This window comes from Leifsonia sp. 22587 (genome assembly GCF_052044215.1).
Classification (GTDB): Bacteria; Actinomycetota; Actinomycetes; order Actinomycetales; family Microbacteriaceae; genus Leifsonia; species Leifsonia shinshuensis_C.
Genome location: NZ_JBQENB010000004.1, coordinates 533,817 through 589,587 on the forward strand (window position 1 = coordinate 533,817; position 55,771 = coordinate 589,587).

At 70.7% G+C, this 55,771-nt stretch carries 54 protein-coding genes and 3 tRNA genes (2 of these 57 only partly in view); 40 read left to right on the top strand and 17 right to left on the bottom strand.

The features are described from left to right. A protein-coding gene (locus ACTJI1_RS18350) for an alpha/beta hydrolase (RefSeq protein WP_440743736.1) crosses the window boundary here: on the bottom strand, positions 1-832 show its 5' portion. It extends 446 nt beyond the left edge of the window; the window shows 832 of its 1,278 coding nt (coding positions 1-832); it begins with the start codon at positions 830-832; its stop codon lies off the left edge, out of view. Positions 833-1,056: 224 nt separating this feature from the next. Then, positions 1,057-1,539, bottom strand: a complete 483-nt coding sequence (locus ACTJI1_RS18355; RefSeq protein ID WP_310128990.1) for a Dps family protein — start codon at positions 1,537-1,539, stop codon at positions 1,057-1,059. Positions 1,540-1,697: 158 nt separating this feature from the next. Here ACTJI1_RS18355 and ACTJI1_RS18360 point away from each other — a divergent pair, with 158 nt between their 5' ends. From ACTJI1_RS18360 to ACTJI1_RS18370, 3 genes are read left to right on the top strand one after another with little or no spacing between them, the layout of a single operon-like run. Continuing rightward, on the top strand, positions 1,698-3,077 hold the full coding sequence (locus tag ACTJI1_RS18360; RefSeq protein WP_440743737.1) for a sensor histidine kinase: 1,380 nt from the start codon (positions 1,698-1,700) through the stop codon (positions 3,075-3,077). A 26-nt stretch (positions 3,078-3,103) separates the two neighbouring features. Beyond that, positions 3,104-3,763: a response regulator transcription factor gene (locus ACTJI1_RS18365; RefSeq protein ID WP_440743738.1), complete on the top strand. Its 660-nt coding sequence runs from the start codon at positions 3,104-3,106 to the stop codon at positions 3,761-3,763. A 15-nt stretch (positions 3,764-3,778) separates the two neighbouring features. After that, positions 3,779-3,991, top strand: coding sequence for an Rv0909 family putative TA system antitoxin (locus ACTJI1_RS18370; RefSeq protein WP_440743739.1), 213 nt, complete (start codon positions 3,779-3,781; stop codon positions 3,989-3,991). Between the two features lie 3 nt (positions 3,992-3,994). Here the strand turns inward: ACTJI1_RS18370 and ACTJI1_RS18375 are convergent, their stop codons facing one another. Both ACTJI1_RS18375 and ACTJI1_RS18380 read right to left on the bottom strand, forming a co-directional pair. Next, positions 3,995-4,666: a hypothetical protein gene (locus ACTJI1_RS18375; protein WP_440743740.1), complete on the bottom strand. Its 672-nt coding sequence runs from the start codon at positions 4,664-4,666 to the stop codon at positions 3,995-3,997. Positions 4,667-4,792: 126 nt separating this feature from the next. Next, positions 4,793-4,863: transfer RNA gene (locus ACTJI1_RS18380), tRNA-Gly, on the bottom strand. A 119-nt stretch (positions 4,864-4,982) separates the two neighbouring features. Between ACTJI1_RS18380 and ACTJI1_RS18385 the strand changes: the two genes are divergently transcribed. The 7 genes from ACTJI1_RS18385 (at position 4,983) to clpX (ending at position 10,800) form a co-directional block, all read left to right on the top strand. Continuing rightward, positions 4,983-5,057, top strand: a tRNA-Pro gene (locus ACTJI1_RS18385). A 60-nt stretch (positions 5,058-5,117) separates the two neighbouring features. Further along, positions 5,118-6,536, top strand: coding sequence for a trigger factor (gene tig, locus ACTJI1_RS18390; RefSeq protein ID WP_440743741.1), 1,419 nt, complete (start codon positions 5,118-5,120; stop codon positions 6,534-6,536). Positions 6,537-6,635: 99 nt separating this feature from the next. Then, positions 6,636-7,229, top strand: a complete 594-nt coding sequence (locus tag ACTJI1_RS18395; protein WP_440743742.1) for a tetratricopeptide repeat protein — start codon at positions 6,636-6,638, stop codon at positions 7,227-7,229. A 111-nt stretch (positions 7,230-7,340) separates the two neighbouring features. Then, positions 7,341-7,934 (top strand): ATP-dependent Clp protease proteolytic subunit, encoded by a 594-nt coding sequence (locus ACTJI1_RS18400; RefSeq protein WP_310129002.1) that lies wholly within the window; start codon positions 7,341-7,343, stop codon positions 7,932-7,934. A gap of 29 nt (positions 7,935-7,963) precedes the next feature. After that, complete coding sequence (locus ACTJI1_RS18405; RefSeq protein ID WP_310129003.1) at positions 7,964-8,632, top strand: ATP-dependent Clp protease proteolytic subunit; 669 nt, start codon at positions 7,964-7,966, stop codon at positions 8,630-8,632. Between the two features lie 13 nt (positions 8,633-8,645). Next, positions 8,646-9,392, top strand: coding sequence for an AAA family ATPase (locus ACTJI1_RS18410; RefSeq protein WP_440743743.1), 747 nt, complete (start codon positions 8,646-8,648; stop codon positions 9,390-9,392). A 133-nt stretch (positions 9,393-9,525) separates the two neighbouring features. Then, positions 9,526-10,800 carry an ATP-dependent Clp protease ATP-binding subunit ClpX gene (gene clpX / locus ACTJI1_RS18415; protein WP_440743744.1) on the top strand — a complete coding sequence of 425 codons (1,275 nt, stop codon included), beginning with the start codon at positions 9,526-9,528 and terminating at the stop codon, positions 10,798-10,800. Here clpX and ACTJI1_RS18420 read toward each other — a convergent pair. Both ACTJI1_RS18420 and ACTJI1_RS18425 read right to left on the bottom strand, forming a co-directional pair. Beyond that, positions 10,757-12,058, bottom strand: coding sequence for an ion channel protein (locus tag ACTJI1_RS18420; RefSeq protein WP_440743745.1), 1,302 nt, complete (start codon positions 12,056-12,058; stop codon positions 10,757-10,759). The genes clpX and ACTJI1_RS18420 overlap by 44 nt on opposite strands. A 57-nt stretch (positions 12,059-12,115) precedes the next feature. After that, positions 12,116-14,155: a M3 family metallopeptidase gene (locus tag ACTJI1_RS18425; RefSeq protein WP_440743746.1), complete on the bottom strand. Its 2,040-nt coding sequence runs from the start codon at positions 14,153-14,155 to the stop codon at positions 12,116-12,118. 108 nt (positions 14,156-14,263) lie between these two features. Between ACTJI1_RS18425 and ACTJI1_RS18430 the strand changes: the two genes are divergently transcribed. Genes ACTJI1_RS18430 through ACTJI1_RS18440 form a run of 3 tightly spaced genes read left to right on the top strand, consistent with a single transcriptional unit; the run spans position 14,264 to position 16,448 of the window. Continuing rightward, positions 14,264-14,992, top strand: coding sequence for a helix-turn-helix domain-containing protein (locus ACTJI1_RS18430; protein WP_440743747.1), 729 nt, complete (start codon positions 14,264-14,266; stop codon positions 14,990-14,992). After that, the gene (locus tag ACTJI1_RS18435) at positions 14,992-16,266 is read left to right on the top strand and encodes an MFS transporter (protein WP_440743748.1); all 1,275 of its coding nucleotides are present in this window, start codon (positions 14,992-14,994) and stop codon (positions 16,264-16,266) included. Before ACTJI1_RS18430 ends, ACTJI1_RS18435 begins: the two co-directional genes overlap by 1 nt. Continuing rightward, complete coding sequence (locus tag ACTJI1_RS18440) at positions 16,263-16,448, top strand: hypothetical protein (RefSeq protein ID WP_310129014.1); 186 nt, start codon at positions 16,263-16,265, stop codon at positions 16,446-16,448. Before ACTJI1_RS18435 ends, ACTJI1_RS18440 begins: the two co-directional genes overlap by 4 nt. A 19-nt stretch (positions 16,449-16,467) precedes the next feature. On the opposite strand, the gene ACTJI1_RS18445 is transcribed toward ACTJI1_RS18440, so the two are convergent. The 5 genes from ACTJI1_RS18445 to ACTJI1_RS18465 form a co-directional block, all read right to left on the bottom strand. After that, on the bottom strand, positions 16,468-16,740 hold the full coding sequence (locus ACTJI1_RS18445) for a hypothetical protein (RefSeq protein WP_310129015.1): 273 nt from the start codon (positions 16,738-16,740) through the stop codon (positions 16,468-16,470). Further along, the gene (locus ACTJI1_RS18450; RefSeq protein ID WP_440743749.1) at positions 16,740-17,225 is read right to left on the bottom strand and encodes an N-acetyltransferase family protein; all 486 of its coding nucleotides are present in this window, start codon (positions 17,223-17,225) and stop codon (positions 16,740-16,742) included. Before ACTJI1_RS18450 ends, ACTJI1_RS18445 begins: the two co-directional genes overlap by 1 nt. A gap of 70 nt (positions 17,226-17,295) precedes the next feature. Beyond that, positions 17,296-17,742, bottom strand: a complete 447-nt coding sequence (locus ACTJI1_RS18455) for an N-acetyltransferase family protein (protein WP_440743750.1) — start codon at positions 17,740-17,742, stop codon at positions 17,296-17,298. After that, on the bottom strand, positions 17,739-20,357 hold the full coding sequence (valS, locus tag ACTJI1_RS18460; protein WP_440743751.1) for a valine--tRNA ligase: 2,619 nt from the start codon (positions 20,355-20,357) through the stop codon (positions 17,739-17,741). Before valS ends, ACTJI1_RS18455 begins: the two co-directional genes overlap by 4 nt. A 119-nt stretch (positions 20,358-20,476) precedes the next feature. Next, on the bottom strand, positions 20,477-21,799 hold the full coding sequence (locus ACTJI1_RS18465) for an MFS transporter (RefSeq protein ID WP_440743752.1): 1,323 nt from the start codon (positions 21,797-21,799) through the stop codon (positions 20,477-20,479). Between the two features lie 66 nt (positions 21,800-21,865). On the opposite strand from ACTJI1_RS18465, the gene ACTJI1_RS18470 reads away from it, so the two are divergent. From ACTJI1_RS18470 to ndk, 5 genes are all read left to right on the top strand, one after another. Then, the gene (locus ACTJI1_RS18470; RefSeq protein ID WP_310129021.1) at positions 21,866-22,507 is read left to right on the top strand and encodes a TetR/AcrR family transcriptional regulator; all 642 of its coding nucleotides are present in this window, start codon (positions 21,866-21,868) and stop codon (positions 22,505-22,507) included. A gap of 323 nt (positions 22,508-22,830) precedes the next feature. After that, positions 22,831-26,187, top strand: coding sequence for an isoleucine--tRNA ligase (gene ileS / locus ACTJI1_RS18475; RefSeq protein ID WP_440743753.1), 3,357 nt, complete (start codon positions 22,831-22,833; stop codon positions 26,185-26,187). Beyond that, positions 26,184-27,551 (top strand): bifunctional folylpolyglutamate synthase/dihydrofolate synthase, encoded by a 1,368-nt coding sequence (locus ACTJI1_RS18480; protein WP_440743754.1) that lies wholly within the window; start codon positions 26,184-26,186, stop codon positions 27,549-27,551. Before ileS ends, ACTJI1_RS18480 begins: the two co-directional genes overlap by 4 nt. Further along, on the top strand, positions 27,530-27,946 hold the full coding sequence (locus ACTJI1_RS18485) for a DUF4233 domain-containing protein (protein ID WP_440743755.1): 417 nt from the start codon (positions 27,530-27,532) through the stop codon (positions 27,944-27,946). Before ACTJI1_RS18480 ends, ACTJI1_RS18485 begins: the two co-directional genes overlap by 22 nt. After that, entirely contained in the window at positions 27,943-28,365 is a 423-nt protein-coding gene (gene ndk / locus ACTJI1_RS18490) for a nucleoside-diphosphate kinase (RefSeq protein ID WP_310129028.1), read from the top strand. Before ACTJI1_RS18485 ends, ndk begins: the two co-directional genes overlap by 4 nt. Positions 28,366-28,472: 107 nt before the next feature. Here ndk and ACTJI1_RS18495 read toward each other — a convergent pair whose 3' ends face one another. After that, positions 28,473-29,090 carry a vitamin K epoxide reductase family protein gene (locus tag ACTJI1_RS18495; RefSeq protein ID WP_440743756.1) on the bottom strand — a complete coding sequence of 206 codons (618 nt, stop codon included), beginning with the start codon at positions 29,088-29,090 and terminating at the stop codon, positions 28,473-28,475. A 308-nt stretch (positions 29,091-29,398) separates the two neighbouring features. On the opposite strand from ACTJI1_RS18495, the gene ACTJI1_RS18500 reads away from it, so the two are divergent. Then, positions 29,399-32,041, top strand: coding sequence for an Rne/Rng family ribonuclease (locus ACTJI1_RS18500; RefSeq protein ID WP_440743757.1), 2,643 nt, complete (start codon positions 29,399-29,401; stop codon positions 32,039-32,041). A 24-nt stretch (positions 32,042-32,065) separates the two neighbouring features. Here the strand turns inward: ACTJI1_RS18500 and ACTJI1_RS18505 are convergent, their stop codons facing one another. Further along, positions 32,066-32,344, bottom strand: a complete 279-nt coding sequence (locus ACTJI1_RS18505) for a DUF4031 domain-containing protein (RefSeq protein ID WP_310129034.1) — start codon at positions 32,342-32,344, stop codon at positions 32,066-32,068. Between the two features lie 302 nt (positions 32,345-32,646). On the opposite strand from ACTJI1_RS18505, the gene rplU reads away from it, so the two are divergent. The 15 genes from rplU (at position 32,647) to ACTJI1_RS18580 (ending at position 43,813) form a co-directional block, all read left to right on the top strand. Next, positions 32,647-32,955: a 50S ribosomal protein L21 gene (gene rplU / locus ACTJI1_RS18510; RefSeq protein ID WP_310129035.1), complete on the top strand. Its 309-nt coding sequence runs from the start codon at positions 32,647-32,649 to the stop codon at positions 32,953-32,955. 41 nt (positions 32,956-32,996) lie between these two features. Next, entirely contained in the window at positions 32,997-33,254 is a 258-nt protein-coding gene (rpmA, locus tag ACTJI1_RS18515; RefSeq protein WP_064108854.1) for a 50S ribosomal protein L27, read from the top strand. A gap of 88 nt (positions 33,255-33,342) precedes the next feature. Then, positions 33,343-34,923: a GTPase ObgE gene (obgE, locus tag ACTJI1_RS18520; RefSeq protein WP_310129039.1), complete on the top strand. Its 1,581-nt coding sequence runs from the start codon at positions 33,343-33,345 to the stop codon at positions 34,921-34,923. Then, positions 34,920-35,765 (top strand): glutamate 5-kinase, encoded by an 846-nt coding sequence (gene proB, locus ACTJI1_RS18525; RefSeq protein WP_440743758.1) that lies wholly within the window; start codon positions 34,920-34,922, stop codon positions 35,763-35,765. The genes obgE and proB overlap by 4 nt, the downstream gene beginning before the upstream one ends. Before the next feature lie 9 nt (positions 35,766-35,774). Continuing rightward, entirely contained in the window at positions 35,775-37,055 is a 1,281-nt protein-coding gene (locus ACTJI1_RS18530; protein WP_440743759.1) for a glutamate-5-semialdehyde dehydrogenase, read from the top strand. 54 nt (positions 37,056-37,109) lie between these two features. Further along, positions 37,110-37,346: a hypothetical protein gene (locus ACTJI1_RS18535; RefSeq protein WP_310129043.1), complete on the top strand. Its 237-nt coding sequence runs from the start codon at positions 37,110-37,112 to the stop codon at positions 37,344-37,346. An 11-nt stretch (positions 37,347-37,357) separates the two neighbouring features. Further along, positions 37,358-37,960: a nicotinate-nucleotide adenylyltransferase gene (gene nadD / locus ACTJI1_RS18540; RefSeq protein ID WP_310129045.1), complete on the top strand. Its 603-nt coding sequence runs from the start codon at positions 37,358-37,360 to the stop codon at positions 37,958-37,960. Continuing rightward, positions 37,957-39,435 (top strand): hypothetical protein, encoded by a 1,479-nt coding sequence (locus ACTJI1_RS18545; protein ID WP_440743760.1) that lies wholly within the window; start codon positions 37,957-37,959, stop codon positions 39,433-39,435. Before nadD ends, ACTJI1_RS18545 begins: the two co-directional genes overlap by 4 nt. Before the next feature lie 61 nt (positions 39,436-39,496). Beyond that, positions 39,497-39,874 (top strand): ribosome silencing factor, encoded by a 378-nt coding sequence (rsfS, locus tag ACTJI1_RS18550; protein ID WP_310129048.1) that lies wholly within the window; start codon positions 39,497-39,499, stop codon positions 39,872-39,874. Between the two features lie 65 nt (positions 39,875-39,939). After that, a complete protein-coding gene (locus ACTJI1_RS18555) occupies positions 39,940-40,254 on the top strand; it encodes a zf-TFIIB domain-containing protein (protein ID WP_440743761.1) in 315 nt (104 codons plus the stop codon). Positions 40,255-40,347: 93 nt separating this feature from the next. Then, a tRNA-Ala gene (locus ACTJI1_RS18560) sits at positions 40,348-40,420 on the top strand. A 146-nt stretch (positions 40,421-40,566) separates the two neighbouring features. After that, the gene (locus ACTJI1_RS18565) at positions 40,567-41,199 is read left to right on the top strand and encodes an MEDS domain-containing protein (RefSeq protein ID WP_440743762.1); all 633 of its coding nucleotides are present in this window, start codon (positions 40,567-40,569) and stop codon (positions 41,197-41,199) included. 30 nt (positions 41,200-41,229) lie between these two features. Further along, positions 41,230-42,060 (top strand): response regulator transcription factor, encoded by an 831-nt coding sequence (locus tag ACTJI1_RS18570; protein ID WP_440743763.1) that lies wholly within the window; start codon positions 41,230-41,232, stop codon positions 42,058-42,060. Positions 42,061-42,200: 140 nt separating this feature from the next. Then, a complete protein-coding gene (locus ACTJI1_RS18575; RefSeq protein ID WP_310129053.1) occupies positions 42,201-42,980 on the top strand; it encodes a phosphatase PAP2 family protein in 780 nt (259 codons plus the stop codon). Next, positions 42,977-43,813 (top strand): DUF1206 domain-containing protein, encoded by an 837-nt coding sequence (locus tag ACTJI1_RS18580; protein ID WP_440743764.1) that lies wholly within the window; start codon positions 42,977-42,979, stop codon positions 43,811-43,813. The genes ACTJI1_RS18575 and ACTJI1_RS18580 overlap by 4 nt, the downstream gene beginning before the upstream one ends. 24 nt (positions 43,814-43,837) lie before the next feature. On the opposite strand, the gene ACTJI1_RS18585 is transcribed toward ACTJI1_RS18580, so the two are convergent. From ACTJI1_RS18585 to ACTJI1_RS18595, 3 genes are read right to left on the bottom strand one after another with little or no spacing between them, the layout of a single operon-like run. Beyond that, positions 43,838-44,875, bottom strand: coding sequence for a redoxin domain-containing protein (locus ACTJI1_RS18585; RefSeq protein ID WP_440743765.1), 1,038 nt, complete (start codon positions 44,873-44,875; stop codon positions 43,838-43,840). After that, positions 44,865-45,806, bottom strand: coding sequence for an alpha/beta hydrolase (locus ACTJI1_RS18590; RefSeq protein ID WP_440743766.1), 942 nt, complete (start codon positions 45,804-45,806; stop codon positions 44,865-44,867). The genes ACTJI1_RS18585 and ACTJI1_RS18590 overlap by 11 nt, the downstream gene beginning before the upstream one ends. Positions 45,807-45,818: 12 nt before the next feature. Further along, the gene (locus ACTJI1_RS18595) at positions 45,819-47,033 is read right to left on the bottom strand and encodes an epoxide hydrolase family protein (protein ID WP_440743767.1); all 1,215 of its coding nucleotides are present in this window, start codon (positions 47,031-47,033) and stop codon (positions 45,819-45,821) included. A 245-nt stretch (positions 47,034-47,278) separates the two neighbouring features. Here ACTJI1_RS18595 and ACTJI1_RS18600 point away from each other — a divergent pair, with 245 nt between their 5' ends. Next, a complete protein-coding gene (locus ACTJI1_RS18600; protein WP_440743768.1) occupies positions 47,279-48,628 on the top strand; it encodes an LCP family protein in 1,350 nt (449 codons plus the stop codon). A gap of 75 nt (positions 48,629-48,703) precedes the next feature. Then, entirely contained in the window at positions 48,704-50,101 is a 1,398-nt protein-coding gene (locus ACTJI1_RS18605) for an MFS transporter (protein WP_440743769.1), read from the top strand. Here ACTJI1_RS18605 and ACTJI1_RS18610 read toward each other — a convergent pair. After that, positions 50,083-50,916, bottom strand: a complete 834-nt coding sequence (locus tag ACTJI1_RS18610; RefSeq protein WP_440743770.1) for a UbiA family prenyltransferase — start codon at positions 50,914-50,916, stop codon at positions 50,083-50,085. The genes ACTJI1_RS18605 and ACTJI1_RS18610 overlap by 19 nt on opposite strands. Before the next feature lie 74 nt (positions 50,917-50,990). Between ACTJI1_RS18610 and ACTJI1_RS18615 the strand changes: the two genes are divergently transcribed. The 4 genes from ACTJI1_RS18615 to ACTJI1_RS18630 form a co-directional block, all read left to right on the top strand. Beyond that, positions 50,991-52,004, top strand: coding sequence for a LacI family DNA-binding transcriptional regulator (locus ACTJI1_RS18615; protein ID WP_440743771.1), 1,014 nt, complete (start codon positions 50,991-50,993; stop codon positions 52,002-52,004). Between the two features lie 154 nt (positions 52,005-52,158). Further along, on the top strand, positions 52,159-53,868 hold the full coding sequence (locus tag ACTJI1_RS18620) for a glycoside hydrolase family 13 protein (protein WP_440743809.1): 1,710 nt from the start codon (positions 52,159-52,161) through the stop codon (positions 53,866-53,868). 45 nt (positions 53,869-53,913) lie between these two features. Continuing rightward, positions 53,914-55,290 carry an ABC transporter substrate-binding protein gene (locus ACTJI1_RS18625; protein WP_440743772.1) on the top strand — a complete coding sequence of 459 codons (1,377 nt, stop codon included), beginning with the start codon at positions 53,914-53,916 and terminating at the stop codon, positions 55,288-55,290. A gap of 13 nt (positions 55,291-55,303) precedes the next feature. Continuing rightward, positions 55,304-55,771 carry the 5' portion of a carbohydrate ABC transporter permease gene (locus ACTJI1_RS18630; RefSeq protein ID WP_440743773.1) on the top strand. The gene runs 462 nt beyond the window's last position, so 468 of the gene's 930 nt are visible here — the first part of the coding sequence; its start codon is at positions 55,304-55,306; its stop codon lies off the right edge, out of view.

A 55,771-nucleotide genomic window follows, 5' to 3' on the forward strand; every position in this document is an offset into this window, starting at 1 on the left:
GGGCGTTGGCGCTGGTCGTCGTCCCGTACGAGTGCGCCACCACGTTGAGCGAGCGCGGCGGGCTCGTGACGCGCACTGCGTTGACGCCGCGCAGGTCGTCGGTGAGCAGGGGAGCGCCGCGGGCGGCGTAGTCGCCGAGCGCCGCATCCAGCCCGGGTGGGGGAGTGACGTACCCGATCCATGACACGACCGCCCGCCGTTTGGATGCGCCCACCTCGCCCTGCTCGTCGTACAGGTTCTGGGCCGACTGCGTCCACAGCTGCATGTCGTCGGTGTACGTGCCCATCCCGGGCACCACGAACGTGATCTCGGACGCCTTGTCCAGGTCGCCCAGCGCGATGGCGGCGAGCGGCGGTCGGTCGAGGCTCAGGGTGATGAGGTGCCGCGCGGGCGTGCGCTTCCCCTTGAGGGTCTTCTGGATGGCCGTCAACGCCCCGAGCACCCGTTTCGTCAGCTCGTCGTCGGGATGCGCGCGGACCTGCCGCTCCGCCTTCGCGATCGCCTGCCGCAGGGCCCGGCGGTTGGCGCGGTCCCGGTCACGGTAGTCGACGCCGTCGAGGTTGCCGATGATCTCGGGGATCGTCTCCACCGCATCCTCACGATCGGCCGCATCCAGCGACGCCCAGTCGTCGTGAACGGCGTCGGGGTCGGTGTTGGCGAGCCGGATGAGCAGTTCCGGATGCTTCTGGAGGTACGCCTCCTGCTGCTCGTCGTTCATCGCCTTCAGCACGTCGAAGGTGGTGATGGGCGCGGCGCCGGCGGCGGGAGCGACGAGCAGGCCGATCAGTGCGACGGCGACCAGGCCTCCCGCGACGAGCACCCGGCGCATCATGGCGCGAGCGTAGTGCTGCCGTGCTCCGCGTGTCCATGACCCGGCGGGCGTGACGGGCGCCCACCCCGCCCACGATTTGTGCCAAATCTCGGTTCTGGCGCCGCCATAACCACGATTTGGCACAAATCGTCGCCGCGCGAGCGACGCCACGAGGGGCGCACCGGACCGCCCCACGAACGACGAAGGGCCGCCCGCTTCCGCGGACGGCCCCTGCCGAAGCGCGACTACTCGCTGATGTGGGCGAACAGGAACCAGCGGTCCTTGTCGAGCCCGCGGGCGATCTCGATCGCGACGTCCTGGCTGGTCTGGTCGAGCTCCGCGAGCTCGCGCACGGCCGTGTTCACGGCGGCGAGGGCGGCGTCGAGCTGGGCGATGACCTCGGCGATGGTCTCGTTCGACGGGCGGAAGCCCGCGGTGAGCTCGCCCGTGGTGGTCTTCGCGGCCACGGTGCCGAGGCGTGCGTCGACGGGGAGGCCGAGGGCGACGATGCGCTCCGCGGCGAGGTCGGCCCACTCCTGCGCGTGGTCGACGATCGTGTCGAGCAGCTCGTGCACGCCGATGAAGTTGGCGCCGCGCACGTGCCAGTGCGCCTGCTTGCCGTTGACCACGATCGCGGTCAGGTCGATGACGACAGGGGTGAGGAACTGCGCGACTCCGGCCGCGACGTCGGGGTTCGAGACACTCTGGGTTGCGGCGATGTCCGTCATGGGTGGCGTCCTTTCTTCTGCCTGTCATGAACGCTAGCGAGCCGACGGAATTCCGACAACGAAGCCAAGGCTGCGCTTACTGAGGTCGGGTTAACCCCCGAACGGTTCCGGAGGCGCCCGGGATGGGGTGAGCGCGCCGATCCCGCGAGGCTGAGGTCATGTCCACTGAACCCGCCCCCGTCTCTGCCACGCTGGATGCTGTGACACCCACCCAGCCCCGTCCCGCCCGAGCGAACTACGGCTCGCTGTGGCGGGGCGTGCCGCGCGAGCTCGGCTTCCTGGTGCTGACCATGCCGATCGCGATCATCGGGCTCTCCGTGCTCATGTCGCTGTTCTGGACGGGCGTCGGCACCATCGTCATCTACGTCGGCTTCTTCCTCATCGTCGCCGCCTTCTACACCGCGCGCGGTTTCGGCGTGGTCGAGCTGACCCGCCTGGACTGGGCGGGCCGGCCGTCCATCCCGCGCCCGGTCTGGGAGAAGCCCGGCACGCCCCGCACGTTCGTGCGCTCCGTCTTCGGCCCCTTCGCCAACGGCCACTACTGGCTCTACCTGCTGCACGGCATCCTGATCAACCCGATCGTGAGCATCGTCTCCTGGTCGCTGACGATCGTGTGGGTGTCGGTCGCTCTCGGCGGGCTGACCGGGTGGATCTGGGAGCCGTTCATCCCGCAGGGCGACCGCTCCTTCTTCCTGTCGCAGACCGTCGTGGACGCGGTGTTCCGCACGCACTCGACGTTCGACCCGACGGTGGGCGACCGCATCCTCTACGTGATCGCCGGCATCGTGTTCGCCGTGACCCTGCCGTTCGTGACCCGCGGGCTGACCCTGGCGCACGAGGCCGTGGCGCGCGGACTGCTCGGCCGGTGGCCGTCGGAGGCGCTGCAGCGCGAGGTCGCCGACCTGTCCGCCTCCCGGGGCGCCGCCGTCGCCGCCGAGGACCAGGCCCTGCGCCGCCTCGAGCGCGACCTGCACGACGGCCCGCAGCAGCGCCTGATCCGGCTGCAGATGGACATCGCCGCCGCCGAGCGCAAGCTGGCCGACGACCCGGAGGCCGCCGCCACGCTGCTCGCGGAGGCGCGGCAGCAGGCGGGCGACACCCTCGAGGAGCTCCGGGCCCTGTCGCGCGGGTTCGCCCCGCCCATCCTGCAGGACAGGGGCCTCGTGGCCGCCGCCGAGTCGCTGGCCGCGCGCAGCCCCATCCCGATGACCGTCGAGTCGTCGCTGCAGCCGGGGGAGCGGTTCAGCCCCGAGATCGAGCGGAACGCCTATTATGTGCTGGCGGAGCTCGCAGCGAACCTGGCCAAGCACTCGGGCGCGCAGGCGGCCCGGCTGTTCCTGGATCGGTCGGTGGATGCGTCGGGCGCCGCCTGGCTGAGCGTCTGGCTGACCGACAACGGCCGAGGCGGCGCGTCGCCGGTCGAGGGCCACGGGCTCCGCGGACTGGAGGAGCGGGTCCGCGGTCTGCGCGGCGAGCTGGTCGTCGACAGCCCGGCCGGCGGGCCCACCCGGATCGGGGCGCGCATCCCGCTCGCCTGACTCCGGCCGCGCTCTAGGCTGGGGGCGTGCCGAGCGAATCCGTCCCCCTCCGTGTGGTCGTCGCGGACGACTCCGTCCTCCTCCGCGAGGGTCTGATCCGGCTCTTCGACGAGGCCGGGTTCGACACCGTCGGCGCGTTCGGCGACGCGGACACGCTGCTGGAGGCGGTGCCCGACCTGATGCCGGATGTGGCGGTGCTGGATGTGCGGATGCCCCCGACGTTCCGCGACGAGGGCGTGCGGGCGGCCCTGCGCATCCGGCGCGAGCATCCCTCGATCGCGGTCCTGCTGCTGTCGCAGTACGTCGAGGGGACCTACGCGCAGGAGCTGCTGGCCGGCGGCGAGGGCGGCACCGGCTACCTGCTGAAGGACCGGATCGCGTCGCTCGACGAGCTGCGGGATGCGGTCTCCCGGGTGGCGGCGGGCGGCACGGTGCTCGACCCGCAGGTGGTGCGCGAGCTGCTGACCCGGCGCACGGACCCGCTCGCCACCCTCACTCCGCGCGAGCGGGAGGTGCTGGAGCTGATGGCCGAGGGCCGCACCAATGCCGCGATCGCGGCCCGCATGGTGGTCGGCGTCGGCGCGGTCGAGAAGAACGTGACGTCGATCTTCCAGAAGCTGGGCCTGGAGGACTCCGGCGACGACCACCGCCGGGTGCTCGCGGTACTGGCCTTCTTGCAGCACTGAGTGTTGGATGGCCGCATGGCCGGATTCGACGACTTCACCAAGAAGGCGCAGGAGTTCCTGAACGACCCGAAGGTCAAGGACGCGCTCAGCTCCGAGCAGGCGGAAGGCGTCAGTGACAAGCTGCTCGACGGCGTGGCCGGCGCCGCCAAGAAGGTCACGGGCGGCAAGTACGACGACAAGATCGAGGGCGCCCGCGACCAGGCCGACAAGCACGTCGGCAACGAATAGCGGTCAGTCGCCGGGCCGCAGCGGCCGGTAGGACGCGAACGCCTTCCGGTACGTGCGCATGCCCCACAGCAGCGAGAGCACGACCACGGCGACTCCGACCACGCTTCCGAGCACAGCCGCGACGACCGGATGCGCGCCGAGCGCCCACGACGCCCCTCCGACGAGGAGACCGACGACGATCGCCTCCACGATGGTGATGATCATCATGGAGCTTCCGAGCACCGGAGTGGGCCCCCGCGGGTAGAAGAAGTGGTAGGTGAGCCGCGCCCCGGCCTCGTCGTCGTGCGCCGACGCCATCAGGAACTGCTCGATCCCGGGGTCGAGTTCGACGTACGCCGCCCGGAGCCGGTTCATGGCGACGACGTACATCAGGTCCTCGCTGGCCGTGTTGAACGCCCGGACCTCCGTGACGAGCCCGAGCAGCGCCAGCGCGAACAGCACCCCCAGCGCGGCCACGCCGAACCACCCGCGGAAGCCGCTCGCCTGCCCGATGAACCCGAGCGTCACCAGTCCCGCCGACACGAGCGTCAGGAAGATCGCGATCCGCGTCAGCACCTCGCTCTGCGTCGTCGACCGCGACGCGAGCAGCCCCCAGTGCTCGGTCGCGAGCAGCTGCGCACGCAGGCTGCGCTGCGCATCCGTGAGCCCGTCCTCCGGCGGGGGTGTCGCCGTCATGACGGCATTGTGCCGCGCCGGCGCGCCGTTGGCACCAGCGACTGCGGTGCTCCGTCACGATTGCGGCTGCTCGCGCGGCCGCAGACGTTACGAAAGGCGGCAGACACGCCCGACGGGCGAAAACGGAGGGGATGACGGGAATCGAACCCGCGTAATCAGTTTGGAAGACTGAGGCTCTACCATTGAGCTACATCCCCGAGCGCCGCGGTTGCGGCACCGGGCCGCCTTCTGCGCGACGGCCGGAGACCATCGTAGTACACGCGGGGGATGCGGGCGTGCAGTAGACTCGACCACGGTCTTTCGCACCGCTTCAAGCCGGGGCGTAGCTCAGCTTGGCTAGAGCGCCCGCTTTGGGAGCGGGAGGTCGCAGGTTCGAATCCTGTCGCCCCGACGAGGACCTCGTTCCTTGCGAGAAGACCACCGTTCGAACATTCAGGAGAACCCAGACATCGTGAAGACCACGGTCGAGAAGCTCAGCCCCACCCGCACCAAGCTCACCATCTCGGTGACGCCGGAGGAGCTGCAGCCGTCCATCAAGCACGCGTACGAGCACATCGCCGAGCAGGTGACCATCCCCGGTTTCCGCAAGGGCAAGGTGCCGCCGCCCATCATCGACCAGCGGGTCGGCAAGGCCGCCGTCCTGGAGCACGCGGTCAACGAGGGCCTCGACGGGTTCTACCGCCGTGCCATCGAGGAGAACGACGTGCGCCCGCTCGGGCGTCCGGAGGCCGACATCACCGAGTGGCCGAACGAGAGCGACTTCTCGGGCGACCTGCTCCTCACCATCGAGGTGGATGTGCGCCCCGAGGTGAAGCTGCCCGACTTCGACGACATCACCATCACGGTGGATGCGGCCGAGGTGGGCGTCGACGACGTGGAGGAGGAGCTCGACCGGCTCCGCAGCCGCTTCGGCACGCTCGTGACCGTCGACCGTCCCGCCAAGACCGGTGACTTCGCGCAGATCGACCTGACCGCCGAGATCGGCGGCGAGGAGGTCGACACCGCGGCCAACATCTCGTACGAGATCGGCTCCGGCGAGCTCATCGATGGCATCGACGAGGCGCTCGACACGCTGACCGCCGGCGAGACCACCACCTTCGAGGCCCCGCTCATGGGCGGCGACCACGAGGGCGAGAACGCGCAGATCACCGTCACGCTCAACGCCGTCAAGGAGCGCGAGCTCCCCGAGGCCGACGACGACTTCGCCCAGATCGCCAGCGAGTTCGACACCATCGGCGAGCTGCGCCAGAGCCTGCGCACGCAGGTCGAGCGCGCCAAGGTGTTCGGCCAGGGCACGGCCGCCCGCGACCAGCTGGTCGACAAGCTCCTCGAGCTGGTCGAGATCCCCGTCCCGGAGCAGCTCGTCGAGGACGAGGTGCACCGTCACCTGGAGCAGGAGAACCGCCTCGAGGACGACGTGCACCGCGCCGAGGTCAAGGAGTCCAGCGAGAAGACCTTCCGCACGCAGATCCTCCTCGACGAGGTCGCGCAGGAGAACGACGTCAAGGTCAGCCAGGACGAGCTCACCCAGTACCTCGTGCAGGGCGCCGCTCAGTACGGCATGGACCCGAATGAGTTCGTGAAGATCCTCAGCGAGAACGGCCAGATCCCGTCGATGGTCGGCGAGGTCGCCCGCAACAAGGCGCTCGCGATCATCCTCGGCAAGGTGAAGGTCGTCGACAGCAACGGCAAGCCGGTCGACCTGGCCGAGTTCACCGCGATCGCCGACGGCGACGAGTCCGACGACGCCGCAGCCTCCGACGAGGCCCCCGCGGCCGACGAGGCGCCCGCCGAGGAGTCCGCCGCCGAGGAGGCTCCCGCGGAGAAGCCGAAGAAGCGCTCCACCAAGAAGAAGGCCGACGACAAGTAAGCCTCCCTCGCTCCCGAAGCCGGGCCCGCGCTCTCCGCGCGGCCCGGCTTCGCTGCATCCAGGAGTCGCAACACGCCGTTGAGGGCCGGCGATGACGGCGTGTCGCGACCCGTGGATGCGCGGCCCGCGATCTGCCACGATGGGCACGGGCACGGGCACGGGCACGGGCACGGGCACCGGCACGGCGACAAGACGGAGGAGACGCGGATGGACGACTGGCGGCAGCGGGTGGATGCGGTGTGGGCGGCGGCCGACGACCCGGGGGAGGATGCGACGCTCGCGGCGATCGACGCCCTGGTCGCCGAGCGTCCCGCCAGCGACCCGGAGGCGCTGTTCGAGTCCGCGAGCGCCCGCGACTTCGCCGGCCTCGAGGCGGACGCCGAGCCGTTCTACCGCGCGGCGCTCGCCCACGGCCTCGCCGAGCCGTACCGCGGGCAGGCGATCGTGCAGCTCGCCAGCACGCTCCGCAACCTCGACCGGTCGCCGGAGGCGCTGGCCCTGCTGCGCGACTTCCTCGCGGCCGAGCCGGAGCATCCCCTCGCCGACGCCGCCCGGGCGTTCGCAGCGCTGGCGCTGTTCGACGACGGGATGGCGGCCGACGCCCTCCGCGAGGCGCTGGAGGCGCTCGTTCCGCACCTGCCGCGCTACGGCCGCGCCGTGACCGCCTACGCCGCCGCGCTTGACGACGACTAGGCGCGCGGCCCACCCGCCGCGACACCGCTCTCTGCCGAGGGCGAACAGCACGGAAACCGGCTCGGCGCTCCGATAGATTCAATGCCAAGCGACAAAGGAAATGGAGCGAACATGGCCGACATGGGTATCCAGCCCAACGTTTTCGACAGACTGCTGAAGGACCGCATCATCTGGCTCGGCTCCGAGGTCCGGGACGAGAACGCGAACGAGATCGCCGCGAAGCTGCTCCTCCTGGCCGCGGAGGACCCGAAGCGGGACATCTACCTCTACATCAACTCCCCGGGCGGTTCGATCACCGCCGGTATGGCCATCTACGACACGATGCAGTTCGTCCCGAACGACATCGTCACCGTCGGCATCGGCATGGCCGCCTCGATGGGCCAGCTGCTGCTCACTGCGGGCACCAAGGGCAAGCGGTACATCACCCCGAACGCACGCGTGCTGCTCCACCAGCCGCACGGCGGCTTCGGCGGCACCGCGAGCGACATCCAGACGCAGGCTCAGCTGATCATCGACATGAAGAACCGCCTTGCCGAGATCACCGCGGCCGCGACCGGCAAGACCGTCGAGCAGATCAACGAGGACGGCGACCGCGACCGCTGGTTCACCGCGCAGCAGGCACTGGAGTACGGCTTCGTCGACCACATCCGCGAGTCGGCGCTCGACGTCGCCGGCGGCGGCGGCACCGAGCCGGAGAAGAACTGAACGACCGCGGAAGGACAAGGACAACGTCAATGAACATCCCCATGCTCGGCGGAGCCGCCCAGGGCGGCGTGCAGGCCCCCGGCGCCCGCTACATCCTCCCCAGCTTCGAGGAGCGCACGGCCTACGGCTACAAGCGCCAGGACCCGTACGCGAAGCTCTTCGAGGACCGCATCATCTTCCTCGGCGTGCAGGTCGACGACGCCTCGGCGGACGACATCATGGCCCAGCTGCTCGTGCTCGAGAGCCAGGACCCGGACCGCGACATCGTCATGTACATCAACTCGCCCGGTGGCTCGTTCACCGCGATGACGGCGATCTACGACACGATGCAGTACATCCGCCCGCAGATCCAGACGGTCGTGCTCGGCCAGGCCGCCTCGGCCGCCGCCGTGCTCACCGCGGCCGGCACCCCGGGCAAGCGCCTGGCGCTGCCGAACGCGCGCATCCTGATCCACCAGCCCGCCGTGGGCGAGGCCGGTCAGGGGCAGGCGTCCGACATCGAGATCCAGGCGAACGAGATCATGCGCATGCGCACCTGGCTGGAGGAGACGCTCGCGAAGCACTCCAAGCGCTCGGTGGAGCAGGTCAACAAGGACATCGACCGCGACAAGATCCTGTCTGCGGAGGAGGCCCTCGAGTACGGCCTGATCGACCAGGTGCTCACCAGCCGCAAGACGCTGCCGGCGCTGGTCAAGTAGTAGCCTTCGCTGCATGAGCGAACGGGGCGATCGATTCGACGATCGTCCCGTTCGCCGTATCCGGGCGTATGCCGACGCCGCATACGATCCGGATGCGTGGCCCGCCGACATCCCCGCGGTGCGCCAGCTCCTCCACGAGGGACTCGAGCTCCCCGCGGGCGTCACGATGCTGGTCGGTGAGAACGGCGCGGGCAAGTCGACCATCGTGGAGGCGGTCGCCGTCGCGTACGGTCTCCCGCCCGAGGGCGGCAGCAACCAGGGGCGCCACGTCACGCGCCCCACCGAGTCGCCCCTCTCCGACTGGATCTTCCTGGAGCGCGCCCCCTGGGCCGCCAAATGGGGGTTCTTCCTCCGCGCCGAGACGATGCACGGCTACTACAGCTACTTCGAGGACGTGGCGACGGCGTCGGACCCGCGCTTCCACGAGATGAGCCACGGGGAGTCGTTCAACACGCTCCTCGCCACGCGCCTGAATCACCCGCAGTTCGTCGCCGGGCTGGTGTGCCTGGACGAGCCGGAGGCGGCGCTGTCGTTCCAGTCGACGTTGGCGTGGCTGGCGAACCTTGATGTGATGGCCAAGCGCGGCACGCAGGTGCTGTGCGCGACGCACTCGCCGATCCTCGCGGCGCTGCCCGGCGCCCACCTGCTGGAGCTGGGGGAGTGGGGGATCCGCGAGACCGCCTACGAAGACCTGGAGATCGTCCAGCACTACCGCTCGTTCCTCGACGCGCCGGGCCGCTACCTCCGCCACCTGCTCTGAGCCACGCGGTGGCGCCGCAGACGCATCTGCTGTGGGCAGAACCGCCGCGAGACGCAAAACGTCCGACATGCGCGCCAATGTCGGTTCCACGGGTTAGGCTCGACAGAAGACACCCGAAGAAGGAGGGGGAGGGATGGCACGCATCGGGGAAAGCGCCGATCTGCTCAAGTGTTCCTTCTGTGGAAAGAGCCAGAAGCAGGTCCAGCAGCTGATCGCCGGTCCCGGCGTGTACATCTGCGACGAGTGCGTCGAGCTCTGCAACGAGATCATCGAGGAGCGGCTCGCCGAGGCGGGCGAGGAGACGTCGAGCGAATTCGACCTCCCCAAGCCGAAGGAGATCTTCGGCTTCCTCGAGGAGTACGTCATCGGCCAGGAGCAGGCGAAGCGCGCTCTGGCCGTCGCGGTCTACAACCACTACAAGCGCGTCCGCGCCAAGGCGACCATCACCTCCGCCGACTCGATCGACGACGTCGAGATCGCGAAGTCGAACATCCTGCTGATCGGCCCCACCGGCTGCGGCAAGACGTACCTCGCGCAGACGCTGGCCCGCCGGCTCAACGTGCCGTTCGCGGTCGCCGACGCCACCGCGCTGACGGAGGCCGGCTACGTCGGTGAAGACGTCGAGAACATCCTGCTGAAGCTCATCCAGGCCGCCGACTACGACGTCAAGCGTGCCGAGACGGGCATCATCTACATCGACGAGGTCGACAAGATCGCCCGCAAGGCCGAGAACCCGTCGATCACGCGCGACGTCTCCGGCGAGGGCGTGCAGCAGGCGTTGCTGAAGATCCTCGAGGGCACGGTCGCCTCCGTCCCGCCGCAGGGCGGCCGCAAGCACCCGCACCAGGAGTTCATCCAGATCGACACGACGAACGTGCTGTTCATCGTGGCCGGCGCCTTCGCCGGGCTGGAGGAGATCATCTCCTCGCGTGCGGGCAAGAAGGGCATCGGCTTCGGCGCCCCGCTTCACTCCAAGGGCGACGACATCAACCTCTTCAGCGAGGTGCTGCCGGAAGACCTGCACAAGTTCGGGCTCATCCCCGAGTTCATCGGGCGCCTCCCGGTCGTGACCACGGTGACGCCGCTCGACCAGGATGCGCTGATGCAGATCCTCACCGAGCCGAAGAACGCGCTGGTGCGGCAGTATCAGCGCATGTTCGAGCTCGACGGCGTGCAGCTGGAGTTCGACCACGCGGCGCTGGAGGCCATCGCCGATCTCGCGGTGCTCCGCAAGACGGGCGCCCGCGGTCTGCGCGCCATCATGGAGGAGGTGCTCGGCCCGATCATGTTCGAGGTGCCGTCCAGCTCCGAGGTGGCTCGTGTGGTCGTGACGAAGGAGGCGGTGCTCGAGAACGCGGCGCCGACTATCGTCCCGCACCGCCCGCGGCGCGAGGAGAAGTCGGCGTAAGCACCGGCTGCTTGATCAGCATCTCGGGAGCCTTCGACACCATCAGCCAGGCCGGAAGGATCGCCAGGCACAGGATGGGCAGGATAAGCAGGTTCTGCGTGACGGCGACACCGATGAAGATGGCGATCCAGCCGTCCCGCGCGACGGCCAGCGTCAGCCCCATCACGCCCGCGGCGACCGCGATCTGAATCGGGATTCCCGGCACTAGCGCGTTCGCGAGCGTGCCGATCGCCGCCCCGATGAAGACGGCGGGGAAGATCCGGCCGCCGCGGAACCCGGCGCCGGCCGCGACCAGCAGGGCCGCGAGCTTGACCAGGACGATGAGCGCCAGCTGTCCCGCCGAATAGTCGGCGCGGGAGGTCACCAGCTGTCCCATCTGCGTCAGGCCCTTGAACAGGGTGATCGGGCCGCCGAGGGCGCCCAGGCCGCCGAGCACGGCGCCGCCCAGCAGGGTCATCAGCAGCGGGTGCCGCAGCGCATGGAAGGCGCGGTGGACGATCGGGAACACGATCACGCCGACGAGCCCCACCGCGGTGGCGATGACGCCGAGGACGATGGCGGCGAGCACATCCCAGCCGGTGACGGTCGTGTAGGCGGGCATCGGGATGCCGAAGTGCGGATGCGCGAGGAACGTCATCGTCAGCGACCCCGCGGCGGCGGCGACCAGCGGCAGGAACAGCTTGTCCCACAGCGCGCCGCCTCCCTTGATGGCCGCGACCATCCCGGTGAAGACCAGGGCGGCGGCGACGGGAGTGCCGAACAGGGCGCCGATGGTGCCCGAAGCCGCCATCATCAGCACCAGCTGCAGGGGGACGGCCTTCCACAGGCGGCCCACCAGCGCCACCATGAGGCTGATGTTGATGGCGATGATCGGGTTCTCCGGCCCCAGGCTGACGCCACCGGCGAGGCCCAGGACGGCGGCCAGCGCCAGCGACGGCACCACCGCGGGCCGCAGCGGAGGGGCGACGAGCTCCGTCGTCGCCGAGTCCGGGCCCGCATGACCGGGGACCAGCCAGACGGTCAGCCCCACCGCGGCGCCGGTCACGGTCAGGACTGCGAAGATCCACCACCCCGACGACGGGTCGATGCCGAGCGCCTTCGGCAGGTTCGTCCACACACCGTCCTCGATCAGGCCGGCCAGCGCTTCGATCGCCCAGAGGGCCAGGGCGCTGACCACGCCCACCACGACGGCCGGGATGCTGAGGAGGACGAGCTGGCGCACCGACGGCGCGGCGAGCTCCGGCTGCGTGGCGGTCATGGCCACCCCCTCTCGACTGCGCTCAGCGTAGAGGGTGGCCGGTGAGGCGGGCTAGGCTCAGTTGTCCAGCCCGCGACGCTTCAGCAGCGGCTCGATCTCGGCGTCCCGGCCGCGGAAGTCGCGGTACGCCTCCAGGGGGTCCTTCGACCCGCCGACGCCGAGCAGACGGTTGCGGAAGCGGTCGCCGTTCTCGCGCAGCAGGCCGCCGTTCTCGCGGAACCACTCCACCGTGTCGGCGTCCAGCACTTCGCTCCAGATGTAGGAGTAGTACCCGGCGTCGTACCCGCCCGAGAACGTGTGGGCGAAGTAGGTGCTCGCGTAGCGGGGAGGGACGGCCGGGTTGTCGAGCCCGACCGCGGCCAGGGCGTCCGCCTCGAACGCGGCGACGTCCGTCACCTCGTCGTCGGCGGTGATCCGGTGCCACGCCTGGTCGAGCAGCGCGGCCGCGAGGTACTCGCTGGTCGCGAAGCCCTCGTTGAAGCCCTCGGCGGCGTGCAGCCGGTCGACGAGCTCCTGCGGCATCCGCTCGCCGGTGACGTGGTGCACCGCGTAGTTCTCGAGCACCTCGGGCCACAGCATCCACATCTCGTTCACCTGGCTGGGGAACTCGACGAAGTCGCGGAACACGTTGGTGCCGGCGAACTTCGGGTAGGTGACGCGCGCGAACAGGCCGTGCAGCGCGTGGCCGAACTCGTGGAAGAGGGTGTTCGTCTCGTCGTAGGTGAGCAGGGTCGGCTCGCCGGCGGCGGGCTTCGGCACGTTGAGGTTGTTGACGACGACTGTGGGCGTGTCGAGCAGGTCGGACTGCGCGATCAGCGGGTTCATCCAGGCACCGCCGCGCTTGGAGTCGCGTGTGTACAGGTCGAGGATGTAGAGCCCGAGGCCGCTGCCGTCCTCGTTGCGCACCTCGAAGACGCGCGCCTCCGGGTGGTACGCCACCAGGTCCGGACGCTCGGTGAAGGTGATGCCGTAGAGACGGGTCGCGGCGTAGAAGACGCCGTCGCGCAGCACGCGCTCGGCCTCGAAGTAGGGCCGCATCGCCGCGAAGTCGACGTCGAACTTCTCGGCGCGCACCTTGCCGGTGAGGTGCGCCCAGTCCCACGCCTCCACGGTCTCGCCGTCGGGCAGCTGGCGCTGCAGGTCCGCCTGCTCCGCTCGTGCGTTGCGGGCGGCCGCGGGCGCGAGGCGCCCCAGCATGTCGGCGACGGCCTCCGGGGTGCGGGCGGTCTCGTCCGCGGTGACGTAGGCGGCGTGCGTGTCGAAGCCGAGCAGGCGGGCACGCTCGGCGCGCAGCCGGGTGATCTCGAGCACGAGGTCGCGGTTGTCGTTGTCGCCGCCGCGGATGCCGCGCGAGCGCGAGGCCGCCATGATTCGCTCCCGGGACGCGCGGTTCGTCAGGTCGGCGAGCCACGGGTGTCCTGTCGGCAGCACGAGGGTCACCACGTACTTGCCCTCGAGCCCGCGCTCCGCCGCTGCCTGCGCGGCGGCGGAGAGCTCGCCCTCACCGAGGCCGGCCAGCCCTTCGGCGGTGTCGAACACCACGGCGAGGTCGTTCGTGTCGGCGAGGAGGTTCTTCTCGAACCGCGTCGTGAGGGTGGAGAGCTGCTGGTTGTACCCCCGGAGCCGCTCCTTTCCGGCCTCGTCGAGCCCGGCGCCGGCCAGGGTGAACTCGGCGTAGTAGCGCTCGACCAGGTAGCGCGACTCCGCATCCAGGCCCAGCTCGTCGAGCCGCGCGTGCAGGCCCGCGATGCGCTCGTACAGGCGCGGGTTGAGCCGGATGGCGTCGCTGTGCGCGGCGAGCTGCGGCGCGATCTCCTCTTCGAGGGAGTTGGTGAAGTCGGTGCTGTCCGACGAGCTCTTGTTGAAGAACACCTCCGCGACGCGCTGCAGCACCTGGCCCGACCGCTCCAGCGGCAGCATTGTGTTCTCGAAGGTGGGGGAGTCGTCGGTCGCGACGATCGCATCCACTTCGGCCAGCTGCTCCGCGAAGCCGCGCTCGAACGCGGGACGGTAGTGCTCGTCGCGGATCTCAGCGAAGGGCGGGAGCCCGTACGGCAGGGTGCTGGGTGAGAAGAAGGGGTTCGACGTGTCGGCCATGGTCCCAGCCTAGACAGGCGCTGAGGGATGCCGCAAAGGTTTCGTTGCAAACGAATGAATGCAAAGAGAAGCTTGCAAAGAAACCTTTGCTGTTCTACGCTGGGTGACATGACGAACGAGGAACAGCCGGCACAGCCCGGCGAGCCCGCGGAAGCTGCGGAGGCCGCGGCCCCTGCGGCCCCTGCGGCCCCCGCGGTCGGCGGCGCAGCAGGCGGTCGGTGGCCCCACGAGGACGCGCTGGGCATGGCCGCACTCCGCGCCCTCGCGCATCCCCTGCGGGTGGAGCTCATGAACGAGCTCTCCGACTTCGGCCCCGCGACCGCGAGCATGCTGGCGGAGCGCCTGGGGGAGTCGAGCGGCGCGACCAGCTACCACCTCCGTCAGCTCGCCAAGCACGACATCATCGTCGAGGACACCGAGCGCGGCTCCGGGCGCGAGCGCTGGTGGCGCATGGCGCCGGGCGGCGTCACCATCGGCTCCCAGGAGACGCTGGACACCCCGGCCGGCCGGGAGGCCAACGAGCTGATCTCGCTCGGCTGGCAGCAGAACAACGAGCGCCGTCTCTCCACCTTCCTGCGGCGCGGCCTCGACACGTTCGGGTTCGAGTGGATGGAGTCGAGCACGCTCTCGACGTCGCACCTCGAGCTCACGCGCGAGCAGCTCGCCGAGCTCGGCCGCGAGTACTACGAGCTGCAGGACCGGCTGAAGCAGAAGTGGAAGGCGCAGGAGGCGGAGGCCGAGACGGCCGCCGCCGAGGGCGGAGCGACCCCGGCGGAGCGCAAGCGCGTCCAGGTCCAGTTCAACGCCTTCCCGCTCGTGGAGCAGGAGGAGCGCTGATGAGCGGCACGGCGGCATCTCCGCTGGCGGTTGCTCCTCTGGGGCGCGGGTTCGCCCGCCTCTGGACCGCGGCCATCGCGAGCAACCTCGCCGACGGTCTCGGGCGCACCGCCGTGCCGCTCATCGCCACGACGCTCACCCGCGACCCGGCGCTCATCGCCGGCGTCAGCGCGGTGACGTTCCTGCCGTGGCTGCTCTTCGGCATCCCGGCCGGGATGCTGCTCGACCGGGTCGACCGGCGGGTCGCGATGGCCGTCGCGAACTCGCTCCGCTTCGCCGTCGCCGCCCTGCTCGCCGTGCTGATCACGACGGATGCCCTCACCATCTGGCTGCTCTACGCCTGCGTGCTGGCATTCGGGCTGGGGGAGACCGTCTTCGACAACGCGACGACCACCGTGGTGCCCGCGCTGGTGTCCCGCGATCAGCTGGACCGCGCGAACGGGCGGATGCAGTCGGCCGAGATCACCATCCAGAACTTCATCGCGACACCGGTCGCCGGGTTCCTGTTCGCCGTGGCCATCGTGCTGCCGGTGTGGCTCACCGGGGCGGGGTTCCTCATCGCGGGTCTCCTCGCGCTGACGATCCCGGCCGCCGCCGCCCATGCCGCACCGCGTGCGGGCGTCGAGGGAGAAGCCGCCGTCGAGCGCCCGCCGCTGTCTGCCGTCATCCGCTTCCTCTGGGAGTACCGCTTCCTGCGCTGGATGATCGTGCTCACCTCGATCACCGCATCCGCGCTCGCCTTCGCGCAGGGCAGCGTCGTGCTGCTCCTGCTGCAGACCTTCAGCGTGCCGGCCGCCCTGATCGGCGTGGTCACCGCGGCCATCGGCGTCGGCGCCCTGGTCGGAGCGCTCGTCTCCAGCCGCTTCGTCGTCCGCTTCGGCCGGGGCCAGGTGATGTTCTGGGCCATCCTCGTCAGCGGGGTCGGCATCCTGGGCGTCGGCCTCACCGCGAACGTCGGCGTCGCGATCGCCGCGTACGCGATCGGCGCCTTCGGCGTGGCCGTCTGGAACGTGCCGTGGGGCGCGCTCCGTCAGGCCGTCATCCCCGGCGACATGCTCGGGCGTGCGCTCGGCATCGTGCGCACCATCGGGTGGGGGCTCACCCCGATCGCCACCGTCCTGGGCGGCTTCGTCGCCCGCATCGACCTCCGGCTGCCGTTCGTCATCGGCGGCGGGCTGGTGGTCGTCCTGACGCTCATCGCGTCCCGTCTCATCCTGTCGGCGTCCGCTCAGGCGCCCGCCGCCGAACCCGTTCCGGAAGGACAACCGTCATGACCGCCGTCCTCGTCCCCGTGCACCGTCCGCTCACCCACCGCGTCGCCGTCCGCCTCGGCCGGGCGCTGACCGCCTGGGGAGACCGTCCGCCCGCCCGCGATCTGCGTCACGCCGAGCGTGTCGCCCGCATCGAGGGCACGCGCGACACCGCCGCCCGGATGCTGCCGCAGCTCCCGCGGTGACCCTGTCGCCGCGAGGGTGCTAGGCCTCGTCCTCGTCGTAGTCCGACGCGTCGGCCTCGATCTGCTGCGTGATGGTGGCCGAGTCCTCCTGCGGGTTGTAGCGGATCTCGGTGCCGTCGTCGAGCGAGACGACCGGCTTGCCCTCGAGCCAGGTGAGCGTCCAGCTCCAGCCGGTGGTCTCGACATCGGTGGCGACGAGCTCCTCCTCGACCGTCTGCACCGCGTAGGCGACGACCTCGGGCAGGGAGGAGGGCGCCGCCTCGCCGACGGCCCAGCGCGTGCCGAGCTGCATCAGGCGCGTCCCGCCTCGGTCGTGGCCGTGGCGTTCGCCTTGGCGAGGTCGATCTCGTAGGTCACCCAGGAGGTGCGCTCCGCGACCGAGTCGTAGAGCTGCTGGGCGGTCTGGTTGTCGTGGGCGGTGATCCACTGCACGACCCCGAGCCCGCGCTCCTCGGCGATCGACCGCGCCTTCTGCAGCAGCGCGCTGCCGACGCCCTTGGTGCGCTCGTCCTCGACGACGAACAGGTCGTCGATGAAGAGGCCGCGGTCGCCCTCCAGCGGACGGGCGAACTCGCGCACGTGGGCGAGGCCCACGATGCGGTCGCCGTCGACGGCGACGTAGCCGCTCTCCTCGTGCTCGGGAGCCGTCAGCCACGACCACAGGACGAGCGCCTTCTGGTCGGTCAGCTGGGTGTCGTAGAACTCCGCGTACTTCGCGTACACGTCGAGCCAGGCGAAGAAATCGCCGTCCTTGACCGGTCGAACCTCGATCGACATGGATTCCTCCGTTCGCGTTTCGCGCCCGGCTGCGAGTCCGGTGCGTGTTCCGACCATATAACGGTCCCGTTCAGGGGACGAGATCGTAGGTGACCCACCTGGTCTTCTGAGCGAACTTGTCGTAGAGGCGGCGGGCGGTCTCGTTGTCCTTCGCCGTGATCCACCGGACGACCGACAGGCCGCGCTCGCGCGCCGCCTTGCGCACCGCTTCGAGGAGGGCGGAGCCGGCTCCTGCGCCGCGTGCGTCGGGGCTCACGAACAGGTCGTCGAGGTAGAGGCCCTTGCTGCCGTCGAGGGGACGGACGAACTCGCGCACGTGCGCCAGCCCGATCGGGGTGCCCTCCTCGTCGACGGCGAAGTACGCCTCGAGCTCGTTCTCCGGGTCGGAGATCCAGCTCCACACCAGGAGCGCCTTCTCGTCGGTGACGGGGCTGTCGTAGAACTCGCCATAGCCGACGTAGAGGTCGAGCCAGGTGAAGAATTCGTTGTCCTGGACTCCTCGGACGGTGATGGTCATCGTTCCTCCTCGGTCGGGGCCGCGGCGAGCAGGATATCGGTCACCTGCAGCTCGTCGGCGGAGGCGAACCGCAGGTCGGCGATTCTGCCCACCGAGCGGAGGTCGCCCGCGGCGGACTCGACGGCGGCGATCTCCGCGGCCGGACCGGCGATGACGGCCGAGTCGACCGGGGTGCGCTGGGACGCCTTGGCGGCGGTCTTGGCGCCGCGGATGCCGGTGAGCGCGCGGCCGACGATCGCGAGGACCTCGCGGTCGGCGCTCCAGTCGAGGGCGACCTCCGTCGCCACCGGCCACGGCGCCACGTGCACCGAGCCCTCCTCGGACCAGCTCCACGCCTCCTCGGCCGCGAACGGCAGGACCGGCGCGAACAGGCGGAGGAACGTCGAGAGCGCGACACGCAGGGCGACGACGGCCGAGGCCTGCTCTTCGCCGGCCTCGCCGTAGGCGCGCTCCTTCACGAGCTCCAGGTAGTCGTCGCAGAACGTCCAGAAGAACGGCTCGACGATCTCCAGGGCCCGCGAGTGCTCGTAGTTCTCGAGTGCCGTGGTGGCGTCGGCGACGACAGCCGCGAGGTTCTGCAGCATGCTGCGGTCGAGCGGGCTGGTGACCCGGTCGAGGTCGAGCGATGCGGGGGCCTCGAAGCCGAGGATGAACTTCGCCGCGTTGAGCAGCTTGATCGCCAGACGGCGGCCGATCTTGATCTGCGTCGGGTTCTGCGGGTCGAACGCCGCGTCCGTGCCGAGCTTGCTCGACGCGGCCCAGTAGCGCACCGCGTCCGAGCCGTGACGCTCCAGGATGTCGGCGGGCGTCACCACGTTGCCCTTCGACTTCGACATCTTCTTGCGGTCGGGGTCGACGATGAAGCCGGAGAGGGCGGCGTTGCGCCACGGGGCGACATCCGCCTCGAGCTTCGCGCGCAGCAGGGTCGAGAACAGCCAGGTGCGGATGATGTCCTGACCCTGGGGGCGCAGGTCGTACGGGAAGACGGCGCCGAAGAGCTCGTCGTCGCGCATCCACCCGCCGGCCAGCTGCGGGGTCAGCGAGGACGTCATCCACGTGTCCATCACGTCGTGCTCGCCGACGAAGCCGCCCGCCTGACCGCGCTGGGCCTCGTCGAAGCCGGGCGCGGTGTCGGACGACGGGTCGACCGGCAGCGACTCCTCTGAGGGGAGGATCGGCTGGTCGAACAGCGGGTTGCCGTCCGCGTCGAGCGGGTACCAGACGGGGATCGGAACGCCGAAGAAGCGCTGGCGCGAGATGAGCCAGTCGCCGGTGAGGCCGTTCACCCAGTTCTCGTAGCGGATGCGCATGAAGTCGGGGTGCCAGTCGATCTCGCGGCCGAGCTCGATGAGCCGCGCGCGCAGCTCCTCGTCACGGGCGCCGTTCTTCACGTACCACTGGCGGGTCGAGACGATCTCGAGCGGCTTGTCGCCCTTCTCGAAGAACTTCACCGGGTGCTGGATGGGCTTTGGCTCGCCCTCGAGGTCGCCGGAGGCGCGCAGCAGCTCCACGACCGCCTGCTTCGCCGAGAACACGGTCTTGCCCGCCAGCTGGGCGTACGCCTCCTTGCCGGCCTCCGAGGTGATCACCGCGGGCGGCTCGGGCAGGATGCGGCCGTCGAAGCCGATGATCGCGCGGTTCGGCAGGTCGAGCTCGCGCCACCAGGTGACATCGGTGATGTCGCCGAAGGTGCAGATCATCGCGATGCCCGATCCCTTGTCCGGCTGCGCCAGGTGGTGAGCGACCACCGGGACCTCGACGTCGAACAGGGGCGTGCGCACCGTCGTGCCGAACAGCGGCTGGTACCGCTCGTCGTCGGGATGCGCGACCAGCGCCACACAGGCGGGCAGCAGCTCCGGACGGGTCGTCTCGATGTACACCGGGCCGTCGGCGCCGTGGAAGGCGACGCGGTGGTACGCGCTCGGCTGCTCGCGGTCCTCCAGCTCGGCCTGGGCGACGGCGGTGCGGAAGGTGATGTCCCAGAGCGTCGGCGCCTGCGCCTGGTACGCCTCGCCGCGCGCGATGTTGCGCAGGAACGCCAGCTGGGAGGTGCGGATCGAGTCGCGCCCGATGGTGCGGTAGGTCTGCGACCAGTCGACGGAGAGGCCGAGCGTGCGCCAGAGCGCCTCGAACTGCTTCTCGTCCTCCTCGGTCAGCCGCTCACAGAGCTCGATGAAGTTGCGGCGCGAGATCGGCTTCTGGTCCGCCGCCTTCGTGCTCTTGTTGTCGCCGCCCTCGAAGGGAGGTGTGAAGTCGGGCTCGTAGGGGAGCGACGGGTCGCAGCGCACGCCGTAGTAGTTCTGGACGCGGCGCTCGGTCGGCAGGCCGTTGTCGTCCCAGCCCATCGGGTAGAACACCTTCCGGCCGCGCATGCGGTGGAACCGGGCGATCACGTCCGTGTGCGTGTAGCTGAAGACGTGTCCGATGTGCAGCGACCCGGAGGCGGTCGGCGGCGGGGTGTCGATCGAGTACACGCCGTCACGGCCGGCGGCCAGGGCGCCTTCGCGGTCGAACAGGAAGGTGCCGTCCTGCTGCCAGCGGTCACCCCACTTCGACTCGAGGCCCTCCAGTGCGGGCTTGTCCGGAACGCGAGCGGCGGGCGTGTTCTCGCTCATGGGGGTCCTCCGAGTCGATATGTGCGGCACCGTGTCCACGGGGTGCCTGAGTGTAGGGATCCCCTCCAGAGTACCGAAACCCGGGGGCGGACGCGTCGGACGACGCGTCCGCCCGTTCGTCAGACCTCGTCGATGATCGGCTTCCGGCGCGCGGCCAAGAGGGCCGCGACCAGGGTGATCAGCGACATGACGGCCAGGACGATGCCGGGGTGCCACCAGGCGTTGCCGGTCGCCTGCCCGAAGATCAGCGTGAGCGCCGGGACGAACGAGGTGACCAGCGCCGCGAGGCTGTAGGCGACGGAGAGTCCGCTGTAGCGGACGTCGCTCGGGAAGAGGTCCGACATCAGTCCGCCGAGGCCCGCCCACGACAGGGTGGGCAGGATGCCGCCGATGATCATGCTGCCGACGAGCACGGCGAAGGAGGCGGACTGCAGCAGGAAGTACATCGGGAACGCGACCAGCAGCGTCCCGACCGCGCCGATCGCGACGACGCGCGCCGACCCGATCCGGGTCGCCCACAGGCCGAAGAGCGGGATGGTGACGAGCTGCAGCAGGCCGCCGATGGTCGTGGCGACCAGCAGGTCCTGGTACTTGAAGCCCAGCACCGCGGTGCCGTAGTCGACCATGTAGGTGTTCATGAGCGAGTAGGAGCCGATGCCGAGCACGGCCGCGCCGATGGCGATGACGAAGCCGGTCGGAGCCTTGCGGAACACGTCGACGACGGGGAAGCGGTCACGCTGGCCGGTCTCCAGCAGCTTCCGGAAGACGGGCGTCTCATCGATCGACCACCGCAGGTAGAGCGACACGAGCAGCAGCGGGAACGCGGTCAGGAACGGGATGCGCCATCCCCACGCCGCGATGTCGGCCGACGACATGCTCAGGGTGAGCACGATGAACACGACGGCGCTCAGGATGGAGCCCACCGGCGAGCCGAGCTGGGGGAGCGCCGCGTAGAAGCCCCGGCGCTTCGGGTTCGCGTACTCGGTCGCGAGGAGGATCGAGCCGCCCCACTCGCCGCCGACCGAGAAGCCCTGCACGAGGCGGAGGAGGACGATCGCGATCGCGCCGAACCATCCCGCCGCCTGGTAGGTGGGCAGCACGCCGACGAGACCGGTGCTGAGGCCCATGAGCAGGATGGTGATGAGCAGCGTCGGGCGCCGGCCGATCCGGTCGCCGAGGTTGCCGAACACGACTGCGCCGATCGGGCGGATGACGAAGCCGGCGGCGATCGCCAGGAACCCGGCCAGCGCCCCGCCGAAGGTTCCGAGCGGCGCGAAGAAGAGCGGGCCGACGAAGAACGCCGCGAAGTACGCGTAGAGGTAGAAGTCGTACGACTCGAGCGCCGTGCCGACGAACGACGCGATGGTGACGCGCCGCGCGGTGCCCGGGGTGATTCCCGGGCGGTCGGTCTCGCTGCGGACGGGGGCTGTGGTGGTAGTCACGGGAGTCCTTCGGAGGTGAATAGTATGTGGACCGGGTCCAATAATGGCACGAGAAGGGAACGCCGCATGCCGCAGCCGCATTCCCCGGGCACGTCCGCCGGGGCGGGAGCCCGCGCCTCCGGCAGCGGACGGCCCCGCTCGTCGTCGCGCGCGATGCTCGCCGAGGCCGCGGCGGAGCTGTTCCTCGAGCAGACGTACGCGGGAACCACGGTCGACGACATCGCCCGCCGGGCGGGCGTCAGCCGGGCCACCTTCTTCAACTACGTCGGCTCGAAGAGCGACCTGCTCTGGCTCGAGGTCGACGAGGCGCTCGCCGCCTTCGACACGACCGTGGCATCCGTCCCCGCTGATCTGGCGCCGATGGATGCGGTGCTCGACGCGGTCACCCGCCTCGCCGACGCGTTCGGCCCCGGACGCCTCCCGCTCGCGGTCACGCAGGTCGACCTCATGGGCACGGATGCGGAGCTGCAGGCCTCGGCGCTGCCGCGCTTCCTCGCGCTGGTGCGGAGGCTGGAGGCGTTCATCGCCGCCCGGGCCGGCCTCCCGTCCGACGCCCTCCTCCCGCGCGCCGCCGCGACCGCGGTCGTCGGCGCCGCGGTCTCGGCCGCGGCCGCCTGGGCCCGCGCGGGCGTGCGCCGTGGCCCGCTCACCCCGCTCGTGCGCACCGCCGTCGCCCCCGTCTGCGCCGGCTACGCCCCCGTCCTCTGAGCGACTGCGGTCGTTCGCCGCGTCTGCGGTCGGTCGCGCAGGCGCAGACGTTCCGGGACGCAGCAGTCGCGGCCGGCCGCCCACAAGGGGCGGCGGAGCCGGTAGGATGGACGGCACAGACAGCGACCCGGGTATCGCCGGCGAGTCTTCGGAAGAACGGCGCGCAGCGCTCAGTAGAACCGAACGGGTACGGCCCGTCACAGCCGCGAGATGAGTGGCCCTCCCCGGCGACGGAGGCGGAGCGGGCAAGCGGGGTGGTACCGCGACGGGCGCGAGAGCGTCCGGCGTCCTCGTGCAGCACGTGAGAATCTGCCAGGAGAGAGATGCCGTACCCCAAGTCCGCGCCGGACTCGTCGCGCGACGACGACCAGCGCCCCGGCGACCAGCGCCCCGACGTTCAGCGCCAGGAAGTCGTGGCGAGCCCGGTCTTCCCCGAGATCGAGACCGACGTCCTCGCGTTCTGGGAGAAGGACGGGACCTTCCGCGCCTCCATCGACAACCGCGACGGCGCCGAGGAGTGGGTCTTCTACGACGGCCCCCCGTTCGCCAACGGCCTCCCGCACTACGGCCACCTGCTGACCGGGTACGCGAAGGACGTCTTCCCGCGCTTCCAGACCATGCGCGGCAAGAAGGTGGAGCGCCGCTTCGGCTGGGACACGCACGGCCTGCCCGCAGAGCTCGAGGCCGAGCGGCAGCTCGGGATCACCGACAAGAGCCAGATCGAGGAGATGGGGCTCGCCGCCTTCAACCAGGCCGCGAAGGACTCGGTGCTCCGCTACACCCGCGAGTGGCGCGAGTACGTCACCCGCCAGGCGCGCTGGGTCGACTTCGACAACGACTACAAGACGCTCGACACCACCTACATGGAGTCGGTGATCTGGGCCTTCAAGCAGCTGCACGAGAAGGGCCTCGCCTACGAGGGCTACCGCGTGCTGCCGTACTGCTGGCGCGACCAGACCCCGCTGTCCAACCACGAGCTGCGGATGGACGACGACGTCTACAAGATGCGGCAGGACCAGACGGTCACCGTCACCTTCCCGCTGGTCGGCGAGAAGGCGGAGGTCCTCGGGCTCACCGGCACCCGCGCCCTCGCGTGGACGACGACCCCGTGGACCCTGCCGACGAACTTCGCGCTCGCGGTCGGCCCCGACATCGAGTACGCCGTGCTGCCCTCCGGTCCGAACGGCGCCGCCGACTCGTACGGCGACCCCGACCAGGAGGTCCTGAGCGGACGCTACCTGCTCGCCAAGGACCTCGTCGGCAACTACGCCAAGGACCTCGGCTACGACTCCCCGGCGGATGCGCTGGCGGCGGTCACCGGCACGCTCCGCGGCTCCGAGCTCGCCGGCGTCGAGTACGACCGGCTCTGGGACTACTACGCCGACACCGAGAAGTGGGGCACGCAGAACGCGTGGCGCATCCTCGTCGACGACTACGTGACCGTCGAGGACGGCACCGGCATCGTCCACCAGGCGCCCGCCTACGGCGAGGACGACCAGCGCGTCACCGAGGCGGCGGGCATCCCCGTCATCATCTCGGTCGACGACGGCGGGCGCTTCCTGCCCGACGTGCCCGAGGTCGCCGGCGTGCAGGTGTTCGAGGCGAACAAGACGCTGACCCGGCTGCTCAAGGAGCAGGGCCGGCTGCTGCGCCAGGCGAGCTACGAGCACTCGTACCCGCACTGCTGGCGCTGCCGCAATCCGCTCATCTACAAGGCCGTCTCCAGCTGGTTCGTGCGGGTCACCGACTTCCGCGACCGGATGGGCGAGCTCAACCAGCAGATCACCTGGGTTCCCGAGAACGTCAAGGACGGCCAGTTCGGCAAGTGGCTGGCCGGCGCCCGCGACTGGTCGGTGTCGCGCAACCGGTACTTCGGCTCGCCGATCCCGGTGTGGAAGAGCGACGACCCCGCCTATCCGCGGGTCGACGTGTACGGCTCACTCGAGGAGCTGGAGCGCGACTTCGGCCGCCTGCCGCTGAACGCGGCCGGCGAGCCGGACCTGCACCGCCCGTTCATCGACGATCTCACGCGCCCCAACCCGGACGACCCGACGGGCCGCTCGACGATGCGCCGCATCCCGGACGTGCTCGACGTGTGGTTCGACTCCGGGTCGATGCCGTTCGCCCAGGTGCACTACCCGTTCGAGAACCGCGACTGGTTCGACACCCACAACCCGGCCGACTTCATCGTCGAGTACATCGGGCAGACCCGCGGCTGGTTCTACCTGCTGCACACGCTCGCGACCGCGCTGTTCGACCGTCCGGCGTTCAAGAACGTGATCAGCCACGGCATCGTGCTCGGCAGCGACGGGCAGAAGATGTCCAAGTCGCTCCGCAACTACCCGGACGTGAACGAGGTCTTCGACCGCGACGGGTCGGATGCGATGCGCTGGTTCCTCATGTCGAGCCCGGTGCTGCGCGGCGGCAACCTGGTCGTCACCGAGGAGGGCATCCGCGAGGGCGTGCGCCAGGTGCTGCTCCCGCTGTGGAACACCTGGTACTTCTTCTCGCTGTACGCCAACGCCGCGGGATACGAGGCGAAGCGCTCGACCGCGTCCACCGACGTGCTCGACCGCTACCTGCTGGCCAAGACCCGCGACCTGGTGGAGGCCGTGACGGCCGACCTGGAGGGGCTGGACTCGACGCTCGCCGCCGCCAAGCTGCGCGACTTCGCCGACGTGCTCACCAACTGGTACGTGCGCCGGTCGCGCGACCGGTTCTGGGAGGGTGTGGGCGAGGACGGCTCCGGCGCCGAGGCCTTCGACACGCTTTACACCGTGCTCGAGACGTTCACCCGGGTCGCCGCGCCGCTCCTGCCGCTCGTCGCCGAGCGCATCTGGAAGGACCTCACCGGCGGCCGCTCCGTGCACCTCACGGACTGGCCGGAGGCCGGCGAGTTCCCCGCCGACGACGCGCTGGTGGATGCGATGGACCGCATCCGCGCGATCAGCTCGACCGCCCTGTCGCTGCGCAAGCAGGCGGGCCGCCGCGTGCGGCTGCCGCTCGCGTCGCTGACCGTGGTGGCGCAGAACGCCGAGGCGCTCCGTCCGTTCGAGGGCATCCTGCGCGACGAGCTCAATGTGAAGGCGGTCGAGCTGGTCGAACTGCGCGACGACAGCGCAGCGGAGTACGGCATCACGAGCCGTCTCACGGTCAACGCCCGCGCCGCCGGGCCGCGCCTGGGCAAGCAGGTGCAGCAGGTCATCCAGGCCGCCCGCGCCGGCGACTGGACCGAGGTGGACGGCGTGGTGACCGTCGGCGGCGTCGAGCTGGTCGACGGCGAGTACGACCTGGTGCTCGAGACCGCATCGGGCGGCGACGACTCGTCGGCGCTCGCGCTGCTCGCGGGCGGCGGCTTCGTGCTGCTCGACACCGCGACCACGCCGGAGCTGGAGGCCGAGGGCCTCGCGCGGGACATCATCCGCGCCGTGCAGGACACGCGCAAGGCGGCGGGGCTCGACGTGAGCGACCGCATCCGGCTCAGCCTGGCGTTCGACCACGAGGACGACGCCCGTGCGCTCGACCTCGCGGGCGACGTCGACATCGCGACCGAGACGCTCGCGCTGGCGATGGAGATCGCCGCGGCGGACGGCGCGTTCCAGAAGCGGTTCGAGGCGGGGCAGTTCGCCAACGCCGGCGCGTTCACCGTCGGCGTGACCAAGGTGGAGGTGGAGTCGTGACCGACGAGGAGGACTTCCGCGAACGCGCGGAGGAGGTCTACCAGGCGCTGCTGGCCCGGGTCGGGGAGGGCGCGCCCGAGCGCCGCCTCGACGCGACCCGGCGGGCCGTCGAGCTGCTCGGCGATCCGCAGCGGGCGTACCCGATCATCCACGTGACGGGCACCAACGGGAAGACCTCGACCAGCCGCATCGCCGAGAGCCTGCTGCGCGCCTACGGTCTGCGCACGGGCCTCCTGACGAGCCCGCACCTGGTGCGCTTCAACGAGCGCATCGTCATCGACGGGCAGCCGATCGACGACGAGGCGCTGGTGCGCAACTGGGAGGACATCAGCCCGTACCTGGAGATCGTGGATGCGGAGCTGACGGAGGCGGGCAAGCAGCCGCTGACGTTCTTCGAGGCGCTCACCGCGCTCGCCTACGCGGCCTTCGCGGACGCCCCGGTGGATGTCGCGGTGATCGAGGTCGGCATGGGCGGCGAGTGGGACTCGACCAACGTCGGCGACGGCCAGGTGGCCGTGTTCACGCCGATCGCGCTGGACCACACGAAGGCGCTGGGCGACACCATCGAGGAGATCGCGCGCACCAAGTCCGGCATCATCAAGCCGTCCGCCGACGTCGTCTCGTCGGCGCAGACCCCTGAAGCGGATCGCGTGCTGCGGGAGGCGTCGGAGCTCACCGAGTCGACCTTCGCCGAGCAGCCCGCCGACTTCGGCGTCGACAGCACGCGCGTAGCGGTCGGCGGCCAGCTGGTGACGGTCCGCGGACGGGCGGCGACCTACGAGGACGTCTTCCTGCCGCTGTACGGCGACCACCAGGCGCAGAACGCGGCCGTGGCCGTCGCCGCGGTCGAGACGTTCCTCGGCCGGGGCACGCAGCCGCTCAAGACGGATCTCGTCGAGGAGGGCTTCGCGACGGCCACGTCGCCCGGCCGTCTGCAGCTGATCGGCATCGAGCCGAGCATCCTGGTGGACGCGGCGCACAACCCCGCGGGCGCCGAGACGCTGGCCGACGCGCTCCGCAGCTACTTCGACTTCGACGAGATCACCTTCGTCATCGGCATCCTGGGCGACAAGGATGCGCGCGGCGTCATCCGCGCGCTCGCCCCGGTGGCCACGCAGTTCTTCGTCACCCGGCCCGACTCGGAGCGGGCGCGCGAGGCGGAGGAGTTCGGCGACCTGGTGCGCGAGGAGGTCGGCGACGAGGCGACGATCGTCTACTCGGACCCGATCGACGCGCTCGAGTCGGCCCGCGACTGGGCCGGTGAGGAGCCGCGCCGCGCGGTCGTCGTCGCCGGGAGCATCGTGCTCGTCGGCCAGGCGATGGCGTATGCCGAGGAGCAGGAATGGAAGCAGGCCGCGTCGTGACCGACGCGCCGCAGGGCCGGGTCCGCCGTCAGCGCTCGCTCCGCGAACTGCTCGGCTCGATCGTGCTCGGCTTCGAGCTGCTCGTGGTGTTCCTCGGCGCGCTCGTGCTGTTCGGCCTTCACTCGCTGCCGGCCTGGCTGGCGCTCGGCGGGGGAGCGGCGCTGATCGTGCTCATGATCATCGCGATCGGGCTGCTGCGGAACACCGCGGGCGTCGTGCTCGGCTGGATCGTCCAGCTGATCGTGGTCGCCGCCGGCATCCTCGTCCCCGCCTTCTTCATCGTGGGCGCGATCTTCACCGCCATGTGGGCGTACTGCATGATCGCCGCCGCACGCATCGACCGCAACAATCGAGCGGCCGCATCCGCGGCCGACAACGGAACGGAGAATCCATGACCACCGCCGTCGAAGAGACCCTCGTCCTCATCAAGCCCGACGGGGTCGCCCGCAACCTGACCGGCGAGATCCTGCGCCGGATCGAGGCCAAGGGCTACTCGCTCGTCGACCTCCGGATGCTGCAGGCCGACCGCGACCTGCTCGCCCAGCACTACGCCGAGCACGAGGGCAAGCCCTTCTACGAGCCGCTGGTGGAGTTCATGGAGTCGGGCCCGATCGTCGCGATCCGCCTGGCCGGGAACCGCGTCATCGAGGGCTTCCGCTCGCTCGCCGGCGCGACCGACCCGACGACCGCCCTCCCGGGCACCATCCGCGGCGACCTCGCCCGCGACTGGGGCCTCAAGGTGCAGCAGAACCTCGTGCACGGCTCCGACTCGCCCGAGTCCGCCCAGCGCGAGCTGGCCCTCTGGTTCGGCTGACCCGCACCGCGCATCCCGCCGCGCAACATTCGTGCCGAATGTCGCCTCCAGCACGCTGAGAGGGGACATTCGGCACGAATGCGTCCGGCGAGCGACCGTGCGCCGGGTCAGATGAAGGCGCGGTGGATCCAGTCCAGCTGCAGCTGCGCCAGCACCGCGACGATCGCGTAGCAGACGATCGTGATCAGCGGCACCCAGCCGTACAGCGTGCGGAAGAGCGCACGGGCGCGTTCCGGCAGCGGGATGTTGCCCTCCTTGAGGTTGTAGAGGGTCACCGCCCAGAAGGTCGGGATGGTCACGACCCAGGTCACCATGCACCAGGGGCACAGCACGTTCAGCACGGTGAGCGACTGGGTGATCAGGAAGATGACCAGCACCAGCGCAAGCACCACGCCGACGTTGAACGCGATCCAGTACCAGCGGGCGAAACGCCCCCGGGTCGCCAGCAGCCCGACGCCGACGGCGATCGTGGCGGTCCACCCGCCGATGCCCAGCAGCGGGTTCGGGAAGCCGAGCAGCGAGCCCTGCCACGAGTTCAGGTTCTTCGAGCAGCCCACCAGCACCGAGAAGTTGCAGGACAGCTGGGCGCCCGGGTTCTCGAGCAGGTGGAACTTGTCCACCGTCAGCATGAAGGCCGCCCAGACGCCGATCAGTCCGGCGATGATCAGGAAGACGGCGAGAGCGGTCGGGCGGCGGTAGGCGGCCTCGGCGGGACTGGCTGACACCCTCGGATTATGGCATGCCCCCTGCGTGTCGTCCTGGGAGGCGACCGCTGCGAGGCGCAGCCGTGCGATAATCGTTGCAGCAGTCGTCCCGGCCCCGGCCGGGAACAGCGACAGAAGGCTTGCGGGCGCCTGGAGCGCCCGGGAAATGCCGGCCCTGGAGGCCGGCGCGAACAGTGAACCGGATGCAGACGGCGCCACGAGCCCGGCGGCATCCGAACAGGATTGAGGGAGGCGCCGCGCGCGCCGCCTCCCGACGGAGAGTACCCGGCGAGCGGGGAACCGCCGACCGGTCGAGGAGTGCACCAGCGATGGTGGATAACGAGAATATCGACAACACGGACAACAACGAGACGGAGACAGGAGGACGGAAGCGCAAAGGGCTCTTCGGCACGCGACGCGTGGTGAGGAAGGCCTCGCCGGCGTTCGGTGACGCACCGGCCGAATCCGCTTCCGACTCTGCCGCTTCTTCTTCCGAGCAGGCCGCAGCCCAGACGCCGGCCGAGGACGTTGAGCAGGCGCCTGAGGCCGCTGAGCAGGCGCCCGAGGCCGCCGCCCCGGTGGAGACCGAAGCGCCCGTCGCCGCGGACGCCCCTGCAGCCGACGCGGTGAGCGGCGTCGCCGCGCCCGTCGTGGCGCACGAGCCCCCGGCCCTCCCGGAGAAGCACGGCGAGGACGAGCCGCCGCTCGTCGCCGCAGCCGCCCCCGGCCTGCCGCCGACCACCCTGCTCTTCCAGGCGCCCGACATCCTCCCGCTCCCGCCGCTGCCCGACGCCGACGAGGAGCCGGCCGGCGGAGTGCGCCGCCGCTCCCGCCGTCGCGCGGGCGAGACCGGGCGCGAGGGCGCGAACGACCCCGCGAACACCGTCGTCAAGGTCCGCACCCCGCGCGAGCCGGAGCTGATCACGGAGCCGCAGAAGGTCAAGGGCTCCACGCGCCTCGAGGCCAAGAAGCAGCGCCGCCGCGACGGCCGCGACGCCGGGCGCCGCCGTCCGGTCATCACCGAGGCCGAGTTCCTGGCGCGCCGCGAGTCCGTGGACCGGCAGATGATCGTGCGCTCGAAGGGCGGCCGCATCCAGATCGGCGTGCTGGAGGACAAGGTGCTCGTCGAGCACTACGTCGCCCGCTCGCAGGAGGCGTCGCTCATCGGCAACGTGTACCTGGGTCGCGTGCAGAACGTCCTCCCCAGCATGGAGGCCGCCTTCGTCGACATCGGACGCGGCCGCAACGCCGTGCTGTACTCCGGCGAGGTGGACTGGGATGCGGTGGAGACCGGCAACCAGCCGCGCCGCATCGAGCTGGCCCTCAAGGCCGGCGACCGCGTCCTGGTGCAGGTCACCAAGGATCCGGTCGGCCACAAGGGCGCGCGCCTCACCAGCCAGATCTCGCTGCCGGGCCGCTACCTCGTCTACGTGCCCAACGGGTCCATGAACGGCATCAGCCGCAAGCTGCCGGACACCGAGCGGTCGCGGCTCAAGAAGATCCTCAAGGAGGTGCTTCCGGAGAGCGCCGGCGTGATCGTGCGCACGGCCGCCGAGGGCGCGACGGAGGAGCAGCTGACGCTCGACGTCAACCGCCTCACCGCGCAGTGGGCCGACATCAGCTCGCGCGTCGAGACGCAGCAGGCGCCCGCGCTCCTGCACAGCGAGCCCGACCTCCTGATCAAGATCATCCGCGACGTCTTCAACGAGGACTTCCAGAAGCTCGTCATCGCGGGCGACGACGCGCGCCAGACGATCGAGAACTACCTCCGCCAGGTCGCCCCCGACCTCCTCGACCGCGTCGAGGCCTACACCGGCGAGCGGGACGCCTTCGACGAGTTCCGCATCACGGAGCAGATCGAGAAGGCGCTCGAGCGCAAGGTGTGGCTGCCCTCGGGCGGTTCGCTCGTCATCGACCGCACCGAGGCGATGACGGTCGTGGACGTCAACACCGGCAAGTTCGTCGGCTCGGGCGGCAACCTCGAGGAGACCGTCACCAAGAACAACCTGGAGGCGGCCGAGGAGATCGTCCGCCAGCTGCGCCTGCGCGACATCGGCGGCATCATCGTCGTCGACTTCATCGACATGGTGCTGGAGTCGAACCGCGACCTCGTGCTCCGCCGCCTGGTCGAGTGCCTCAGCCGCGACCGGACGAAGCACCAGGTCGCCGAGGTCACCTCGCTCGGTCTCGTACAGATGACCCGCAAGAAGCTGGGCCTCGGCCTGCTCGAGACGTTCAGCGAGGCGTGCGAGGTCTGCGCGGGCCGCGGCGTCATCGTGCACCACGACCCGGTGGTCAAGCACCGCCAGCCGCAGCAGCAGCCGCAGAACGAGCGCCGTCGCGGCCGCGGCGGCAACGGCGGCGGCAACGGGGGAGCGAACGGCGCCCCCGCCGCCAACGGCCACAGCGGCACCCACGCCATCACCGACGACGCGAAGAACGCGCTCGCGCAGATCGCCGCGTCGACCATCCACCACCACGAGGACGGCACGAAGCCCTCGGAGCCCGGCGAGGTCTCCGAGGTCACCATCGCCGAGGTGACGGTGACGGAGGTCACGGCCACCAAGAAGCGCCGCCGCAAGGGCAAGGGCGACCGGCAGCGTCCGGCCGCCGAGCAGGCCGACGGCGCCGGAGCCGAGACGCAGCAGGCGGAAGAGCAGTCGGCCGACCCGCGCGCCTCCGACGATGACACGCAGGTCGCGGTCGCGGTCGAGGTCGCCGAGCTGGACGTGACGGAGATCGACGTCGAGACCGGCGAGGCGGACGAGGCGTCCGTCCCGCTCATCGAGCTGCCGGATCCCGCTCCGACGCACACGCCGGTCCGCCGCTCCCCGGAGGAGACCGAGCACCTGCTCGACTCCGTGCTGGACGCTCTGCCGCAGCCGAAAGAGCCGGGTCAGGGCCGCAGCCGCAGCCGTCGCGCCAGCACCGCGGTCATCGCGGGCGGCGAGAAGCTCCCGACGTCCGACTGACGCCGCGGCTCGTCACCGTCCGGGTCAGTGGCCCGGGCGGTGACGGTCGCGTGCGCGCACCCGCAGACCGCTGGCGATGAGCCGCGAGACGAGCTCCTTGCCGGGCACGGGATGCGCCCCCGCCGCGACGAGCTCGTCGTAGCGCCGGTCGGGCACGTCGTAGTGGTCGAGGTCGAAGGCCCGGCGCTGGATGCCGTTGGCCTCCGCGAACGCGTGCAGTTCGTCCAGCGACGCGTCGCTGACCAGATGCGACCACAACATGCCGTGCGCCGGCCATGCCGGGGGATCGATCAGGACCGTCATAGAATGATTCTAGGAACCGGTTCCGCTGGCGGAGCCGCGCGGTCCCGACGGCCCTCTGCGGGCCGGTCCGCCGAGGTTGTGCCGAATTGACGCCATCCTGGGCGTCGGGTAAAGTTGACCGTTGGTGTGTGTCGGGCGTCGCCCGCATCACCATCTTGGTTTTCTGAGAGCCGCCGGGTGTGAGAGCTCCCGGGCGGACTCGCCAGTGCCTTGCGATCAAGGCGAATTCCAGAAAAGTTGAAGAGCAGGACCAGATCCGCGGCTGCGCCGGGAGCTGTTCCCCGACGAAAAGGTACTGACAAGTGGTTTACGCAGTTGTGCGCGCCGGTGGCCGGCAGGAGAAGGTCGAGGTCGGCACCATCGTGACGATGGACCGCATCAAGGCCGACGAGAACGGCACGGTCGAGCTCGCACCGGTGCTGCTCGTCGACGGTGACAAGATCACCTCCGATGCCGCGTCGCTCGCGAAGGTCACCGTGACCGCCGAGGTCCTGGGCGACCTCCGTGGCCCGAAGATCGTCATCCAGAAGTTCAAGAACAAGACCGGTTACAAGAAGCGCCAGGGCCACCGTCAGGAGCTCACGCGCGTCAAGATCACCGGCATCAAGTAACCGACGGCCACGTAGCCCGACAGCCTCGAGGAGAAGACACCATGGCACACAAAAAGGGAGCGAGCTCCACTCGCAACGGCCGCGACTCCAACGCTCAGCGCCTCGGCGTGAAGCGCTTCGGCGGCCAGACCGTCAACGCGGGTGAGATCCTGGTCCGCCAGCGCGGCACCCACTTCCACCCCGGCGTGAACGTCGGCCGTGGCGGCGACGACACCCTCTTCGCCCTCGCCGCCGGTGCGGTCGAGTTCGGCACCAAGGGCGGCCGCAAGGTCGTCAACATCGTGGAAGCCTCGGCCTGAGCCTCACCACGAGCAACACCTTCCGGATGGGCGGGCTTCGGCCCGCCCATCCGCCGTTTGAGCACTAAACAGCAGTAGGAGAAGCACCATGGCGACGTTCGTTGATCGCGTGACGTTGCATCTGCGCGCCGGAAACGGCGGCAACGGGTGCGTCTCGGTCCGGCGCGAGAAGTTCAAGCCGCTGGCCGGCCCCGACGGCGGGAACGGCGGCAACGGCGGCGACATCGTGCTGGTCGCCGACCCGCAGGTCACCACGCTGCTCGGCTACCACCGCCACCCGCACCGTTCCAGCGAGAACGGCGGCTTCGGGATGGGCGACCACCGCAGCGGCCACACCGGCGAAGACCTCGAGCTGGCCGTCCCGGTCGGCACGGTCGTCAAGGACGAGGCCGGCAACGAGCTCGCCGACCTGACCGAGCCGGGGATGCGCTTCGTCGCGGCCCCCGGCGGCGTCGGAGGCCTCGGCAACGCGGCCCTCGCCAACCCGAAGCGCAAGGCGCCCGGCTTCGCGCTGCTCGGCACTCCCGGCTGGGAGGGCGACATCCGCCTCGAGCTGAAGACGGTCGCCGACATCGCCCTGGTGGGCTACCCGTCCGCCGGCAAGTCGAGCCTCATCGCCGCGCTCTCCGCCGCGAAGCCGAAGATCGCCGACTACCCGTTCACGACGCTGCACCCCAACCTCGGCGTCGTGCAGGCCGGCGACGTGCGCTACACCGTCGCCGACGTTCCCGGCCTCATCGAGGGCGCGAGCGAGGGACGCGGTCTCGGCCTGGAGTTCCTCCGCCACGTGGAGCGCTGCTCGGCGCTCCTGCACGTGCTCGACTGCGCCACGCTGGAGCCGGGCCGCGACCCGCTGAGCGACCTGGATGTCATCCTCGCGGAGCTCGCCGCCTACCCGGTGCCCGAGGGCCAGACGCCGCTGCTGGAGCGCCCGCAGCTCGTCGCGCTGAACAAGATCGACGTGCCGGATGCGCGTGAGCTCGCCGACTTCGTCCGGCCGGAGCTCGAGCAGCGCGGCTACCGCGTCTTCGAGATCTCGACGGTCAGCCACGAGGGCCTCCGTCCGCTGTCCTTCGCGCTCGGCGAGATCGTCGAGACGGCCCGTGCCGAGCAGGCGGCCCTCGAAGAGGCGCGGCCGCGCATCGTGATGCGCCCGAAGGCCGTCGACGACTCCGGCTTCGTGGTCAAGGTCGAGGGCGGCACCGACGGACCGGTGTACCGCATCCTCGGCGCCAAGCCCGAGCGCTGGGTCGCTCAGACGGACTTCGCGAACGACGAGGCCGTCGGCTACCTCGCCGACCGCCTCGCCAAGCTGGGCGTCGAGGACGAGCTGGTCCGCGCCGGAGCCGTCGCCGGCTCCACCGTGGTCATCGGCCGCAACAACGGCGTCGTCTTCGACTGGGAGCCGACGCTCACCTCGACCGCCGAGCTCATCACGGCGCCCCGCGGAACGGACGCCCGGCTCGACACCAATCAGCGCCCGACCCGCGCGCAGCGCCGCGAGGACTACTTCGAGCGCATGGACGCCAAGGCCGAGGCCCGCGAGGAGCTCCAGCGCGAGCGTGCCGCCGGTCTCTGGGCGGACGACAGCTACGACGAGAACGCGGTCCGCGAGGCGGACGTGCGCGACGACAGCGCCAGCGCAGACAGGGAGACCAGCGAGGGATGACGATCGACGACCGCAGCCAGATCCCCTCCGCCCGCCGGATCGTCGTCAAGGTGGGCTCCTCGTCCATCAGCGGCGAGAACGCGGGGCAGATCGCGCCGCTGGTCGACGCCCTCGCCGAGGCCCACGGCCGCGGCACGCAGGTCGTCCTCGTCTCGTCGGGCGCCATCGCGACGGGTATCCCGTACTTGTCGCTCACCGAGCGCCCGACCGACCTGCCCACGCAGCAGGCCGCCGCCGCGGTCGGCCAGAACGTGCTGATCTACCGCTACCAGGACAGCTTCGACCGCTACGACATCGTGGCGGGCCAGGTGCTCCTGACCGCCGGTGACATGGAGAACCCGACGCACCGCAGCAACGCCAAGCGGGCGATGGAGCGGCTGCTCGACCTGCGCATCCTGCCGATCGTCAACGAGAACGACACGGTCGCGACCCACGAGATCCGGTTCGGCGACAACGACCGGCTCGCCGCGCTGGTCGCACTGCTCATCGACGCCGACCTGCTGGTGCTGCTGTCGGATGTCGACGCCCTGTACACGAAGCCGCCGCACGAGCCCGGCGCCGCGCGCATCGAGTACGTGGGGTGGGACGACGAGCTCGACGGCGTCGAGATCGGTTCGACCGGCCTCTCCGGCGTCGGCAGCGGGGGAGCGGTCACGAAGGTCTCCGCCGCCCGTCAGGCGGCCGAGCGCGGGACCGCGGTCGTGCTGACGGCGACCTCCCTGGTCTCGCGCGCCCTGCGGGGCGAGCAGGTGGGCACCTGGTTCGCACCCGCGCCCGTGTCCGGTGCGGCCGCTGCGTCCACCCCCACTGCGTCCACCCCCGCCGACGCCGCCGCGTCCTAGAATCGACGCATGTCCTCGATCACCGAATCGGCGCCCGCCGCGACCCTGTCGCTGCAGGAGCGCCTCGAGGCCGCGAAGACGGCGTCCCGCGCTCTCGCGACGGCCAATACGGACCAGAAGAACCGCGCCCTCCGCGCCATCGCCGACGGCGTGCTCGCGGCGTCGGCCGACGTGCTCGCCGCGAACGAGCTCGACCTGGCCAACGGGCGTGAGAACGGCCTGACCACCGGCCTGCTCGACCGGCTGACGCTGAGCCCGGCGCGCCTCCAGGGGCTGGCGGACGCGGTGCTCGAGGTCGTCGGGCTGACCGATCCGGTCGGCCAGGCGGTCCGCGGCAGCGCGCTCCCCAACGGCATCCAGATCACGCAGGTGCGGGTCCCGTTCGGTGTCGTCGGCGTCATCTACGAGGCGCGGCCGAACGTGACCATCGACATCGCGGCCCTCGCGATCAAGAGCGGGAACGCGGCGGTCCTGCGCGGCGGCAGTGCGGCGATCGAGACGAACCGCGTGCTCGTCCGCGTCATCCAGCAGGCGCTCGCCTCCGCGGGCCTCCCCGCCGACGCGGTGCAGACCATCGACGACTTCGGCCGCGAGGGCGCGGGGGAGCTCATGACGGCGCGCGGGTACGTGGACGTGCTCATCCCGCGCGGCAGCGCGGAGCTCATCCAGGCGGTCGTCACGCAGTCCACGGTGCCGGTCATCGAGACGGGCGCCGGCGTGGTGCATGTCGTGCTCGACGAGTCCGCGCGCGAGGACTGGGCGGTCGACATCGTCCGGAACGCGAAGGTGCAGCGGCCCAGCGTCTGCAACGCCGTCGAGACGCTGCTGGTGCACCGCGCGGCCGCCGACCGGCTGCTGCCGCCGGTGCTGAGCGCCCTGCGCGACGCGGGGGTGACCATCCACGCCGACGAGCGCGCCCTGCCCTTCGCCGCGGACGCCGTGCCGGTCACCGACGAGGACTACGCGACCGAGCACATGAGCCTCGACATCTCGGTGAAGGTCGTGGACGACCTCGACGAGGCGATCGAGCACATCCGCCGCTACTCGACGCAGCACAGCGAGTCCATCGTGACGAACGACCTGGCGAACGCCGAGCGGTTCCTCGCCGAGGTCGACTCCGCGGTCGTGATGGTGAACGCCTCCACCCGGTTCACCGACGGCGGCGAGTTCGGCTTCGGCGCCGAGGTCGGCATCTCGACCCAGAAGCTGCACGCACGCGGACCGATGGGCCTCCCCGAGCTGACGAGCACGAAGTGGATCGTCCGCGGGTCCGGGCAGATCCGCGCGTAGGCGACCGCTAGACTCGACAGCGGGCCTCACGGCCCGGAGAAAGGATTACGCACGATGTCATTTCTGACGACCGTCCTCGCCGAGGCGGAGACCCACGTCGAGCTGCCGATGCCCACCTGGGCGTTCGGGGCGATCGCCATCGCGCTGTTCATCGCTCTCGCCTTCGTCGCGTGGAGCTTCAAGGACGTCGCCAACCGGCACAGCCACCGGTCGGCCCCCGACGCGGCGGCCCACGCGGGCGCCCCCGGCGCCACGCACCACGGCACCGGCCACCCGACCCAGGGGCACTGAGCCGCCCGGGCATGGAGCTGACGGAGACGGGCCGGCCGCGCATCGGCGTGATGGGCGGCACTTTCGACCCCATCCACCACGGCCACCTCGTCGCCGCCAGCGAAGTCGCGCAGTCGTTCGACCTGGACGAAGTGATCTTCGTCCCGACGGGCCAGCCGTGGCAGAAGGGTCCGGTCACGGAGGCGGAGCACCGCTACCTGATGACCGTGATCGCGACCGCATCCAACCCCCGCTTCACCGTGAGCCGGGTGGACATCGACCGCGAGGGTCCCACCTACACGATCGACACCCTGCGTGACCTGCACCGCGAGCGTCCGGATGCCGAACTCTTCTTCATCACGGGCGCCGACGCCATCGCGCAGATCCTCAGCTGGCGCGACGTCACCGAGCTCTGGGAACTCGCGCACTTCGTAGCTGTGAGTCGTCCGGGACACGACTTGAGTATTTCTGGATTGCCGGAGCAAGACGTAAGCTTGTTGGAAGTTCCGGCCCTGGCGATCTCGTCGACCGATTGCCGGAGCCGGGTGAGCAGGGGATTCCCGGTCTGGTACCTGGTACCGGACGGGGTCGTTCAGTACATCTCCAAACACCATCTGTATCGGAGCGTGGCATGACATCGTGGCCTGAACAGCCGCCGACGGGCCAGCCGCAGGCGCAGACGCGGCGACAGGCGAGGGAGTTCGAGCGCTCTGCAGCGCGCCGCGCGGGCACGTCCGAGCCGACGCCCGGCGGCCAGATCCCCGAGATGACCACGACGGCACCACCCCGCGACGAGCGGCCGGTCGAGACCGACGCCGTCGCCGACGAGGCCCGTGTCGAGGAGCCCAGCGTCGAGGAGGCACAGGCCGACGAGACCCGCGTCGACGAGGCCCCGGCCGTGCCGACCGCCAAAGCCGCGGCCCCCGCGGACGAGCGCCCGGCCATCCCGGCCAGCGCCTTCGCCGAGCCCGGCGTCACGTCGCCCTCCCGCGACGCCTTCGACTTCTTCCGCCAGTCTCCCGACCCGTCGCAGCCCGAGCCGGTGACCCAGCCCATGGCGATCCTGCAGCCGGCCCAGTCGGCCCAAGCGACTCAGTCGGCTCAGCCGGCCCAGGCTCCTGCGGCTGGCGCCACGGCTCCGTCGACTCAGACGCCGACGGGCGAGCGCACGCTCACCCGGCGCGAGCTGCGCGCGATGCTGCAGGCCCAGGAGGCGAACGCCCAGGCCAACCACGCGCCTGCGCCCGGCGAGGCCGTCTTCCCCGTGTCCTTCACCTCGGGCCCCGAGGGCGGATCGGCGGAGGCTGAGGCCGACACGTCGTCCGACGGCACCGCGGCGACCGAGGGCACCGCGACCGCGGCGACCTCGATCCCCGCCCCCGCCGGAACGCCGTCGAACGAGAAGTCGTCGTGGCCGTTCGCGTCCTTCGCTCCCTCGTCCGCCCAGACGGCTCCGACCTCATCCCGCTCCGCCCAGGACGAGCCGACGGTGACGCAGAGCCCGACCTCGCCGTTCGCCGCCTTCGGGGCGCCGATCGCGGCGAAGCCCGCGTCCGATGCGCCGGAGGAGCCGGCCGCGGTGGCCGCCCCCGAGGAGCCCGCCGAGGATACCTCGGCGCAGGAGCGCCGTCCCTTCACTCCGCCGACCGGCCACTGGTCGACCGCCGCGGAGCTGGAGGACCAGAACCAGCCGATCACGACGCGCAACGTCGCGCAGTCCACGGCTGCGACTACGACCAACGCGCTCATCCTCCCGGTCATCCCGCAGCCGGACACCAAGGCTCCGCTCACGAGCACCGGGGAGATCCTGGTGACCGGATCGATCGACCTGCCCCGCGGCATGGGCGCGACCGGCGCGCATCCCGACCGCATCGACTCGTCCGACATCGACCGCCTGCTCGACGGCGAGGAGAACGAGTTCAACACGTCCGAGGTGCAGCCCGTCCGCGCGTCCCGCGCGATCAGCACGCACACGTCGACGCGCGGTGTCATCACCCCGCCGAAGAAGCGCGGCAACGCCCTCCCCGTCGTCCTCATGGTGACCGCGGGCGTGCTCGCGGTCGGTGTCATCGGGCTGCTTGTCGCGGCCTACGTCCTGAAGGTGTTCTGATCATTCGCGCCCTCGCATCCCTTTCCACCCTGACGTACCGAACGCGACCGGAGGACCGTCCGTGACCGCATCCCCGCACGCCCGCGAGATCCTGCAGGTGGCAGCAGCCGCCGCCGACTCGAAGGGCGGCCAGGATCTCGTCGCCCTCGACGTCTCCGGGCCGCTGCCCCTGACCGACGCGTTCCTGCTGGTCAGCGGTCGTGTCGAGCGGAACGTGCTCGCCATCGCCTCCGAGGTGGAGGACAAGCTCAACGAGGCCGGCGTCAAGACGCTGCGCCGCGAGGGCAAGGCCGAGGGCCGTTGGGTGCTCCTGGACTTCGGCGACCTGGTCGTCCACGTCTTCCACGAGGAGGACCGGATGTACTACGCGCTCGAGCGCCTGTGGAAGGACTGCCCGGTGCTCCCGATCGAGCTCCCCGTCCACGAGACGGCGGAGTAGCCGCTCCCAGGCTTCTCGCGGGTTCGCCTGAGAACCCTCTCATGGTCGGCCGCTTGGATGGACGCATGAAGTGTCCCACCGACAACGCGACCCTGGTCATGAGCGAGCGCCACGGCATCGAGATCGACTACTGCCCGGAGTGCCGGGGCGTCTGGCTCGACCGCGGAGAGCTCGACAAGATCATCGACCGGGCGGGCACGCTGCCGTCCGCGCCGCCGACCGCCTCGACGCAGCCGGCGCAGGCGTACGACGACGCCCGGTACCGCGAGCGCGACCACCGCGAAGCGCAGTACGGCCGGCCGCAGTACGACGAGGCGCCGTACGGGCAGCGTCCGTACAAGAAGAAGCGCGAGAACTGGCTCAGCGAGCTCTTCGACTGAGGCGAGCGCCGCTCAGTTTTTTCTGAAGCTCACGATGTAGTACGCTGGACGAGTTGTTCCGGCCGGTCCGAAAGGTCCGGACGAGCAGCGTCCGGGTCTGTGGCGCAGCTGGTAGCGCACCTGCATGGCATGCAGGGGGTCAGGGGTTCGAGTCCCCTCAGATCCACTCGAAAACAACGTCGGTCCACCGAAAACCCCCGGTCAGAAGCTCTTCCGCTTCCGGCCGGGGGTTCTTTCGTGTGGCCGGGCGCAGAGTCGGCGTTGTGCGGCTTCCGGACGCTGCGTTAGCCTCCGACGGGGTGGATGTCGACCATGACCATGCAGAACGGACACGGGGCGGACGCCGTCACCTTCGCGGGCGGCGTGCTCGATCCCTATCGCCATGTCTGCGCCTTCGTGAACGGGCAGGCCGAGGCGGATGCGGTGCTCGACCCGTTCGTGCGCGACGGCGTCGACCGCGGTGACCGGCTGCTCTACTTCGTCGACACGGCCACCCCCGGAGCCCCGCGAGTCCGCCTGCGCCGGCTCGGCTACGACCCGGTCGCGCTGCTCGCCGAGGGCCGGGCCGAGGTGCGCACCTGGGCGGATACGTACCTGCGGACGGGGGACTTCGACCAGGACGACATGCTCCAGCAGCTCGACGGGATGCTGCGGGGAGCGGCGACGCCGCGCATCCGCCTGCTCGCCGACATGGGGTGGGCGGCGTCCGACCGGGGAGCGGCCCAGCGGCTGATCGAGTTCGAGGCGCGGGCGAACTTCGTGCACGCCCGGCACCGGCACGTGGTCATCTGCATCTACGACACCTCGCGGTTCGACGGGGCGTTCATCATCGACATCCTGCGCACGCATCCGATGGTGCTGGTGGGCGGCATCCTGCAGCAGAACCCGTTCTTCGTGGCGCCGTCCGAGTTCCTCGACGAGCGCGCGACCGGGAGCGGCGGCTGACGGGCGATGGGCGCTGAGGAGCGGACGTGGATGCGCGACCTCGGCGCGCTCCTAGCTCTGCCGTCGCTGTGGGTGGATCACACGCCGGCCGAGATCGCCGACGGCCTGCTGAGCGTCGTCACCGGGATGCTGCGGCTGGATGCGGCGTACGCACGCTTCCACGGTTTCGACGGGGGGCCGGCGCTGGAGTCGTGGCGTCCCACCGGCGCGGAGCCGCCCGGGCAGCTCGTCCGGGCGGTCGACGGCACGGGCGCGGAGGCGCCGGCCATCGACAGCGGAATCGAGACGACGGCCGTCCGGGCAGGAGGCTCGCCGCCGGAGCCCCCGCTCCTCGCTCGGATGACCACGCTGGCGCTCACCCTCCCGTGGGGCACCGGGCTCATCGCCGTCTCGGCGGCGAGGCCGGACTTCCCGACGGAGCGGGAGACCCACCTGCTGCGCGTGGCGGTCGGGCAGGCGGCCATCGCCCTGCACACCGCGCGCCGGCTTGCGGCCGAGCAGAATGCGCGACGGGAGGCGGAGCAGGCGCTCGAGCGTCAGAGCCGGGTCCTGCGGTCTCTGGTGGAGGAGGTCGGCCCGGTGCTCGGGGCGGCCTCCCGGCGCATCGAGGAGGCCTCGCGCGAGGTGGCACGCGACGCGGCGAGGGAGGCGGCGCATCCCGTCGACGCACCGAACCTGACGCGCCGCGAGCTGGAGGTGCTCGGTCTGCTCGCGCAAGGACTCAGCAACAAGGAGATGGCGGCGGTCATGTGGCTGAGCGACCGGACCGTGGAGCGGCACATCACCGGTCTCTACCGCAAGATCGGCGTGGCCCGGCGCAGCGAGGCGACCGCGTACGCGCTGCGGCACGGGATCGCCTGAGCCCGGGGCGGCCGCCTCCGACCGGGCCCCGCGAATACCGGAGGCCGTCGCGATTCTCCCCGCGAGCGGGATCGCGCGTACAGTGCATGGGGCCCGTATGACGGGTCGCCTGTGCAGCCCTCCCGAAAGGCCCGAATCCTGTGCCCACAGCCGTTGACGCTCGTCCGAGCCGCCTGTCCGACTGGAACCGACGGTTCGTCGTCGAGGAGCGCTACCTCCCCGCCGAGGCCCGGCGGCGTCTGTACCTGACGTCCGTCGTCCTGGTGGCCGTCGGCCTGACGGCGTTCGTGATCCTCGCGGTGAACGTCATGACGCACACCGGCTACGAGCGGCTGGATCTGCCGGTCGAGCGCTGGTTCAACGCGCAGCGGTCCGCCGAGACGACCGGGTTCATGACCGTCCTTGCGATCATCTTCGGCCCCGTCGCCATGCCCTTCATCGTGGGGATCACCGTGATCGTGTGGGCGGTGACGGCACGGCACGTCTGGCGGCCCCTCCTGCTGGGCGCCGGGATGCTGACCGGCGTCGTGCTCGCGCTGATCCTGGCGCCGCTCATCCGGCACCCCCGGCCGCCGCTGTCGCTCATGCTGATGGAGCCCGATCACACGTACTCGTTCCCGTCCGGGCACGTGCTCGGGGCCTCCGACTTCTTCCTCCTCCTCGCGTTCCTGCTGGCGAGCCGCATGCAGAAGCGCTGGTTCACCGTCGTGGCGTTCGTCGTCGCCGCCGCCCTGATCGTGCTGCAGGTCGCGAGTCGGCTCTACCTCGGCTACCACTGGATCAGCGACACGACGAGCTCCGTCGCGCTGTCCCTCGCCGTCGTGGGAGGCGTGATCGCCCTCGACACCCGCCGCACCGTGCGGGTCGAGGGCGAGAAGATCGAGGGCGAGCTCTCGCAGCCGCAGGTGGACGGCACGTGAGCGGCGGCGGCTCCACGGGTGCGGATGCGGGCGAACGCGTCCGCGAGGTCGCCCGCGGCGCACGCGACAGCACCGTCTTCCACGTCCTCGCCCGCGTCGGCTTCGCGGCGAGCGGACTGGTGCAGGTGCTGCTCGGCGCGCTCGCCATCCAGCTCGGGGTCAACCATTTCGCCGACGCCGACCAGTCGGGCGCGATGGAGCAGCTCGCGCAGCTGCCCGGCGGCGTCGTGCTGCTGTGGGTGAGCGTGGTCGGTCTGTTCTCCCTCGGAGCGTGGCTCGTGATCGAGGCGGCCGCCATGCGGGGCGGCAAGCCGTCGGTCCTCTGGGCGCGCCGGCTCCAGAACGTCGGCAAGGCGCTCGCGTACGCTGCGCTGGCCCTGACAGCACTGGGCGTCGCGCAGGGGCACCACGATGACGCCAGCTCGTCGACGCGGGTGATGAGCGTCCACATCCTGGCGCTGCCGGGAGGCGCGGCGCTGCTCGTGCTGGTCGGGCTGGCGATCGTCGGGATCGGCGGCTACCTGGTCGTCAAGGGCGTGCGCCGTCGCTTCCTGCGCGACATCGACGTCCCGGAGCTGACGGGGATGGCGACCGTCGTCTCCGTCCTCGGCGTCGTCGGCTACATCGCCAAAGGCTTCGTGCTCGTCGTCGCCGGCGTGCTGTTCGTCGTGGCCGCCGTCACCGTCCACCCGGACGCGGCGTCGGGCCTCTACGGTGCGTTCGCATCGCTCCTGACGCTGCCGCTCGGGAACGTGCTCCTCATCGCCACGGGCTCCGGCCTGATCGCCTCCGGCGCGTACAACGCTCTGCGGGCGTGGATCGCGCGGTTCTGACGACGGACGGGGACCTGCCGCCCGTCACCCGAAGGTGAAGCAGTACGCCTCCGCGCCCGCCCGCTCGAATCGCACCTCCATGACCCGCTCGGCGATGCCGCCGGTCTGCCGGATGAGCTGGAAGGTGTCCTGGCGGTCGAGCGTCCCGCGGCCGTCCGCGTCCACATCGGTGCCGTGCGCGTCGCCGGGGGGATGCCCGTCCAGCAGCACCTGGAAGGGGATGCCGGGCTCGCCCGCGGCCGGACCCATCACCAGGTTCGCGTCGCGCGCGTGGAAGGCGTACGCCAGTCCGCCGCCCGCCTCGTCGAGGACGGCCGCTGCGCGGGTCTGCGTCCAGCGCCCGGACAGCGCCCAGCCGTTGAGCGGCAGCTCGCGCGGGGTCTCGTAGGGCCACGGGCGGTCGTAGCGGTCGGGCGACTCGGCGACGAACCCGCTGCTCTGCCCGTAGCCGAGGTAGGTCTCGGGCGAACGGAGGTCCCGCCAGTCGGCGGCCACCTCGACCCCCGCCGGCTCCACCATGACGAGGTCGAGGTCGAGGTCCGCCGCCCCGGCGTCGAGCAGGAGCCGCTGGATCATCATCTCGGTGCGCGCGTACTCGCCCTCGCCGAAGTGGTGGTACCGCAGCCTCCCGTCGGCGTCGGCGAGGTAGAGGGCCGGCCAGTAGTGGTTGGCGAAGTCCTCCCACACCCCGTAGTCGTCGTCGACGGCGACCGGGTAGCGGACGCCCAGCGCGGCGGTCCGCGCGGTGACGTTGGTCCGGTCGTGCTCGAACCCGAACTCGGGGGTGTGGACGCCGACGATCGTGAGCCCGGATGCCGCGTACTTGTCGTGCCAGGCCCGCAGGTAGGGCAGCGTGCGCAGCCAGTTGACGCACGTGTAGGTCCAGAAGTCGACCAGCACGACGCGGCCCCGCAGCCCCTCCGGGGTGAGGGGTTCGCTGTTCAGCCAGCCGGTGGCCCGGGAGAAGCCGGGGAGGCGTCCCTCGTCGGGCAGCCGCTCGGGGTCGCCCGCCAGCCGGTGCGCCAGGGACCGGAACGGCCCGCGTTCGCGCTCATCCGCCATGACGCACCTCGCCCGCTGCGACGGCGTCGCGCTCGTCCGCCATCCGCGCCGCGTCGATCATCGCCTGGGCGAAGACCTCCGGCCGCTCCTGCGGGAGGTTGTGGCCGGCGCCGCCGCCGACCTCCCGGTGCTCGTACGGTCCGGTGAAGGCGGACCGGTACGCGGACGCCGGGGGATGCGCCGCGCCGTTCCTGTCGCCCTCGAGCGTGATGGCGGGCACCGCGATGGGCGGCCGCGCGGCGAGCCGGTCCTCCAGCTCGTCGTAGGCCGGGTCGCCCTCCGCGAGCCCGAGCCGCCACCGGTAGTTGTGGATGACGATGTCGACGTGGTCGGGGTTCGCGAACGACTCCGCCGAGCGGGCGAAGGTGTCGTCGTCGAAGTCCCACCCCGGGGAGGCGGTGTGCCAGATCAGCCGCGCGAACTCGACGCGGTTCTGGTCGTAGCCGAGGCGGCCGCGCTCGGTGGCGAAGTAGAACTGGTACCACCAGGCGAGCTCGGCTGCGGGCGGCAGCGGCTGCGCGTTCACCGCGCGGCTGCCGATCAGGTAGCCGCTCGCGGTCACCTGGGCGCGGCAGCGGTCCGGCCAGAGTGCCGCGAGGATGTTGGCCGTGCGCGCGCCCCAGTCGAAGCCGCCGACCACCGCCGACCGGACGCTCAGCCCATCCAGCAGGGCGACGGCGTCCAGCGCGAAGACCGCCTGCTGCGCGTTGCGGGACGCGGACGGATCCCGGAAGGTCGTCGTCCCGTACCCGCGGAGGGACGGCACGACGACGCGGAACCCGGCGTCCACGAGCTGCGGCACCACGGCGTCGAAGCTGTGGAGGTCGTACGGCCAGCCGTGCAGCAGCAGCGCGACGGGGCCGTCGGCCGGTCCGCTGTCCGTGTAGCCGACGTTCAGGTCGCCGGCATCCACCTGTCGGAGTTCGGTCATGTCCGTGCCGGTTCAGCGCAGCGACCGGAAGGTGGCGCGCATCTCCTGCGAGAACAGCTCCGGCTGCTCCCAGGCCGCGAAGTGCCCTCCCCGGTCGAGCCGGTTGAAGTGGATGAGGTGAGGATACGCCGCCGTCGCCCACGTCCGCGGAGCGGCGTAGATCTCGTCGGGGAAGACGCTGACCCCGGTCGGGAGCGGCACGCCCTTCGGGGCGAAGAACGCGAGCTTGCTCTCCCAGTAGAGCCGCGCGGAGGAGACGGCGGTGTTCGTGAGCCAGTACAGGGTCACGTTGTCGAGCACGTCGTCCCGGCTGAGGCCCTCCGAGCCGCCTGCGAAGACGCGGGCGATCAGGTCGTGGCTGCGGGCGTCGTGGTCGAGCATCCACGCGGCCAGGCCGACGGGGGAGTCGGCGAGGGCGTAGAGGGTCTGCGGGCGGTTGCCCATCTCCTGCGCGTAGGCGAGCCCGTGCGCGTAGAAGAAGGCGAGCTGGTCCCAGGCGCCGCGCTCTTCGTCGTTCAGGTCGGCGGGCGGCTCCTGCTTCGCATCCAGCGCCTGCTGGATCGCGTCGGGCACCGTGGCCGGCATGTTGGTGTGGATGCCGATCAGGCCGGGCGGGGTGAGCAGCGCGAGCTGCTCGGTGACCGCGTTGCCCCAGTCGCCGCCCTGCGCGACGTAGCGGTCGTAGCCGAGCCGGGTCATGAGCTCGGCCCAGGCCTTGGCGATGCGGATGGGGTCCCACCCGGTGGCGGTCGGCTTTCCGGAGAAGCCGTGCCCGGGAAGCGACGGGATGACCAGGTGGAACGCGTCGGCGGCGTCCGCGCCGTGGGCGGTGGGGTCGGTCAACGGCCCGACGATCTTGAGCTGCTCGATGATGGAGCCGGGCCACCCGTGGGTGACGATCATCGGAAGGGCGTCCTCGTGGGGTGAACGCACGTGGATGAAGTGGATGTCGAGCCCGTCGATCTCCGCCGTGAACTGGGGGAGGTCGGCCAGCCGGGCTTCGACGCCGCGCCAGTCGTAGTCCTCGGCCCAGTACTCGGCGAGCGCGCGCATCGTCTCGAGGCGGACGCCCTGCGACGTGTCGTCGACGGTCTCGCGCTCCGGCCAGCGTGTGGCGCGGATCCGGCGCCGGAGGTCGTCGAGCTCGTCCTGCGAGGCGGTGTACGTGAAGGGGCGGACGGCGGCGGGGGAGCTGTCGGCGTCCGGGCGGGGTTCGGCGATGGTCATGGTCGGGCTCCTGGGTCGCGTGACCGGCGGCCGGTCGGCCGCCGCGGTCCGAGACTGGACCGGGCGCGGCGCCCGCGGCATCCGGGAAACCCCCACCGCCGTCCCCGCCGGACACGGAATTGGGGGGAACCCCGCAGCGGCAGGGTGCATGTGTGAACCCCTTCATCCGCCGAGCGCGTCTCGCAGCGGACGGAAAGCGCCGCCGACTAGGATTTCGACAACGACCGACGACCCGAGGGATGCCGATGACCGATCTGCCGCGACGTCACCAGCGCGCCCGCGGACCGGAGGGCGTGCGTCACGGCCGGCTGCCGCGGAGGCGTGGCGGCGTGGCGGCGCTCAAGCTGCTGGCCGCACTCGTCGCCGTGGTGGTCGTCAGTGTCGGCTCGGTCGCGGCCTACGCCGTCTGGGATGTCGCCCACTCGATCAAGACCGGCGTCCACCTCCAGGCGCTGCCCGGCCACTCGGCGATCCCGCAGGACATCCCGAACGTGTCCGCGATACCCGGCGGCGTCAACCTGCTGCTCGCCGGCACCGACAGCCGCAGCGACCTGGGCGGGGTCTACAACAGCGCCGACGAGCAGGATGCGAGCAGCGGCGCGGGCAACAACGACGTGACGATGCTGCTGCACATCGCCCAGGACCACAAGAGCATGGTCGTGGTCAGCTTCCCGCGCGACCTGATGGTCCCCATCCCGGACTGCCCGTCTCCCGACGGTCAGGGCACGATCGACGGCAGCTCCTACGCCCAGTTCAACACCGCGCTCTCCCGCGGCGGGCTGAACTGCGTCGTGGCCACCGTGTCCAAGATGACCGGCCTCACCATCCCGTTCGCCGCGGTCATCAACTTCAACGGCGTGAGCGCGATGTCGAGCGCGGTCGGCGGCGTGACGGTCTGCCTCGCCAGCCCGGTCACCGACGACTACACCAACCCGCCGCTCGACCTCCCGGCCGGCGAGAACACGATCGTCGGGGATGTGGCGCTGTCGTTCCTGCGCAGCCGCCACGGCGTGGGCGACGGCAGCGACCTGGGCCGCATCTCCAACCAGCAGGTGTTCCTCTCGGCGCTCGCCCGCAAGGTCGTGAGCGGCGGCGTGCTGTCCAACCCGGTGGAGCTCTACGCCCTGGCGAAGGCCGCGGTCAACAACATCACGCCGTCCGAGACGCTCACCAATCCGACGACCCTCGTCCAGATCGCGCTCGCGCTCAAGGACACCGGGCTCGACAACATGGTGTTCGTCCAGTACCCGGCGGTGACGGATCCCGACAACCCGAACCGTGTCGTGCCTCAGGACTCGGCGGCGGATGCGCTCGACGAGGCCCTGGTGAACGACCAGCCGGTCAAGCTGACGGGCTCCACCGGCCGGGCCGCGGAGGATCCGACCGCGACCGCATCGCCGGCGCCCGACGCCGGGGCGGGCGGCGAACCCTCGCCCGTGACCCCGGCGACACCCGCCGCGCCCGCGACCCCCGCGGCGCCTGCGCCGGGTGCCACTTCGGCGCCGACGGACAGTGCCGGCGCGCCGGTCGAGCTGCCCTCCACGATCACGGGTCAGACCGCGGCGCAGCAGACGTGCACCAAGGGCAACGACTGACCTGCTCCGCCTTCCGAGGGGCGGGGCGGCGCATCGCGCTTGCCACGACCGGGCCCGGACACGTTAACTGAGGGCATGACCAACACACGGATCGAGCCGATGACGTCGCTCCAGCTTCGGGTGCTCATCATCGCGATCCTGTCGAGTTTCGTCGCCTTCCTCGACGGCGCCGTCATCAACGTCGCGCTGCCCGCGATCTCACGGGATCTGGGCGGTGGTCTGCCACTCCAGCAGTGGGTGGTGGATGCGTACCTCGTCACCCTCGGGTCGCTCATCCTGATCGCCGGGTCGCTCTCCGATGTGTTCGGGCGCAAGCGCGTGCTCTACGCGGGGCTGATCGGGTTCGGCGTGACGTCGCTGCTGTGCGCGTTCGCGCCGACCGGCATCTTCCTGGTGCTCGCGCGGGCCCTGCAGGGTGTCGCCGGGGCGCTGCTGGTGCCGAGCTCCCTCGCGATCATCATCTCCCGCTTCGAGGGGCCCGCTCAGGCGAAGGCGATCGGCCGCTGGACGGCGTGGACGGGCGTCGCGATGATCGCGGGGCCGGTGGTGGGCGGCATCTTCGTCGACACCCTCGGCTGGCGGTGGGTGTTCGTCATCAACGTGATCCCGATCGCGATCACGCTCGTGCTGATGATGACCCTCGGCACCACGGACACGGGGATGGGCGGCCGCGTCGACTACGTCGGAGCGGTCCTCGGCTCGGTCGGCCTCGCCGGCACCGTGTTCGCGCTCATCGAGCAGGGGACGTACGGCTGGTCGGACCCGCGCGTCTGGATCCCGCTGGTCGTCGGACTGCTCTGCCTCGCGACGTTCTTCGTGGTCGAGACCCGCGTGAAGCAGCCGATGCTGCCGCTGGGTCTGTTCCGCGTGCACAACTTCTGGGTCGGCAACATCGCCACGTTCTTCGTCTACGCCGCCCTCTCGTTCGGTCCGCTGATCGTGACGCTGTACCTCCAGCAGGTCGCCGGGTTCTCGGCCATCGCCGCCGGTTTCGTCTTCATCCCGTCGACCCTGTGCATGCTCCTCCTGTCCGGTCTGTTCGGCGGTCTGGCCGGGCGTTACGGTCCCCGGCTGTTCATGGCGGTCGGTCCCATGATCGCGGCCGCCGGCTTCGTCTGGCTGCTCCTGATGGGCAGCAACGTGAACTACTGGACGACCCTGCTTCCGGCCGTCCTCCTGTTCGGCGTCGGTCTCTCCATCACCGTCGCACCGCTCACCAGCGCGATCCTCGGCGCGATCCACCCGGAGCAGGCGGGCATCGCCTCCGCCGTCAACAATGCGGTCTCGCGCATCGCGGGCCTGCTGGCGATCGCGGCGGCGGGCATGATCATCGGCGGGACGCTCGACACGGCGGGCCTCCACCGCGCGATGCTCACCGCGGCCCTGCTGCTGCTGGTCGGCGGCGTGGTCTCGGCCGTCGGCATCCAGAACCGCGCCCGGGCGGCGGCGAAGGTTCAGACCGTGACGGACTGACCGGAGAGCGCCAGCATCGCGACGTCGACGATGGCGCAGGTCATGATGAGCTGCATCAGCAGACGCGTCGGGCTGCGGCGCAGCAGCAGGACGACGCCGGCGACGGTCGCCGCCAGGCCGATGACGAGGCCGACGATCAGGAGCGGACGCACCGGAAGGCCCGGACCGAAGGTGATCAGCACCGTGGCGACCGCGAGCGCCGCGAAGGCGAGCAGCCCGCTGACGCGCGCGCCCAGCCGGTGAGGCAGGCCGCGGATGCCCGTGCGGGCGTCGTCGTCGAGGTCGGGGAGCACGTTTGTCACGTGCGCCGCCACGCCCAGGAGGGCGCCCGCGACGAACACCCACCACTGGGGGAGCGCCGGCGTCGCCTGGCCCAGCGTCGCGATGGCGGGCAGCACCCCGAAGGCGACGGCGAACGGCAGCCACGACCAGGCGGTGGCCTTGAGGCCGAGGTTGTACGCCCATCCGCTCGCGATCGCGATGACGTGGGCGACCAGCGCGCCTGCGCCGAGCGGGAGGGTGACGAGGATGCCGCCGACGAGCGCCACGAAGGCGGAGGCACGGACGGTCGCGACGGACACATCCCCCCGCGCCGCCGGCTTGTCGGTGCGCGCGACCGCGCGGTCGCGCGCGGCGTCGAGCCAGTCGTTGCACCAGCCGATGGAGAGCTGGCCCAGCAGGACGGCCAGGGCGAGCACGGCGAGCCGGAGGGGCGGATAGCCGAGGCCGAGTCCGAGGCCCGTCGCGATGACCGTCACGACGACGGTGGGGCCGGGATGGCTGGCGAGGAGGAGGGAGAGCACCTTCTTCGCCATGCTGGTCATCGTATCCCGATCCCCGGCTGCAAAGATCTTGCGCGAATACGCAAGCAGTTGCGTACACTGTCGGCATGTCGAAACGTCTGGCCGAGGTGGCCCGCAAGGTCGGTGTGAGTGAGGCGACGGTGAGCCGGGTGCTCAACGACAAGCCCGGTGTCTCGGAGGCCACGCGCCGCGCGGTGCTCACCGCGCTCGACGTGCTCGGGTACGAGCGGCCGACCAAGCTCCGCGGCGAGCGCGCACGCCTGGTGGGCCTCGTGCTGCCGGAGCTGCAGAACCCGATCTTCCCGGCGTTCGCCGAGATCATCGGAGGCGCGCTCGCGCAGAACGGCTACACGCCGGTGCTCTGCACGCAGACGGCAGGCGGCATCACCGAGTCCGACTACGTCGACCTGCTCCTGCAGCAGCAGGTGTCGGGCGTCGTGTTCGTCGGAGGCGCCTACGCGCAGCAGGATGCGGACCACACGCACTACGGGCGCCTGGCGGATCTCAACCTGCCGACGGTGCTGGTCAACGCGCCCGTGGACTCGCTGCACTTCGCCACGGTCTCGTGCGACGACACGGTCGCCACGCAGCAGGCGCTGAGCCACCTCCGCTCCCTCGGCCACGAGCGGATCGGGCTGCTGCTCGGGCCGCGCGACCACGTCCCGTCGCAGCGCAAGCTGGAGGCGGCGCGCCGGCTGGCCGACGGATGGGGGACGCCTCTGGACGAGTCCCTCGTCGTGCACTCGCTCTACTCGCTCGAGGCCGGCCAGGCCGCCGCCGCCCGCCTGCTCGCCGCGGGCGTGACGGCGATCCTGTGCGCGAGCGATCCGATGGCGCTCGGGGCGATCCGCGCCGCCCGGCGGGCCGGGCTCTCGGTGCCCGGGGATGTGTCGATCGTCGGCTACGACGACTCCGCGCTGATGAACTGCACCGAGCCCCCGCTGACCACGATCCGGCAGCCGATCGAGCCCATGGGGCGCACGGTGATCGAGCTCCTGCTGCGGCAGATCTCGAGCGATTCTGCCCTGCGGGACGAGCTGCTGTTCGAGCCCGAGCTGGTGGTCCGTGGATCCACGGGCCCCGCCCCGCACGTGGCCTGAAACACGCAATCGCACGCAAAAGTACGCAAACCAATTACGTATTGTTGAGTTCTTGCGTCATTCTGTCGGCTTAGCTACATTTCGGTGAACGACGACGGCGCCGCACGGTCCGTCGGCTCCGACGACCGAAAGGCTGAGCGTGGATCTCTCCGTGATGGACGGCGACAGCACCGCGACCGCGGCGCGCGGCGCGGGCTTCCCGACGCCTCCCGGCGACGATCCCGACTGGTGGCGCAGCGCGGTCATCTACCAGATCTACCCCCGCAGTTTCGCCGACGGGAACGGCGACGGGGTCGGCGACCTCGCCGGCGTCCGCCAGCACCTGCCGTACCTGGCCGATCTCGGGGTCGACGCGCTCTGGTTCACGCCCTGGTACGCGTCGCCGCTCGCCGACGGCGGGTACGACGTGGCGGACTACCGCCGCATCCACCCGGCGTTCGGCGACCTCGCCGAGGCGGAGGCGCTCATCCGCGACGCGCTCGCCCTCGGCATCCGCACCATCGTGGACGTCGTCCCCAACCACGTCTCCGACCGCCACCGGTGGTTCCAGGAGGCTCTCGCGGCAGGACCGGGCTCCCCGGAGCGGGAGCGGTTCTGGTTCCGCCGCGGCCTGGGGCCTGACGGCGACCGGATGCCCACCGGGTGGCGATCGAACTTCTCCGGGGACACGTGGACGCGCACGACGAACCCGGACGGCACGCCCGGCGAGTGGTACCTGCACCTGTTCAGCCCGCAGCAGCCGGACCTCAACTGGAACCACCCGGATGTGCGCCGCGAGCACGAGGACATCCTGCGCTTCTGGTTCGACCGCGGCGTCGCGGGCGTCCGCATCGACTCGGCCGCCCTGCTGGTCAAGGACCCGTCGCTGCCCGAAGTGCCCGAGGAGCCGGCGCCGGGCGCGCATCCCACCCAGGACCGCGACGAGCTGCACGACATCTACCGCGCCTGGCGGGCTCTCGCCGACGGCTACCCCGGCGCCCGTGTGCTGGTGGGCGAGCTGTGGCTGCCGGACATCGAGCGGTTCGCGGCGTACCTGCGCCCCGACGAACTGCACACGGCGTTCAACTTCGACTTCCTCGCGCGGCCGTGGGATGCTCGCGAGCTCCGCGCCTCCATCGACGAGACGCTGCGGGCGCACGCTCCCGTGCACGCACCCAGCACGTGGGTGCTGTCGAACCACGACGTCACCCGCGCGGTGACCCGCTACGGCCGCGAGGACTCGTCGTTCGCCTTCGCCACCAAGCGCAAGGGCACGCCCACCGACCCGGAGCTCGGCCGCCGCCGGGCCCGCGCCGCCGCGCTGCTCACGGCGGCGCTGCCCGGATCGCTCTACATCTACCAAGGTGACGAGCTCGGGCTGCCGGAGGTGGAGGACCTGCCGGACGAGTTGCGGGAGGATCCGATGCACGAGCGGTCCGGCGGCATCGACCCCGGGCGCGACGGATGCCGGGTGCCGCTGCCGTGGCGCGGGACCGCCGCACCGTTCGGGTTCAGCCCGGACGGAGCGACCGCCCCGCCCTGGCTGCCGCAACCGGCGGAGTGGGCCGGGCTGACCGTCCAGGCGCAGCAGAGCGACCCGTCGTCGATGCTCTGGCTCTACCGGCAGGCGCTGCGCATCCGCCGCGCCGAGCCGGGACTCGGCGACGGCTCGCTGCAGTGGCTGGACGCCCCCGACGGCGTGCTCGCCTTCGCGCGCGGGCCGGTCTTCACGAGCGTCACGAACCTCTCCACCGCGCCGGTGCCGCTGCCGGAGCACCAGGCGATCCTCCTCAGCAGCAGCCCGCTCGTCGGCGGGCTGCTCCCTCCCGACTCCACGGCCTGGCTGCGCACGCACGCCCGGCCCGCGGGGCACCTCACCACCTGAAACGCACCATCCACGCAACACATCGCACTCGAAAGGGTCAAGACAATGAAGTCACCACGCACGATCGCGGCCGTCGCCGCGGTCACCCTCGCCGGAGCGGGTCTCCTGGCGGGATGCTCGTCCGCCGGCGGCGACGCGGCCGACGGCAAGGTCCACATCACCGTCGCCAGCCTCATCCCGGGCAGCGACAAGGCCGCCTTCAAGGCCTTCGACGACCGGGTGAAGGAGTTCGAGAAGGCCAACCCGGACATCGTCATCAAGTCCGAGGAGTACCAGTGGACGGGTCCGACCTTCGCGACGCAGCTCGCGGGCGGCACGCTCCCGGACGTGTTCAACGTCCCCTTCACCGACTCCCAGTCGCTGCTGCAGGCCGGGCAGCTCGCGGATATCACCGCCGAGGTGAAGAAGCTGCCCTACGCCGACAAGTTCAACGAGAACGTGCTGGCGGTCGCCAAGTCCGGCGACAGGATCTACGGCATCCCGTACGGACCGTACGCGATGGGCCTGTCCTACAACCGCGAGATCTTCCAGAAGGCCGGGCTCGACCCGGACAAGCCGCCGACCACCTGGGACGAGGTGCGCGCCGACGCGAAGACGATCGCCGAGAAGGTCCCCGGCGTCGCCGGCTACATGCAGATGACGCAGGGCAACACCGGCGGCTGGGAGCTGACCACCACGGTCTACTCGCGCGGCGGCCGGATGGAGACCACCGACGGCGGGAAGACGAAGGTCACCACGAACAACCCGGTCACCAAGGAGGCGCTGCAGTGGCTGCACGACCTCCGCTGGAAGGACGACTCGGTCGGCAGCAACTTCCTGCTCGACTGGAGCGGCATCAACCAGGCGTTCGGCGCCGGTCAGATCGCGATGTACCCCTCCGGCTCGGACGTGCTCACCTCGCTGGTGCAGCAGAACAACGTCGACCCGAAGAACTACGGCCTGACGATGCTGCCGATCGACAGCGCGAACAGCGACGCCGGAGTGCTCGTCGGCGGCAACGTGGCGGCGGTCAGCCCCAAGTCGTCGCAGGCGCAGAAGGAGGCCGCGGTGAAGTGGATCGACTTCTACTACATGCAGAAGCTGCTCAACAAGGAGCAGGCGATCGCCGACGCCAAGGTGCTGGTGAAGTCGAACCAGCCGGTCGGCGTCCCGACGCTCCCGGTGTTCGACAAGGCCACCTACGACCAGAACATGGAGTGGATCAAGGACGAGGTGAACGTGCCGCAGGAGAACGTGGCGCCGTTCACCGACAAGATCTTCGACGCCTCCCTGGTGCCGGAGCCGAACAAGCACACGCAGGAGTTGTACGGCGCGCTCGACTCGGTCGTCCAGGCCGTGCTGACGGATGAGAAGGCCGACATCGACCAGCTGCTCAGCAAGGTCGACAGCGATATTCAGAAGCTCGTCGACGCGGACAAGTGACGAATACAGACAAGTGACCACACACGATCGACAGCTGAGCCGTCCCCGCCGCACGCCCCTCACCTGGGTGCGCGGCGGGGGCCTCAGCTCCCTGCTGTTCCTCCTGCCGATGCTGGTGATCTTCGGGATCTTCTCGTGGTGGCCCATCGTCCGCAGTGTGGTGATGAGCTTCCAGCACACCAACCTCGTCAGCGCGCCGACCTGGGTGGGCTGGGACAACTTCGTGCAGGTGGTGAACGACCCGCTGTTCTGGACCGCGGTCGGCAACACCGCCTGGTTCGCCCTGCTGGCGCTCGTGCTCGGTTACCCGGTGCCGCTGATCGCGGCGGTGCTGATGAGCGAGGTCAAGCGGGCGCGGGGACTGTACGGCGCGCTGGCGTACCTGCCGGTCGTCGTGCCGCCGGTCGTGGCGGTACTGCTGTGGAAGTTCTTCTACGACGCCCGCCCCGACGGCGTGTTCAACACCATCCTGGGCTGGGTG

Excerpts from the sequence above, each read along its gene's own strand:
- ACTJI1_RS18355 (WP_310128990.1), bottom strand. The coding sequence starts at position 1,539 with ATGACGGACATCGCCGCAACCCAGAGTGTCTCGAACCCCGACGTCGCG.
- ACTJI1_RS18360 (WP_440743737.1), top strand. The coding sequence starts at position 1,698 with ATGTCCACTGAACCCGCCCCCGTCTCTGCCACGCTGGATGCTGTGACA.
- ACTJI1_RS18370 (WP_440743739.1), top strand. The coding sequence starts at position 3,779 with ATGGCCGGATTCGACGACTTCACCAAGAAGGCGCAGGAGTTCCTGAAC.
- ACTJI1_RS18375 (WP_440743740.1), bottom strand. The coding sequence starts at position 4,666 with ATGACGGCGACACCCCCGCCGGAGGACGGGCTCACGGATGCGCAGCGC.
- ACTJI1_RS18400 (WP_310129002.1), top strand. The coding sequence starts at position 7,341 with ATGGCCGACATGGGTATCCAGCCCAACGTTTTCGACAGACTGCTGAAG.
- ACTJI1_RS18405 (WP_310129003.1), top strand. The coding sequence starts at position 7,964 with ATGAACATCCCCATGCTCGGCGGAGCCGCCCAGGGCGGCGTGCAGGCC.
- ACTJI1_RS18410 (WP_440743743.1), top strand. The coding sequence starts at position 8,646 with ATGAGCGAACGGGGCGATCGATTCGACGATCGTCCCGTTCGCCGTATC.
- clpX (WP_440743744.1), top strand. The coding sequence starts at position 9,526 with ATGGCACGCATCGGGGAAAGCGCCGATCTGCTCAAGTGTTCCTTCTGT.
- ACTJI1_RS18420 (WP_440743745.1), bottom strand. The coding sequence starts at position 12,058 with ATGACCGCCACGCAGCCGGAGCTCGCCGCGCCGTCGGTGCGCCAGCTC.
- ACTJI1_RS18425 (WP_440743746.1), bottom strand. The coding sequence starts at position 14,155 with ATGGCCGACACGTCGAACCCCTTCTTCTCACCCAGCACCCTGCCGTAC.
- ACTJI1_RS18430 (WP_440743747.1), top strand. The coding sequence starts at position 14,264 with ATGACGAACGAGGAACAGCCGGCACAGCCCGGCGAGCCCGCGGAAGCT.
- ACTJI1_RS18435 (WP_440743748.1), top strand. The coding sequence starts at position 14,992 with ATGAGCGGCACGGCGGCATCTCCGCTGGCGGTTGCTCCTCTGGGGCGC.
- ACTJI1_RS18440 (WP_310129014.1), top strand. The coding sequence starts at position 16,263 with ATGACCGCCGTCCTCGTCCCCGTGCACCGTCCGCTCACCCACCGCGTC.
- ACTJI1_RS18445 (WP_310129015.1), bottom strand. The coding sequence starts at position 16,740 with ATGCAGCTCGGCACGCGCTGGGCCGTCGGCGAGGCGGCGCCCTCCTCC.
- ACTJI1_RS18450 (WP_440743749.1), bottom strand. The coding sequence starts at position 17,225 with ATGTCGATCGAGGTTCGACCGGTCAAGGACGGCGATTTCTTCGCCTGG.
- ACTJI1_RS18455 (WP_440743750.1), bottom strand. The coding sequence starts at position 17,742 with ATGACCATCACCGTCCGAGGAGTCCAGGACAACGAATTCTTCACCTGG.
- valS (WP_440743751.1), bottom strand. The coding sequence starts at position 20,357 with ATGAGCGAGAACACGCCCGCCGCTCGCGTTCCGGACAAGCCCGCACTG.
- ACTJI1_RS18470 (WP_310129021.1), top strand. The coding sequence starts at position 21,866 with ATGCCGCAGCCGCATTCCCCGGGCACGTCCGCCGGGGCGGGAGCCCGC.
- ileS (WP_440743753.1), top strand. The coding sequence starts at position 22,831 with ATGCCGTACCCCAAGTCCGCGCCGGACTCGTCGCGCGACGACGACCAG.
- ACTJI1_RS18485 (WP_440743755.1), top strand. The coding sequence starts at position 27,530 with ATGGAAGCAGGCCGCGTCGTGACCGACGCGCCGCAGGGCCGGGTCCGC.
- ndk (WP_310129028.1), top strand. The coding sequence starts at position 27,943 with ATGACCACCGCCGTCGAAGAGACCCTCGTCCTCATCAAGCCCGACGGG.
- ACTJI1_RS18500 (WP_440743757.1), top strand. The coding sequence starts at position 29,399 with ATGGTGGATAACGAGAATATCGACAACACGGACAACAACGAGACGGAG.
- ACTJI1_RS18505 (WP_310129034.1), bottom strand. The coding sequence starts at position 32,344 with ATGACGGTCCTGATCGATCCCCCGGCATGGCCGGCGCACGGCATGTTG.
- rpmA (WP_064108854.1), top strand. The coding sequence starts at position 32,997 with ATGGCACACAAAAAGGGAGCGAGCTCCACTCGCAACGGCCGCGACTCC.
- obgE (WP_310129039.1), top strand. The coding sequence starts at position 33,343 with ATGGCGACGTTCGTTGATCGCGTGACGTTGCATCTGCGCGCCGGAAAC.
- proB (WP_440743758.1), top strand. The coding sequence starts at position 34,920 with ATGACGATCGACGACCGCAGCCAGATCCCCTCCGCCCGCCGGATCGTC.
- ACTJI1_RS18530 (WP_440743759.1), top strand. The coding sequence starts at position 35,775 with ATGTCCTCGATCACCGAATCGGCGCCCGCCGCGACCCTGTCGCTGCAG.
- ACTJI1_RS18535 (WP_310129043.1), top strand. The coding sequence starts at position 37,110 with ATGTCATTTCTGACGACCGTCCTCGCCGAGGCGGAGACCCACGTCGAG.
- nadD (WP_310129045.1), top strand. The coding sequence starts at position 37,358 with ATGGAGCTGACGGAGACGGGCCGGCCGCGCATCGGCGTGATGGGCGGC.
- ACTJI1_RS18545 (WP_440743760.1), top strand. The coding sequence starts at position 37,957 with ATGACATCGTGGCCTGAACAGCCGCCGACGGGCCAGCCGCAGGCGCAG.
- ACTJI1_RS18555 (WP_440743761.1), top strand. The coding sequence starts at position 39,940 with ATGAAGTGTCCCACCGACAACGCGACCCTGGTCATGAGCGAGCGCCAC.
- ACTJI1_RS18565 (WP_440743762.1), top strand. The coding sequence starts at position 40,567 with ATGACCATGCAGAACGGACACGGGGCGGACGCCGTCACCTTCGCGGGC.
- ACTJI1_RS18570 (WP_440743763.1), top strand. The coding sequence starts at position 41,230 with ATGCGCGACCTCGGCGCGCTCCTAGCTCTGCCGTCGCTGTGGGTGGAT.
- ACTJI1_RS18585 (WP_440743765.1), bottom strand. The coding sequence starts at position 44,875 with ATGGCGGATGAGCGCGAACGCGGGCCGTTCCGGTCCCTGGCGCACCGG.
- ACTJI1_RS18590 (WP_440743766.1), bottom strand. The coding sequence starts at position 45,806 with ATGACCGAACTCCGACAGGTGGATGCCGGCGACCTGAACGTCGGCTAC.
- ACTJI1_RS18595 (WP_440743767.1), bottom strand. The coding sequence starts at position 47,033 with ATGACCATCGCCGAACCCCGCCCGGACGCCGACAGCTCCCCCGCCGCC.
- ACTJI1_RS18600 (WP_440743768.1), top strand. The coding sequence starts at position 47,279 with ATGACCGATCTGCCGCGACGTCACCAGCGCGCCCGCGGACCGGAGGGC.
- ACTJI1_RS18605 (WP_440743769.1), top strand. The coding sequence starts at position 48,704 with ATGACCAACACACGGATCGAGCCGATGACGTCGCTCCAGCTTCGGGTG.
- ACTJI1_RS18610 (WP_440743770.1), bottom strand. The coding sequence starts at position 50,916 with ATGGCGAAGAAGGTGCTCTCCCTCCTCCTCGCCAGCCATCCCGGCCCC.
- ACTJI1_RS18615 (WP_440743771.1), top strand. The coding sequence starts at position 50,991 with ATGTCGAAACGTCTGGCCGAGGTGGCCCGCAAGGTCGGTGTGAGTGAG.
- ACTJI1_RS18620 (WP_440743809.1), top strand. The coding sequence starts at position 52,159 with ATGGACGGCGACAGCACCGCGACCGCGGCGCGCGGCGCGGGCTTCCCG.
- ACTJI1_RS18625 (WP_440743772.1), top strand. The coding sequence starts at position 53,914 with ATGAAGTCACCACGCACGATCGCGGCCGTCGCCGCGGTCACCCTCGCC.